General features: G+C 64.6%; 53 protein-coding genes, 1 pseudogene and 1 riboswitch. Of the genes and pseudogenes, 32 read left to right on the top strand and 22 right to left on the bottom strand.

The window, feature by feature from the left end:
* Positions 1-86: 86 nt before the first annotated feature.
* The 5 genes from hemA to murI are packed head-to-tail and all read left to right on the top strand — an operon-like array spanning position 87 to position 4813.
* Positions 87-1364, top strand: coding sequence for a glutamyl-tRNA reductase (gene hemA, locus N5D48_RS09500; RefSeq protein ID WP_279883468.1), 1278 nt, complete (start codon positions 87-89; stop codon positions 1362-1364).
* The gene (gene prfA, locus N5D48_RS09495; RefSeq protein WP_166883864.1) at positions 1361-2443 is read left to right on the top strand and encodes a peptide chain release factor 1; all 1083 of its coding nucleotides are present in this window, start codon (positions 1361-1363) and stop codon (positions 2441-2443) included. The genes hemA and prfA overlap by 4 nt, the downstream gene beginning before the upstream one ends.
* Positions 2444-3274 (top strand): peptide chain release factor N(5)-glutamine methyltransferase, encoded by an 831-nt coding sequence (gene prmC, locus N5D48_RS09490; RefSeq protein WP_279883467.1) that lies wholly within the window; start codon positions 2444-2446, stop codon positions 3272-3274.
* A complete protein-coding gene (locus N5D48_RS09485; protein ID WP_279883466.1) occupies positions 3268-4023 on the top strand; it encodes a molybdopterin-synthase adenylyltransferase MoeB in 756 nt (251 codons plus the stop codon). Before prmC ends, N5D48_RS09485 begins: the two co-directional genes overlap by 7 nt.
* Positions 4016-4813 carry a glutamate racemase gene (gene murI, locus N5D48_RS09480; protein ID WP_279883465.1) on the top strand — a complete coding sequence of 266 codons (798 nt, stop codon included), beginning with the start codon at positions 4016-4018 and terminating at the stop codon, positions 4811-4813. Before N5D48_RS09485 ends, murI begins: the two co-directional genes overlap by 8 nt.
* Positions 4814-4827: 14 nt before the next feature.
* Here the strand turns inward: murI and N5D48_RS09475 are convergent, their stop codons facing one another.
* From N5D48_RS09475 to N5D48_RS09455, 5 genes are all read right to left on the bottom strand, one after another.
* Positions 4828-5523, bottom strand: a complete 696-nt coding sequence (locus N5D48_RS09475; protein ID WP_279883464.1) for an SDR family NAD(P)-dependent oxidoreductase — start codon at positions 5521-5523, stop codon at positions 4828-4830.
* Positions 5520-6962: a deoxyribodipyrimidine photo-lyase gene (phrB, locus tag N5D48_RS09470; protein WP_279883463.1), complete on the bottom strand. Its 1443-nt coding sequence runs from the start codon at positions 6960-6962 to the stop codon at positions 5520-5522. Before phrB ends, N5D48_RS09475 begins: the two co-directional genes overlap by 4 nt.
* A gap of 19 nt (positions 6963-6981) precedes the next feature.
* Entirely contained in the window at positions 6982-7851 is an 870-nt protein-coding gene (locus N5D48_RS09465; RefSeq protein WP_279883462.1) for a MerR family transcriptional regulator, read from the bottom strand.
* Positions 7841-8806: a DUF523 and DUF1722 domain-containing protein gene (locus tag N5D48_RS09460; protein WP_279883461.1), complete on the bottom strand. Its 966-nt coding sequence runs from the start codon at positions 8804-8806 to the stop codon at positions 7841-7843. Before N5D48_RS09460 ends, N5D48_RS09465 begins: the two co-directional genes overlap by 11 nt.
* A gap of 105 nt (positions 8807-8911) precedes the next feature.
* Positions 8912-9898, bottom strand: a complete 987-nt coding sequence (locus N5D48_RS09455; RefSeq protein ID WP_279883460.1) for an NAD(P)/FAD-dependent oxidoreductase — start codon at positions 9896-9898, stop codon at positions 8912-8914.
* Between the two features lie 186 nt (positions 9899-10084).
* Here N5D48_RS09455 and N5D48_RS09450 point away from each other — a divergent pair, with 186 nt between their 5' ends.
* Both N5D48_RS09450 and hemH read left to right on the top strand, forming a co-directional pair.
* Positions 10085-10990 carry a TIGR01777 family oxidoreductase gene (locus tag N5D48_RS09450; protein WP_279883459.1) on the top strand — a complete coding sequence of 302 codons (906 nt, stop codon included), beginning with the start codon at positions 10085-10087 and terminating at the stop codon, positions 10988-10990.
* A gap of 13 nt (positions 10991-11003) precedes the next feature.
* Positions 11004-12017 carry a ferrochelatase gene (hemH, locus tag N5D48_RS09445; RefSeq protein WP_279883456.1) on the top strand — a complete coding sequence of 338 codons (1014 nt, stop codon included), beginning with the start codon at positions 11004-11006 and terminating at the stop codon, positions 12015-12017.
* Positions 12018-12162: 145 nt separating this feature from the next.
* Here hemH and N5D48_RS09440 read toward each other — a convergent pair whose 3' ends face one another.
* Together N5D48_RS09440 and upp are read right to left on the bottom strand one after the other, a co-directional pair.
* Positions 12163-13437, bottom strand: coding sequence for a uracil-xanthine permease family protein (locus N5D48_RS09440; RefSeq protein WP_279883453.1), 1275 nt, complete (start codon positions 13435-13437; stop codon positions 12163-12165).
* Between the two features lie 2 nt (positions 13438-13439).
* Positions 13440-14078: a uracil phosphoribosyltransferase gene (gene upp / locus N5D48_RS09435; protein ID WP_279883450.1), complete on the bottom strand. Its 639-nt coding sequence runs from the start codon at positions 14076-14078 to the stop codon at positions 13440-13442.
* Positions 14079-14243: 165 nt separating this feature from the next.
* Here upp and N5D48_RS09430 point away from each other — a divergent pair, with 165 nt between their 5' ends.
* From N5D48_RS09430 to N5D48_RS09415, 4 genes are all read left to right on the top strand, one after another.
* Complete coding sequence (locus tag N5D48_RS09430) at positions 14244-14801, top strand: hypoxanthine-guanine phosphoribosyltransferase (RefSeq protein ID WP_279883447.1); 558 nt, start codon at positions 14244-14246, stop codon at positions 14799-14801.
* 2 nt (positions 14802-14803) lie between these two features.
* Positions 14804-15277 carry a WbuC family cupin fold metalloprotein gene (locus tag N5D48_RS09425; RefSeq protein ID WP_279883445.1) on the top strand — a complete coding sequence of 158 codons (474 nt, stop codon included), beginning with the start codon at positions 14804-14806 and terminating at the stop codon, positions 15275-15277.
* Between the two features lie 61 nt (positions 15278-15338).
* On the top strand, positions 15339-15809 hold the full coding sequence (locus N5D48_RS09420) for a hypothetical protein (protein ID WP_279883442.1): 471 nt from the start codon (positions 15339-15341) through the stop codon (positions 15807-15809).
* A gap of 71 nt (positions 15810-15880) precedes the next feature.
* On the top strand, positions 15881-16171 hold the full coding sequence (locus tag N5D48_RS09415) for a PA4642 family protein (protein WP_279883439.1): 291 nt from the start codon (positions 15881-15883) through the stop codon (positions 16169-16171).
* 163 nt (positions 16172-16334) lie between these two features.
* Here the strand turns inward: N5D48_RS09415 and mqo are convergent, their stop codons facing one another.
* Both mqo and N5D48_RS09405 read right to left on the bottom strand, forming a co-directional pair.
* Positions 16335-17840, bottom strand: a complete 1506-nt coding sequence (gene mqo / locus N5D48_RS09410) for a malate dehydrogenase (quinone) (protein WP_279883437.1) — start codon at positions 17838-17840, stop codon at positions 16335-16337.
* A gap of 605 nt (positions 17841-18445) precedes the next feature.
* The gene (locus N5D48_RS09405) at positions 18446-18679 is read right to left on the bottom strand and encodes a hypothetical protein (protein WP_279883433.1); all 234 of its coding nucleotides are present in this window, start codon (positions 18677-18679) and stop codon (positions 18446-18448) included.
* Between the two features lie 173 nt (positions 18680-18852).
* Here N5D48_RS09405 and N5D48_RS09400 point away from each other — a divergent pair, with 173 nt between their 5' ends.
* Positions 18853-19437 carry a YajG family lipoprotein gene (locus tag N5D48_RS09400; protein WP_279807073.1) on the top strand — a complete coding sequence of 195 codons (585 nt, stop codon included), beginning with the start codon at positions 18853-18855 and terminating at the stop codon, positions 19435-19437.
* A gap of 115 nt (positions 19438-19552) precedes the next feature.
* Here N5D48_RS09400 and N5D48_RS09395 read toward each other — a convergent pair whose 3' ends face one another.
* The gene (locus N5D48_RS09395) at positions 19553-19759 is read right to left on the bottom strand and encodes a hypothetical protein (RefSeq protein WP_279883431.1); all 207 of its coding nucleotides are present in this window, start codon (positions 19757-19759) and stop codon (positions 19553-19555) included.
* Between the two features lie 159 nt (positions 19760-19918).
* Here N5D48_RS09395 and N5D48_RS09390 point away from each other — a divergent pair, with 159 nt between their 5' ends.
* A complete protein-coding gene (locus N5D48_RS09390) occupies positions 19919-20179 on the top strand; it encodes a hypothetical protein (RefSeq protein ID WP_279883428.1) in 261 nt (86 codons plus the stop codon).
* 101 nt (positions 20180-20280) lie between these two features.
* Here the strand turns inward: N5D48_RS09390 and N5D48_RS09385 are convergent, their stop codons facing one another.
* Positions 20281-21447: a 1-acyl-sn-glycerol-3-phosphate acyltransferase gene (locus N5D48_RS09385; RefSeq protein ID WP_279883426.1), complete on the bottom strand. Its 1167-nt coding sequence runs from the start codon at positions 21445-21447 to the stop codon at positions 20281-20283.
* 125 nt (positions 21448-21572) lie between these two features.
* Here N5D48_RS09385 and N5D48_RS09380 point away from each other — a divergent pair, with 125 nt between their 5' ends.
* The 3 genes from N5D48_RS09380 to N5D48_RS09370 are packed head-to-tail and all read left to right on the top strand — an operon-like array spanning position 21573 to position 22651.
* Positions 21573-21755, top strand: a complete 183-nt coding sequence (locus tag N5D48_RS09380) for a CPXCG motif-containing cysteine-rich protein (RefSeq protein WP_056795571.1) — start codon at positions 21573-21575, stop codon at positions 21753-21755.
* Entirely contained in the window at positions 21755-22015 is a 261-nt protein-coding gene (locus N5D48_RS09375; protein WP_279883419.1) for a DUF2007 domain-containing protein, read from the top strand. Before N5D48_RS09380 ends, N5D48_RS09375 begins: the two co-directional genes overlap by 1 nt.
* A gap of 15 nt (positions 22016-22030) precedes the next feature.
* Positions 22031-22651, top strand: coding sequence for an SOS response-associated peptidase (locus N5D48_RS09370; RefSeq protein WP_279883416.1), 621 nt, complete (start codon positions 22031-22033; stop codon positions 22649-22651).
* A 162-nt stretch (positions 22652-22813) separates the two neighbouring features.
* On the opposite strand, the gene N5D48_RS09365 is transcribed toward N5D48_RS09370, so the two are convergent.
* Positions 22814-24955 (bottom strand): methyl-accepting chemotaxis protein, encoded by a 2142-nt coding sequence (locus N5D48_RS09365; RefSeq protein WP_279883414.1) that lies wholly within the window; start codon positions 24953-24955, stop codon positions 22814-22816.
* A gap of 152 nt (positions 24956-25107) precedes the next feature.
* Here N5D48_RS09365 and N5D48_RS09360 point away from each other — a divergent pair, with 152 nt between their 5' ends.
* A complete protein-coding gene (locus N5D48_RS09360) occupies positions 25108-25923 on the top strand; it encodes a M48 family metallopeptidase (protein ID WP_279883411.1) in 816 nt (271 codons plus the stop codon).
* Between the two features lie 96 nt (positions 25924-26019).
* Here N5D48_RS09360 and N5D48_RS09355 read toward each other — a convergent pair whose 3' ends face one another.
* The 3 genes from N5D48_RS09355 to N5D48_RS09345 form a co-directional block, all read right to left on the bottom strand.
* Positions 26020-26604, bottom strand: coding sequence for a TMEM165/GDT1 family protein (locus N5D48_RS09355; RefSeq protein WP_279883470.1), 585 nt, complete (start codon positions 26602-26604; stop codon positions 26020-26022).
* Between the two features lie 91 nt (positions 26605-26695).
* Positions 26696-26815, bottom strand: a riboswitch (yybP-ykoY riboswitch).
* Between the two features lie 42 nt (positions 26816-26857).
* Complete coding sequence (locus tag N5D48_RS09350) at positions 26858-27853, bottom strand: class I SAM-dependent methyltransferase (RefSeq protein WP_279883408.1); 996 nt, start codon at positions 27851-27853, stop codon at positions 26858-26860.
* A gap of 51 nt (positions 27854-27904) precedes the next feature.
* Positions 27905-28870 (bottom strand): 2-hydroxyacid dehydrogenase, encoded by a 966-nt coding sequence (locus N5D48_RS09345; protein ID WP_279883406.1) that lies wholly within the window; start codon positions 28868-28870, stop codon positions 27905-27907.
* 295 nt (positions 28871-29165) lie between these two features.
* On the opposite strand from N5D48_RS09345, the gene N5D48_RS09340 reads away from it, so the two are divergent.
* The 10 genes from N5D48_RS09340 to N5D48_RS09295 all read left to right on the top strand — a co-directional run bounded on the left by N5D48_RS09340 (position 29166) and on the right by N5D48_RS09295 (position 42110).
* Entirely contained in the window at positions 29166-30848 is a 1683-nt protein-coding gene (locus N5D48_RS09340) for a fatty acid--CoA ligase (protein ID WP_279883403.1), read from the top strand.
* Positions 30849-31178: 330 nt separating this feature from the next.
* Positions 31179-33116, top strand: a complete 1938-nt coding sequence (locus N5D48_RS09335) for a DUF1302 domain-containing protein (RefSeq protein WP_279883401.1) — start codon at positions 31179-31181, stop codon at positions 33114-33116.
* A gap of 26 nt (positions 33117-33142) precedes the next feature.
* Positions 33143-34507, top strand: a complete 1365-nt coding sequence (locus N5D48_RS09330; protein WP_279883398.1) for a DUF1329 domain-containing protein — start codon at positions 33143-33145, stop codon at positions 34505-34507.
* 214 nt (positions 34508-34721) lie between these two features.
* Positions 34722-37439, top strand: a complete 2718-nt coding sequence (locus N5D48_RS09325; RefSeq protein WP_279883395.1) for a LuxR C-terminal-related transcriptional regulator — start codon at positions 34722-34724, stop codon at positions 37437-37439.
* A 118-nt stretch (positions 37440-37557) separates the two neighbouring features.
* Entirely contained in the window at positions 37558-39165 is a 1608-nt protein-coding gene (locus N5D48_RS09320) for a tetratricopeptide repeat-containing response regulator (protein ID WP_279883469.1), read from the top strand.
* A complete protein-coding gene (locus tag N5D48_RS09315) occupies positions 39162-39854 on the top strand; it encodes a HAMP domain-containing sensor histidine kinase (RefSeq protein ID WP_279883392.1) in 693 nt (230 codons plus the stop codon). Before N5D48_RS09320 ends, N5D48_RS09315 begins: the two co-directional genes overlap by 4 nt.
* Positions 39855-40013: 159 nt before the next feature.
* Complete coding sequence (locus N5D48_RS09310; protein WP_279883389.1) at positions 40014-40292, top strand: AbrB/MazE/SpoVT family DNA-binding domain-containing protein; 279 nt, start codon at positions 40014-40016, stop codon at positions 40290-40292.
* On the top strand, positions 40289-40636 hold the full coding sequence (locus tag N5D48_RS09305) for a type II toxin-antitoxin system ChpB family toxin (RefSeq protein WP_279883386.1): 348 nt from the start codon (positions 40289-40291) through the stop codon (positions 40634-40636). The genes N5D48_RS09310 and N5D48_RS09305 overlap by 4 nt, the downstream gene beginning before the upstream one ends.
* A gap of 14 nt (positions 40637-40650) precedes the next feature.
* A complete protein-coding gene (locus N5D48_RS09300) occupies positions 40651-41295 on the top strand; it encodes an MBL fold metallo-hydrolase (RefSeq protein ID WP_279883383.1) in 645 nt (214 codons plus the stop codon).
* A gap of 95 nt (positions 41296-41390) precedes the next feature.
* Positions 41391-42110: an OmpA family protein gene (locus N5D48_RS09295; RefSeq protein ID WP_279883380.1), complete on the top strand. Its 720-nt coding sequence runs from the start codon at positions 41391-41393 to the stop codon at positions 42108-42110.
* 71 nt (positions 42111-42181) lie between these two features.
* On the opposite strand, the gene N5D48_RS09290 is transcribed toward N5D48_RS09295, so the two are convergent.
* The 4 genes from N5D48_RS09290 to N5D48_RS09275 form a co-directional block, all read right to left on the bottom strand.
* Entirely contained in the window at positions 42182-43294 is a 1113-nt protein-coding gene (locus N5D48_RS09290; RefSeq protein ID WP_279883379.1) for an FAD-dependent oxidoreductase, read from the bottom strand.
* Positions 43284-45290, bottom strand: coding sequence for a CTQ-dependent lysine 6-oxidase LodA (lodA, locus tag N5D48_RS09285; protein ID WP_279883376.1), 2007 nt, complete (start codon positions 45288-45290; stop codon positions 43284-43286). The genes N5D48_RS09290 and lodA overlap by 11 nt, the downstream gene beginning before the upstream one ends.
* Positions 45291-45678: 388 nt before the next feature.
* Positions 45679-47781 (bottom strand): phosphate acetyltransferase, encoded by a 2103-nt coding sequence (gene pta / locus N5D48_RS09280; RefSeq protein WP_279883373.1) that lies wholly within the window; start codon positions 47779-47781, stop codon positions 45679-45681.
* A gap of 32 nt (positions 47782-47813) precedes the next feature.
* Entirely contained in the window at positions 47814-48116 is a 303-nt protein-coding gene (locus N5D48_RS09275; protein ID WP_279883371.1) for a DUF3565 domain-containing protein, read from the bottom strand.
* On the opposite strand from N5D48_RS09275, the gene N5D48_RS09270 reads away from it, so the two are divergent.
* The 3 genes from N5D48_RS09270 to N5D48_RS09260 all read left to right on the top strand — a co-directional run bounded on the left by N5D48_RS09270 (position 48115) and on the right by N5D48_RS09260 (position 50490).
* Positions 48115-48600, top strand: coding sequence for a peptidylprolyl isomerase (locus N5D48_RS09270; protein ID WP_279883368.1), 486 nt, complete (start codon positions 48115-48117; stop codon positions 48598-48600). The genes N5D48_RS09275 and N5D48_RS09270 overlap by 2 nt on opposite strands.
* Before the next feature lie 145 nt (positions 48601-48745).
* Positions 48746-49228, top strand: a complete 483-nt coding sequence (locus N5D48_RS09265) for a glutathione peroxidase (protein ID WP_279883365.1) — start codon at positions 48746-48748, stop codon at positions 49226-49228.
* Between the two features lie 158 nt (positions 49229-49386).
* Entirely contained in the window at positions 49387-50490 is a 1104-nt protein-coding gene (locus tag N5D48_RS09260; RefSeq protein WP_279883362.1) for an NADH:flavin oxidoreductase, read from the top strand.
* Here N5D48_RS09260 and N5D48_RS09255 read toward each other — a convergent pair.
* Positions 50459-51676 carry a glycosyltransferase family 1 protein gene (locus N5D48_RS09255; protein WP_279883360.1) on the bottom strand — a complete coding sequence of 406 codons (1218 nt, stop codon included), beginning with the start codon at positions 51674-51676 and terminating at the stop codon, positions 50459-50461. The two genes, N5D48_RS09260 and N5D48_RS09255, sit on opposite strands and share 32 nt — an antisense overlap.
* A 179-nt stretch (positions 51677-51855) precedes the next feature.
* Here N5D48_RS09255 and N5D48_RS09250 point away from each other — a divergent pair, with 179 nt between their 5' ends.
* Positions 51856-53172 (top strand): PAS domain-containing methyl-accepting chemotaxis protein, encoded by a 1317-nt coding sequence (locus N5D48_RS09250; protein WP_279883357.1) that lies wholly within the window; start codon positions 51856-51858, stop codon positions 53170-53172.
* Positions 53173-53198: 26 nt separating this feature from the next.
* Here the strand turns inward: N5D48_RS09250 and cysZ are convergent, their stop codons facing one another.
* Positions 53199-53927 carry a sulfate transporter CysZ gene (gene cysZ / locus N5D48_RS09245; RefSeq protein WP_279883354.1) on the bottom strand — a complete coding sequence of 243 codons (729 nt, stop codon included), beginning with the start codon at positions 53925-53927 and terminating at the stop codon, positions 53199-53201.
* Positions 53928-54254: 327 nt separating this feature from the next.
* On the opposite strand from cysZ, the gene trxB reads away from it, so the two are divergent.
* Entirely contained in the window at positions 54255-55217 is a 963-nt protein-coding gene (trxB, locus tag N5D48_RS09240; protein WP_028689829.1) for a thioredoxin-disulfide reductase, read from the top strand.
* Positions 55218-55291: 74 nt separating this feature from the next.
* Here the strand turns inward: trxB and N5D48_RS09235 are convergent.
* Positions 55292-55577: pseudogene (locus N5D48_RS09235) on the bottom strand (nicotinate-nucleotide diphosphorylase (carboxylating)); the annotation flags it as partial.

Below are 55577 nucleotides of genomic sequence, written 5' to 3'. Positions count from 1 at the left end.
TCATCAGCACAATAGCGAACGGTGGTTGTTCTAAAACCTGCGAAGTAGGACAATTATCGGCTTCACGTCCCAACCAGCGACCTTGCATGGCCTTTCTTGCACTTGGTATCAACCATAAGACTGCCTCGGTAGACGTACGCGAGCGCGTGGCGTTTACTCCAGAGCAGCTGGTCGACGCCCTGCAGCAGCTGTGCCGACTGACCGCCAGCCGCGAGGCCGCGATCCTGTCGACCTGCAACCGCAGCGAACTCTATATCGAACAGGACCACCTCGCCGCCGATGCCGTGCTGCAGTGGCTGGCCGACTATCACCAGCTGAGCCTCGAGGAGCTGCGTGCCAGCGCTTACATCCACGAGGATCACGACGCGGTCAGGCACATGATGCGCGTGGCCTCGGGCCTGGATTCGCTGGTGCTCGGCGAGCCGCAGATCCTCGGCCAGATGAAGTCGGCCTACGCGGTCGCCCGCGAAGCCGGCACCGTCGGGCCGCTGCTCGGGCGCCTGTTCCAGGCCACCTTCAGCGCCGCCAAGCAAGTACGCACCGACACCGCCATCGGCGAGAACCCAGTGTCAGTGGCGTTCGCCGCGGTGAGCCTGGCCAGGCAGATCTTCTCCGACCTGGGCCGCAGCCAGGCGCTGCTGATCGGCGCCGGCGAGACCATCACCCTGGTCGCTCGCCATCTGCACGAGCAGGGCGTGCGCCGTATCGTCGTGGCCAACCGTACCCTGGAGCGCGCCAGCATCCTTGCCGAGCAGTTCGGCGCCCATGCCGTGCTGCTCTCGGACATTCCGCAAGAGCTGGCCAACAGCGACATCGTCATCAGCTCCACCGCCAGCCAGCTGCCGATCCTCGGCAAGGGCGCGGTGGAAAGCGCGCTGAAGCAGCGCCGGCACAAACCGATCTTCATGGTCGACATCGCCGTGCCGCGCGACATCGAGTCGCAGGTCGGCGAGCTGGACGACGTCTACCTCTATACCGTCGACGACCTGCATGAAGTGGTCGCGGAAAACCTCAAGAGCCGCCAGGGCGCGGCCCAGGCCGCCGAGGAGCTGGTTTCGGCCGGCGCTGACGACTTCATGGTGCGCCTGCGCGAGCTGGCGGCGGTGGACGTGCTCAAGGCCTACCGGCAGCAGAGCGAACGGCTGCGCGACGAAGAACTGCAGAAAGCCCAGCGCCTGCTGGCCAACGGCGGCAATCCCGAAGACGTGCTGCTGCAGCTGGCGAGGGGCCTGACCAACAAACTCCTGCATGCACCCAGCGTGCAACTGAAAAAGCTCTCTGCCGAAGGCCGCCTCGATGCGCTGGCCATGGCCCAGGAACTCTTCGCCCTCCACGAGGGCTCGACGGACAAGACCCCGCAATGAAAGCGTCGCTGCTGAACAAACTGGACACGCTCCAGGACCGCTTCGAGGAACTCACCGCGCTGCTCGGTGATGCCGAAGTCATTTCCGATCAGACCCGTTTTCGTGCCTACTCCCGCGAGTACGCCGAGGTCGAGCCGGTGATCGGCGCCTATAAAGAGTGGCGCAAGGTCCAGGACGACCTCGAGGGCGCCCAGGCGCTGCTCAAGGACGCCGACCCGGACCTGCGTGAAATGGCCGTGGAGGAAGTGCGCGAAGCCAAGGAGCAGCTGGTCGGGCTGGAGTCGCAGCTGCAACGCATGCTGCTGCCCAAGGACCCCAACGATGGGCGCAACGTGTTCCTGGAAATCCGCGCCGGCACCGGTGGCGACGAAGCGGCGATCTTCTCCGGCGACCTGTTCCGCATGTATTCGCGCTATGCCGAAAAACGCGGCTGGCGCCTGGAAATTCTTTCCGAGAACGAAGGCGAGCACGGCGGCTACAAGGAGATCATCGCCCGGGTCGAAGGCGACAGCGTCTACGGCAAGCTGAAATTCGAGTCCGGCGCGCACCGCGTGCAGCGCGTGCCCGAGACCGAGTCCCAGGGGCGCATCCACACCTCGGCCTGCACCGTGGCGGTGCTGCCCGAGCCCGACGAGCAGGTGGCCATCGAGATCAACCCGGCCGACCTGCGCGTGGACACTTACCGCGCCTCCGGCGCTGGCGGCCAGCACGTCAACAAGACCGACTCGGCGATCCGTATCACCCACTTGCCCACCGGTATCGTGGTCGAGTGCCAGGAAGAGCGCTCCCAGCACAAGAACCGTGCCCGCGCCATGTCCTGGCTGTCGGCCAAGCTCAACGACATGCAGACCAGCGCCGCGCAGAACGCCATCGCCAGCGAGCGCAAGCTGCTGGTGGGCTCGGGCGATCGCTCCGAGCGTATCCGCACCTACAACTATCCACAGGGCCGGGTCACCGACCACCGTATCAACCTCACCCTCTACTCCCTGGACGACATTCTCGCCGGCGGCGTGGAAGCCGTGATCGAGCCGCTGCTGGCTGAATACCAGGCCGATCAGCTGGCCGCCCTGGGGGATTGAATGACCATCATCGCCAGCCTGCTGCGCAACGCGCAGCTGCCGGAGTCACCGACCGAGCGCCTGGATGCCGAGCTGCTGCTGGCTGCCGCCCTGGGCAAGTCGCGCAGCTACCTGCACACCTGGCCCGAGCGCATCGTCAGCAGCGAGGCGGCCGAGACCTTCGCCGGCTACCTCGAGCGCCGTCGCGCCGGCGAGCCGGTGGCCTACATCCTGGGCCAGCAGGGGTTCTGGAAGCTCGACCTGGAGGTCGCGCCGCACACGTTGATCCCGCGCCCGGATACCGAACTGCTGGTGGAAACCGCCCTTGAGCGGATGTCGCCGAAACCGGCGCGGGTGCTCGACCTGGGGACCGGCACGGGGGCCATCGCCTTGGCCCTGGCCAGCGAGTGTCCGGGATGGCAGGTGACGGCGGTGGACCGTGTCGAGGAGGCCGTGGCACTGGCCGAGCGCAATCGCCAGCGTCTAGGGCTGGGCAACGTCCAGGTGCGCGTCAGCCACTGGTATGACGCCCTTGGCGGCGAGCGGTTCGACATGATCCTGAGCAACCCCCCCTACATCCGCGCGCAAGACCCGCACCTGGTGGCCGGGGATGTGCGTTTTGAACCCAGTAGCGCCCTGGTGGCGGGCGAAGACGGCCTGGACGACCTGCGGGTGATCGTCGCCCAGGCGCCGCAATACCTGCTGCCCGGTGGCTGGCTGCTGCTCGAGCATGGTTACGACCAGGCCAGTGCAGTGCGTGAGCTGCTGGCTTCGAGCGGTTTCACCGACGTTGCCAGCCGCCTCGACCTGGGTGGCCATGAGCGCATCAGCTTGGGGCGCCTGCCATGCTGACCGACCAGGAGCTGTTGCGTTACAGCCGGCAGATCCTGCTGTCGCAGGTGGATATCGACGGCCAGCTGCGCCTCAAGCACGGCAAGGCGCTGGTGGTCGGCGTGGGCGGGCTCGGCTCGCCGGTGGCGCTGTACCTGGGCGCGGCGGGTGTCGGCGAGCTGCATCTGGCGGACTTCGATACCGTCGACCTGACCAACCTGCAACGCCAGATCATCCATGACAGCGACAGCGTCGGCATGAGCAAGGTGGATTCGGCCATCAAGCGCCTGCGGGCGATCAATCCCGAGATCACCCTGGTCGCCCACCGCCAGGCCCTCGACGAGGACTCTCTGGCCGCTGCCGTGGCGGCGGTCGACGTGGTGCTCGACTGCTCCGATAACTTCACCACCCGCGAGGCGGTCAATGCTGCCTGCGTCGTTGCCGGCAAGCCGCTGGTCAGTGGCGCGGCGATCCGCCTGGAAGGGCAGCTGTCGGTATTCGACACGCGGCGCGACAGCAGCCCTTGCTACCACTGCCTCTATGGTCATGGCAGCGACGCCGAGCTGACCTGCAGCGAGGCCGGCGTGATCGGCCCGCTGGTAGGGCTGGTGGGCAGCCTGCAGGCACTGGAGGCGTTGAAGCTGCTGGCAGGCTTCGGCGAGCCGCTGGTGGGCCGGTTGCTGTTGATCGATGCCCTCGGCACGCGCATGCGTGAACTGCGGGTCAAGCGCGACCCGGCCTGCGCCGTGTGTGCCAGCCGCCATGGCTGATCGCGCGGCGCCGGTCGGCGTGATGGACTCGGGGGTCGGCGGCTTGTCGGTGCTTGCCGAGATCCAGCGGCTGCTGCCCAACGAATCGCTACTGTATGTGGCCGACAGCGGCCATGTGCCCTACGGCGAGAAGTCCCCGGACTACATCCGCCAGCGCCTGCGCCATATCGCCGCGTTCTTCCACGAGCAAGGTGCCAAGGCCATGGTCCTGGCTTGCAACACTGCTACCGTGGCCGCCGTGGCCGATCTGCGCGAGCTGTATCCCGACTGGCCCCTGGTGGGCATGGAACCGGCGGTAAAACCGGCGGCGGCGGCGACCCGTTCGGGCGTGGTCGGGGTGCTGGCTACCACCGGCACGCTGCAGAGTGCCAAATTCGCCGCCTTGCTCGATCGCTTCGCCAGCGATGTGCGGGTCGTCACTCAGCCATGCCCCGGACTGGTCGAGCGCATCGAGACCGGTGACCTGACCAGCCCCGAGCTACGCCAGTTGCTGCTGCAATATGTGCAACCTCTGCTGGCGGCCGGATGCGACACGCTGATCCTCGGTTGCACGCATTACCCCTTCCTGCGCCCCATGCTCGCGACCATGGTGCCAGCGGACGTCGCGATCATCGACACGGGCGCCGCCGTGGCGCGGCAACTGCAGCGCTTGCTGGGCGCGCGCGATCTGCTCAGTGACCAGCCGGCACGGGCCACGGCGTTCTGGAGCAGCGGCGAGCCGGCGGGCATGCAGAAGGTGCTGCCGCTGTTGTGGACGCAGCCAGCCAGCGTGCAGCGCTTCTTGCCCTAGGACAAGGCGGGCCTCTATGGCAATGGCCACAGTTCGGTCGGGCTCAGAACCTCGAGCACCAGCTCCGAATCGCGTTGGTCCAGGCGCATCAACAGCTCCTGTGCCGCTTGTTCAGCCGTCCAGGGTTCTGGAATGGCCTGCAATGGGGTCACCGGTGTTTTCAGCGACTGTGGCGCCACGATGGTGAGGTCGATGCCCTGCGCCTTCATGTGCTGACGTCGTTCGCGCAGCCAGTGCACGGCACTGTTGTTCCCGCTCAGTGGTTGATTCGGTTCGTGCAGTTGCAGTGCCGAATAAGGGCTGAAAATCCCCACCACCTGCGGTTTTTCCCCTTTGATCAGCAAGGGGGTGGCGTGCTCGACAAGGTTTTCCATCGCGCGCAGGTTGCTGCTGACGATCCGCTCGAACAGCTCGCTTTGCGGCAGGTCGGCTGGCAGGTAGTCGCAGGCCCCGGCGTTGATGATCAAGCCGTCGAGCATGCCCCATGTCGCCAGCAATCGCTGGCTGGCGAGTTCGGCTTGCGCGGGCTCCTGCAACTGCGCTGGCAGCGCCAGCAGGTTGGCGCCGTGGCGTGCCAGCAGCGCGTCGAGCGAAGGGCTTTCGCCACTGCTGACGGCAACTCGGTGCCCCTGTTCGAGTAGTTGTTCAGCCAGGGCCAAGCCCAGGCCCTGGGTGGCGCCGGTAACCCAGAATGTGCGTGTGCTGCTCACGAGAGCTCCCCCTGATACTGCATGCCAGGCAAGCTTTTGAATGCTTCCAGTGCCCGCTGGCGACTACTTTCAAGATCGACGATCGGTCTCGTGTAAAGGTCCGTTTCGAATAGACCGGCTGATTGCCGAGGTTGATGAATTCCTTTGTCATCGAGGTCTTTCAGCTCGGGGAGCCATTCTCGAATGAATACACATTTAGAATCAAATCTATTCGATTGGGTGATTGGGTTGAATATCCGGAAGTAGGGTACCGCGTCGGTACCGGTCGACGCGCTCCATTGCCAGCCGCCGTTGTTGGCGGCCAGGTCGCCGTCGATCAGGTGGCGCATGAAGTGCTGCTCACCCAGGCGCCAGTCGATCAGCAGGTTCTTGCTGAGGAACATGGCGACAATCATGCGCAGGCGGTTGTGCATCCACCCGGTGTGCAGCAGTTGGCGCATGGCGGCGTCGATGATCGGGAAGCCTGTACGGCCCTGTTGCCAGGCGGCGAAGTCGTCCGGGGCGTCGCGCCACGGCAGCGCCTCGGTGTGTGGGCGGAAGGCCCGGTGCCGCGAGACGCGTGGGTAGCCCACCAGGACATGCTTGTAGAACTCGCGCCACAGCAGTTCGTTGATCCAGGTCTGCACACCTTTGCTGCCGCTGTCGAATTCGCCATGGTTGCTGGCCAGTGCCGCATGCAGGCACTGTCGGGGCGAAAGCACGCCGGCAGCCAGGTAAGGGGAGAGCTGGCTGGTGCCGGCTTCGGCGGGTAGGTCGCGCCGTTCCGGGTAGTCCCGGATGTCTTCGTCGGTGAAGCGTGCGAGCCTTCGTTGCGCTTCCTGTTCGCCGGCAGGCCAGTAGTCGCGCAAGGTTTCGGGCGGTTTCTCGAACCCTTCGATATGCCGGGGAATAGGGTCGCTGGTGATGCCCACGGGCGCTTGGCGATGCACTGGAGGAATCAGGGCGGGCAGGCTGCGATGCAGATGGTCCAGGCAGACACGCTTGAACTGGCTGAATACCTGGAAGTAGCGACCACTGCGGTTCAGCACGCTCCCTGGCTTGAACAGCAACTGGTCGAGATAACCGGTCGCGTTGATGCCTGCATTGTGCAGCAGGTCGCGGGTCGCCTCGTCGCGTCGGCTTTCGTTGATGCCGTATTCATCATTCCAGTGCACGGCCTCGATCCGGTGCTGACGACAGACATCGAGCAGGCACTGAGGCACGTCGCGCCAGGTTGGTACAGTGCGGATCAGCAAGGGGATGTTCAGCGCCTCCAGAGACTGGCGCAGCAGGAGCAGGTTGCGCAGCCAGAAGTCGACTTTGCACGGCGCATCGTCATGAGCCAGCCACTGGTCGGGGCTGGCGATCCATAGCGCCACGGTCGGGCCGCGCTGGCAGGCGGCGCTCAGGGCGGTGTTGTCGGCGGTGCGCAGGTCGCTGCGTAGCCAGATCAGTTGCATAGGGACACAAGCCTGTCGGTCATGATTGCTGGAGGCCGCGCAGAGCGGCCATTGGGCTGTCGAACAGCTGCAAGCCTGGTAGATCCAGGGCATCAAGTTCAGCCTTATGAAGAAGGACCGCGGCGCCTCCCAGGAGTTTCGGCGCATCGACATCGTGCAGTGCGCGGCCCAGCGCGCGGATGTCGGGGTGGCCGCCAAGGTGCAGTACCAGTGCGCGTGCTCGCAATTGCGTCATGGCATGGCGCAGTTGGCGGGGCTCGACCGGCCACTCGAGGATTTCCAGCGCATGGCCATTGCTGCTCAGCAGCCAGGCACACAGCCAGAAGTGGGCGTCGAAAGGCGTCTCGTCGGTGCGCGCGAGCAACACGCTGGGGCCTGGCAGCGAATGACTGTCGTGGTAGACCCGGGCGCCCAGCTTGCTGCGTAGCCAGGTTTGGAAGAAGGCCTGCTCCAGGCGCGCATCGAAATCCGTTCGCCAGCGCAGGGCAAGCGCGTCGAGCAGGGGCAGGAGCAGGTGTTCGCAGACGGTCCGTGCGGGGTAGAGGGCCATCGCCTGGTTGAGCTGCTGGTCCAGTGGACGCTGGGCCAGGCGGCCTACGGCCCCGACCAGCTGTTCGATCCGCGATCCCCATTCACCCTGCGGCGCAGGCGCGTCCTGCGGGGCGCGATCCAGTAGCTCACGCACCTGACTCACGACTGCGCCGCGCTCTAGCCAGCGCAGGACGGCCTGGACCCGCACCACCTGCTCCTGTGGATAAAGGCGATGGCCCTTTGCTGTGCGCTCGGGCGTGATCAGCCCGTATCGACGCTCCCAGGCGCGCAGGGTGACCGGGTTGACACCGGTCAGGCGGGCCACCTCGCCGATGGGCAACAGTTCTTCAGATTGCATTGCGCAGTCCCATGGCTTCAGGGTGGGGGCGCAGGTAGGCCTGTTGCGCCAGGTATTCGGTGGGGTGGTTGCGCAGGTGGTGCCTGAGCAAGGTCAGGGGCACGACCAGTGGCACCATGCCGTGCTGGTACTGGGTGATGACCTGCTGCAGTTCGGCCTTGTCCGCCGGACCGAGATGGTTGCGCAGGTAGCCTGTCAGGTGCTGCAGCACATTGCCGTGGGTGCCCCTGCTGGCGCATCGGCGCAGAGCCTGCATCAGTTGCAGGAAGTAATGATGTCCCAGGTACTCGGGATCGTCCGTGCGGCTCATGTTGCCGAGCAGGCGACCAAGCGCCCGGTACGCCTGGGGGTTGTGGGCCATCAGCAGGTATTTGTAGCGTGAGTGGAAGCGTATCAGGGCGCCGCGGCTCAGGCCCTGGCCTCGCAATTGTTGCCAGTCGGCGCAGGCATAGACGCGGGTGATGAAGTTTTCCCGCAGCACGGGATCGTGCAGACGGCCTTCCTCTTCGACCGGCAAGTCGGGGCGAAGGGCGCAGAATGTCGCGGCATAGGCGCCACGCCCGTGGAGAGGCGCACGGCCGTCTTCCTGGTAGACCTTGACCCGCTCCAAGCCGCAAGATGGAGACTTCTGCATGAAGATGTAGCCGCAAATCGTCTGCAACTGCTCGGCCATCTGCTCGCCATATGCCCGCAGCGGGCCAGCCAGGTCGGTGCCGCCATTGCGTGAGCCGGTGACGACGGGATGAGCCGGATCACCGACCAGGCGAATGGGCTCGCGTGGCGTGCCCAGGCCAATGGCGACCTCGGGGCACACCGGGACCCAGTCGAAATGTTCGTCGAGCAGCTCCAGGCACAGGCTGGAGGCCTTGTGCCCTGCGTTGTAACGCACGTTGAGGCCGGTCAGGCAGGCGCTGATGGCCAGGCATGGCTTGTTCTGCGCGGAAGGGGCGTTCATCGCTGTCTCCGGAGTGACTTGTACAGGCGGCATGTTTTGTACAAGTCAATTCCAGCACACGTGAAAACTTATACAAGAAATATTTTTGTATAAGTTCCCGCGGCGTTACTCCAGATGCTCCAGCAGACGTTTTGCCGCTTCCTGACCACTGAGCCAGGCCCCCTCGACTCGGCCGGACAGGCACCAGTCGCCGCAGGCGTACAGTCCCAGGTCGGCATCGGCCAGGGCACCCCATTCGTGGTTGCCGGCCGGGCGGGCGTAGAGCCAGCGATGGGCGAGGGCGAAGGTCGGGGCGGGGACCACGCAGCCGACCAGTTCGGCGAACTCGCCCCACAGCTGTTCGATCACCTCTTCCTTGGGCAGGTCGATGTGCTGTTTGCTCCAGCTGGAGGTCGCATGCAGCACCCAGGTATCCAGGTGCTCGTCGCGCTCTGGCTTGCTGCGGTTGCGCGCCAGCCAGTCGAGCGGGTTGTCCTGCACGAAGCAGCCTTGCATGGGGGTGTCGAGCGGCGTCTCGAAGCCCAGGGCGATGGCCCAGGTCGGCTCCATCTGCACCCCGGCGACCACCGCCGCGAGTTTGGGGGTTGCGGCCAGCAGCGGCGTGGCCTGTGGCGCCGGCACGGCGATCACCACCTGGCTGAATGGTCCATGGCTGCAGCCCTCGGTGTCCTGAAGGTGCCAGTATTGCTTGCCACGGAACACTTCGGCGATGCGGCAGCCGAAGTTGACCGTGACGTCCTTGAGCAGGCCGCGGGTAATGGCGCTCATGCGCGGTACGCCGACCCAGCGGATCTGCTCGTCGGGGGAGGGGGTCAGTTCGCCATCGCGGTAGTTGTACAGCTGCGGTTTCCACTGTGCCGCCCAGCCGTCGGCGACCCACTGTTGAACTTGCTCGACGAAGCGTCGGTCCCGGGCAGTGAAGTACTGAGCGCCGAGGTCCAGCGCTCCGGCTTCGCTGCGCTTGCTGGCCATGCGTCCCCCGCTGCCATGGCCCTTGTCGAACAAGTGAACGGTCTGCCCGGCCTTTTGCAGGGCCTGGGCGGCGGACAGGCCGGCGATGCCGGCCCCGATGATGGCGATAGGTACTGTCATGATGGCCTCTTCGAACCTAGCTATGCGCAGCCTACGCTGCCAGGCAAACCTGTACAATGCACAATGTTTGTATAAGGTTATTCCGCTCGATAGGCAGGTTGGCCTATGGTTATCCGAGAGCGTTTGGTCAAAAAAGTGCCTTGATCTTAAAAATAGACCACGCCCGCCAACTGTGAGGACACAGCCATGCATATATTGCTGACCGGCGGTACCGGCCTGATCGGCCAACACCTGTGCCAACTCTGGCGAGGCCAAGGGCATCGCCTGACGGTCTGGAGTCGCCGGCCCGAGCAGGTGGCGAGAATCTGCGGTACCGGTGTACGCGGTGTCGCCCGCTTGGATGACATTGCCGCTGACGATGCCGTGGATGCGGTCATCAACCTGGCGGGCGCGCCGATTGCCGATCGTCCCTGGACCGCGACGCGACGCTCGTTGCTGTGGGCTAGCCGGGTGACGCTCACCGAGCAGTTGCTGGCCTGGCTCGAGCAGCGCGAGCAGCGCCCGCAAGTGCTGATTTCCGGCTCGGCAGTAGGCTGGTATGGCGATGGCGGCGAGCGCGAGCTCACGGAGGCCTCACCCCCGGTGAAGGAAGATTTCGCCAGCCAGCTGTGCATCGCCTGGGAAGAAACCGCCCAGCGTGCCCAGGCGCTTGGCATGCGCGTGGTGCTGGTGCGTACCGGGCTGGTGCTGGCCGCCGACGGCGGCTTTTTGTCGCGCCTGCGCCTGCCTTTCAAGCTGGGACTGGGCGGGCCTTTGGGCGATGGTCGGCAGTGGATGCCTTGGGTGCATATCGACGATCAAATCGCCCTCATTGATTTTCTCTTGCAGCACAACGACGCCAGCGGTCCCTATAATGCCTGCGCGCCGGAGCCGGTGCGCAACCGTGAGTTCGCCAAGCGCCTGGGCCGCACCCTGCATCGTCCGGCGTTCATGCCGATGCCGGCGCTGGTGCTCAAGGCCGGGCTCGGCGAGCTGTCGACGCTGCTGCTTGGTGGCCAGCGTGCCCGTCCGGTGCGCTTGCTGGCGGCGGGCTTCACGTTCCGCTTCAACGATCTGCAATCGGCCCTGGACAACCTGTCCAGCCGCCTCTGACATAGGACGCTGCATGACCGATCACGCCCTGCTGCTGGTCAACCTGGGTTCGCCGGCCTCCACCTCGGTGGCCGACGTGCGCCGTTACCTCAACCAGTTCCTCATGGACCCGTACGTGATCGATCTGCCCTGGCCGGTGCGACGGTTGCTGGTGTCGCTGATCCTGATCAAGCGCCCGGAGCAGTCGGCCCATGCCTATGCCTCGATCTGGTGGGACGAAGGCTCGCCACTGGTGGTGCTGACCCGGCGTCTGCAGCAGGCGATGGCTGCCCATTGGCCCCATGGGCCGGTGGAGATCGCCATGCGCTATGGACAACCGGCGCTGCCGGAAGTCCTGGAGCGCCTGACCGCGCAAGGTGTGCGCAAGGTGACGCTGGCGCCGCTTTATCCACAGTTCGCCGACAGCACCGTGACTACCGTGGTGGAGTTGGCGAAGCAGACTATCGCCGAGCGCGAGCTGCCTTTGCAGACCCGCATTCTGCAGCCGTTCTACGATCACCCTGAATACATCGATGCCTTGGTGGCCAGTGCTCGCCCGTACCTGGAACAGGATTACGATCACCTGCTGCTGAGCTTCCATGGTTTGCCCGAGCGGCACCTGAAGAAGCTCGACCCCACCGGCAATCACGATTTCCAGGCCGCCGACTGCTGCAAGGACGCCAGCGCCCAGATGCGTGCGGTGTGCTATCGCGGCCAGTGCCTGGCCACGGCCAGGGCGTTCGCCGAGAAGATGGGCATCCCGGACGGCAAGTGGTCGGTGTCGTTCCAGTCGCGCCTGGGCCGGGCCAAGTGGATCGAGCCCTACACCGAGACGCGCCTGGACGAGCTGGGCAAGGCGGGTGTGAAGAAGCTGTTGGTGATGTGCCCGGCGTTCGTCGCCGATTGCATCGAGACGCTGGAAGAGATCGGCATGCGCGGCAGCGAGCAGTTCGTCGAAGCCGGTGGGAAGGAGCTGGTGCTGGTGCCGTGCCTGAATGATCACCCGGCGTGGGTGAGGGTGTTGGCGGGGATGTGTGAGAAGGCGTGAGAAACTTGCCTCGCTTTGAATCGAGGGGCTGCTTTGCAGCCCTTTCGCGACACAAGGCCGCTCCTACAGGGGACCGCGATCATCTGTAGGAGCGGCCTTGTGTCGCGAAAGGGCCGCAAGGCGGCCCCAGGATTTCAAGAAAGACTCAAGGCAGCTGATCATCCAGCTTCTTGTTCTTCCAGCCATCGTTGCCCGGCAGGATCAGGTTCAGCGCAATGGCCACTACGGCGCACAGGGCGATGCCCTTCAGGCCCCAGTCGTCCGGGCCGTCACCGCTGCCGATCAGCACGCCGCCGATGCCGAACACCAGGGTCACCGAAACGATCACCAAGTTGCGTGCCTCGGCCAGGTCGATCTTGTGGCGGATCATGGTGTTCATGCCCACCGCCGCGATCGAACCGAACAACAGGCAGAGAATGCCGCCCATCACCGGTACCGGAATGCTTTGCAGCAATGCGCCGAACTTGCCGATGAAGGCCAGGGTGATGGCGAACACCGCCGCCCAGGTCATGATCTTCGGGTTGTAGTTCTTGGTCAGCATCACCGCGCCGGTCACCTCGGCGTAGGTGGTATTGGGCGGACCGCCGAACATGCCCGCCGCGGTGGTGGCCAGCCCATCGCCGAGCAGGGTGCGGTGCAGGCCGGGCTTCTTCAGGTAGTCGCGCCCCGTCACGCTACCCACCGCGATCACCCCGCCGATATGCTCGATCGCCGGGGCCAGGGCCACCGGTACGATGAACAGGATCGCCTGCCAGTTGAACTCCGGCGCGGTGAACTTCGGCAGCTCCAGCCAAGGAGCGGCGGCGATCTTGGCGGTGTCGACCACGCCGAAGGCGAACGACAGGCCAAAGCCTACCAGCACGCCGGAGATGATTGGCACCAGGCGGAAGATGCCCTTGCCGAACACGGCGACGATCAGCGTGGTCAGCAATGCCGGCATCGAGATCAGCATGGCGGTCTTGTACGGCATCAGCACGCTGCCATCACCACCCTTGCCCATGGCCATGTTGGCGGCGATCGGCGCCATGGCCAGGCCGATGGAGATGATCACCGGGCCGATCACCACCGGTGGCAGCATGCGGTCGATGAAGCCGGTGCCCTTGATCTTCACCATCAGACCCATGAAGGTGTAGACGAAGCCGGCGGCCATCACGCCGCCCATGGTCGCGGCCAGGCCGAACTGGCCCTTGGCGAGGATGATCGGGGTGATGAAAGCGAAGCTCGAGGCCAGGAACACCGGAACCTGACGACCGGTCACCAGTTGGAACAGCAAGGTGCCGAGGCCTGCGGTGAACAGCGCCACGTTAGGGTCCAGACCGGTGATCAGCGGCATCAGCACCAGCGCGCCGAATGCCACGAAAAGCATCTGCGCGCCCGAAACGACCTGACGCCAGAGCGGGTCGTTGAAGCCGTCCTGCATGATCAGGCGTCCTTCTGCTTGGTGCCGAAGATCTTGTCGCCGGCATCGCCCAGTCCGGGGACGATGTAGCCGTGTTCATTCAAGCGCTGGTCGATCGAGGCGGTATAGATCTGCACGTCCGGGTGGGCTTTTTCCACCACGTCGATGCCTTCGGGGGCCGCGACCAGGACCATGGCGCGGATTTCCTTGCAGCCGGCTTTTTTCAGCAGGTCGATGGTGGCGACCATCGAGCCGCCGGTGGCGAGCATCGGGTCGATGATCAGGGCCAGGCGCTGGTTGATGTCTGGCGCGAGCTTCTCCAGGTAGGTGTGGGCCTCGAGGGTTTCCTCGTTGCGGGCGACGCCCACGGCACTCACCTTGGCGCCCGGCACCAGGCTGAGCACGCCGTCGAGCATGCCGATGCCGGCACGCAGGATCGGTACCACGGTGATCTTCTTGCCGGCGATCTTCTCGACCTGGACCTTGCCGCACCAGCCGTCGATCTCATAGGTTTCGAGCGGCAGGTCCTGGGTGGCTTCGTAGGTCAGGAGCGCGCCGACTTCCTGGGCGAGTTCGCGAAAATTCTTGGTGCTGATATCGGCACGGCGCATCAGGCCGAGCTTGTGGCGGATCAGCGGATGGCGGATCTCACGAGTAGGCATAGGGGGAGGGCTCCGGGAGGCGGGCAAAAAAACCGCGCTAGATTAATCTATTCAGTCCTTGATGTCGTGCAGTCATTGTGCACGTTAGTCCATAAAGGCTTGATCTGGGACGAGCGGATGCGTACCTTTGCCCGCTTTTCCAAAACGCACCCCCTGGAGAGCGCCATGTCCGCCGATCTCGAGCATATCCGTCAAGTGATGCGCGAGGCTGATTGCCTGTACAACGAAGCCGAGGTCGAGGCCGCCATCGCCGAGGTCGGCAAACGGATCTGCCAGGACCTGCACGACAAGAACCCGGTGGTCTTCTGCGTGATGAACGGCGGCCTGATCTTCTCCGGCAAGCTGCTCACCCACCTGCAGTTCCCGCTGGAAGCCTCGTACCTGCATGCCACCCGCTACCGCAACACCACCAGCGGCGGCGAGCTGTTCTGGAAGGCCAAGCCGGAAGTGTCGTTCATCGACCGTGACGTGCTGATCGTCGACGACATCCTCGACGAAGGCCACACCCTCAGCGCCATCATCGAGTTCTGCAAGCACGCTGGCGCCCGGGCAGTGCACACCGCCGTGCTGATCGACAAGGATCATGACCGCAAGGCCAGCCCAGGCCTGAAGGCCACCTATAGCGGCCTGCCATGCGTGGATCGCTACATCTTTGGCTACGGCATGGACTACAAGGGCTACTGGCGCAACGCCAACGGCATCTTCGCCGTCAAGGGGATGTGAGCATGCGCCAGCCCGCGTTCCTCGATCAGTCGCTGTTCGACGGGCTGGCGCAGCAAGCCGCCGACAGTCCGCGCCGGCGTCAGCACCACAACTTCCATGACATGGCCGAGCCTTGCCACCGCCTGGCGGTGGGCTTGCAGCCGGATACCTACATTGCGCCGCACCGCCACCTGAGTGCCGACAAGGCTGAAGTACTGGTCGTGCTCAAGGGGCGTCTTGGCCTGCTGATCTTCGATGATCATGGCCAGTTGATCGACAAACGTGTGCTGCAAGCGGGTGGCGACTGCCTGGGAGTGGATCTGGCGCCCGGCACCTGGCATGGGCTGGTGGCGCTCGAGGCGGACAGCATTCTGCTTGAGTGCAAGGCCGGGCCTTATCGAGCGCTCGGCGAGGGCGAGCATGCGCATTGGGCGCCGCGCGAGGGCGACGAGGGCGTGGCCGAGTACCGTGCCTGGATGCGCGCGCAGTTCGACTGAGCGCGCTTGCCCAGCGGCAAGCCCTGTGCGTAGAGTGCCTGCTCATGCCTAGGAGCCTCACATGCGTGCGATCGTCCCCCTGCTGCTGGCGGTGAGCCTGCCACTGTCCGCCGCCCCGCTGCACAGCCAGTTCCTCCCGCCCGATGACCTTTCACTGCGCCAGGAAGCCCCAGGCACTCAGCAACTGCTGCAGGTCACCGACTACACGGTGGTCGTGGCTACCCAGCGCCAGTCCGACCAGCAACCCATACCGATCACGTCCTCGTTGCAGATGCGCCTGAAGGGCAAGCCGCTGAGCAAGGGCGCGACCATCGGCCAGGTGCTGGTCAATTTCGACGGCGAGGGTGGCAAGAGCCTGAAGAAGCCGGTCTATGACGAGAAGACCCGGACCCTGACCCTCAATTACCCGGTGGCCGACTACCGGGTGATCATGGATCTGCTGCGCAACGAAACGCTCTACGTACAGTTCCTGACCTACGCCAACGGCCACGTCTGGGCCGACCTGCACACCGGCACCGTACGTACGCGTTGAGGCCCGCGGGTGCCGGGGGGTAAACTGCCGGCCTTCGAAAAATGCCCGTGATGGCCCAGTTGGAGTCGGCGATGCGTAAAGACAAGAAACAAGTGATTGGTGACGAGATCAGCGATGAGTACATCAAGTCCTTCCTGCAGTTCGAGCCGGCCGATGGTCTGACCTCGCCGTCGCATCACAAGCTGATCAAGGGCTACCGTGGCCTGCGGGTCGATGATTTCGAGCGTTTCGTCGGCTTCTTCGTCGAGGCGGGGTACGACCTCGATGGCAAGGACGAGCACGGCAAGACTTTCGCCGAAGTGATCGCCGACCAGCGCAATGCGCCGGAGTACATCGAGATCATCGACAACGCCCGAGTTTGACCCGGAGCGTTGCGTGGGAGCGGGCTTGCCCCGCGATCGCATCGGCACAGCCATGGAAATGGTTCGGCCTGCACCGGCCAGATCGCGGGGCAAGCCCGCTCCCACGAGGGATTTGCCCGCAAACAAAAAACGCCCCGAGGGGCGTTTTTTCGTTTCGGCGGGGTCAGGCGTAGTGCTTGGCCGGGCTGCTTTCCACCAGTTCCAGCGCCACGTCGTTGTCGGCGCTGATCTTGTGGTAGAGCGCGGCATCGTTGGCCAGGACCTTTTCGCGTGCCGGGAAGATCTCCTTGAGCTTGGCGGCCCAGGCGCCCTTGGCCTGCTCGGGGAAGCAGCGCTCGATCAGTTCGAGCATGATCGACACGGTGACCGACGCGCCTGGCGAGGCGCCCAGCAGGGCGGCCAGGCTGCCGTCCTGGGCCGCGACCAGCTCGGTGCCGAACTGCAGGATGCCGCCTTTCTTCGGATCCTTCTTGATGATCTGCACGCGCTGGCCGGCCACTTCCAGGCGCCAGTCTTCGGCCTTGGCCTCCGGATAGAAGCGGCGTAGCGACTCCAGGCGCTGCTCCATCGACTGCATCACCTCGCTGACCAGGTACTTGGTCAGGTCCATGTTGTCGCGGGCCACGGCCAGCATCGGGCCGATGTTGCCCATGCGCACCGACAGTGGCAGGTCCATGAGCGAGCCGTGCTTGAGGAACTTGGTGGTGAAGCCGGCGTACGGGCCGAACAGCAGCGACTTCTTGCCGTCGACCACGCGGGTGTCGAGGTGCGGAACCGACATCGGTGGCGCGCCGACCGCGGCCTGGCTGTAGACCTTGGCCTGGTGCTGCTTGACGATTTCCGGGTTGTCGCAACGCAGCCACTGGCCACTGACCGGGAAACCACCGAAGCCCTTGCTCTCCGGAATCCCGGACAACTGCAGCAGCGGCAAGGCGGCGCCACCGGCGCCGAGGAATACGAAGCGAGCGTCGACCTCACGGCTGCCGCCGCTGTTGACGTCCTTGATGCTCACGGTCCAGCCGCTGCCGTTGCGGCGCAGGCCGACGACTTTCTTGCTGTACTTGACCTGGGCGTCTGGCGAATCGCCGAGCAGCTTGAGCAGCTTGTTGGTGAGCGCGCCGAAGTTGACGTCGGTGCCTTTCATCACGCGGGTGGCGGCGATGTGCTGATCGGCCGGACGGCCAGGCATCATCAGCGGCATCCAGTCCTTCATCACGGCTTTGTCTTCGGTGTATTCCATCTCGGCGAAGGCGTGGTGCTGCTTGAGCATCTCGAAACGCTTCTTGAGGAAGGAAACGCCCTTGTCACCCTCGACGTAGCTCAGGTGCGGCACCGGATTGATGAAGGCGCGCGGCGAGCCGAAGCTGCCCTTCTTGCTCAGGTAGGCCCAGAACTGGCGCGAAACCTCGAACTGGGTGTTGATGTGCACAGCCTTCTTGATGTCGATGCTGCCATCGGCGGCCTGCGGCGTGTAATTCAGCTCGCACAGGCCGGCATGGCCGGTACCGGCGTTGTTCCAGGGGTTGGAACTCTCCGCGGCCCCGGAGTCCATCGCCTCGACGACCTCCAGCTTGATCGACGGGTCGAGCTCCTTGAGCAGTACGGCCAGGGTGGCACTCATGATGCCCGCGCCTACCAGTACTACATCAACCGATTCGTTCTGCGCCATTTAACGCGTCTCCACAATCTACAGCACCTAATTGACAGCACAGGATTCCTGGGATGGCCAGGAACGCCATGTCCGACTCTTCGCAGTTCTTGCAACTTCCGCGGACACCGCCAATCAGTCTTGGGTGTTCGGCTATTGAACGCCCTTTGCCACGGGTGCGGCAATTCGACTTATGGTCAAGTGGTCCGTCGTGCGTTACGGGCCGGCCTCAGAGGCTCATCAATGATGAACGCTTTTGCCGTCTGTTCAGGGCTGTTCGGGACACATCTGCCGCTCTTGCACATGCCAGACTGTTCATTTGCTCGCCACACTCTCGTGAAGTTGTGAAAAACCGTTTTTTCACGCTCTTTTGGAGTCGTGAACCTCAAAAGTGGACTGCGCGATGGCAACCCGCAGGTTCATGCGAAGCAGAAGGCCGGAAACAGCAGGCACGACAGCCAATGCAAGACCTGAGTGGAAGGCTCTCTGTGGGCGAAGCGTCGAGGGTGCCGGGGTCAAGCGGCGAATGCGGGGCCCGATCAGGAGACGTCCTTATAATCGGGGGGAGATTATAACGAGGTCGCGGGCAGAAAGGTCGTTCTTCTTGGTTTTTATTGCAGCGTTTGTCAGGCAGACAGGATGCGCTGTTGCCAACGGCGCGTTGCACGGGCGCAAACCCGGGCGCTGGCGGGTAGTGGCTGGCCGAGCCAGCCCAGGTACGCATCGCTGACCTGCACCCAGCCGCTCCCGGCGGGCTGCTGCACGCATTGCTTGAAGCCAAGACAGATGCCGTGGTCGTCAAGGCGGGCGTAAGTGTTGTGGCGCGGGCGGTGGAAGAGCAGGGTCCAGAGCGAGGCCATGGTGGCGAGTCCTGTGCGTGAGGGCTGGAGCAAGGATAACCGCAGGGGCATGAAACGATTGTGACAAAGGCGCAGCTTGCAAGTGACCAGGGCTGCTTTTTCTTGCCGCTTGCCGCTTACAGCTTGCCGCTAGGTATACTGTGGCCTTTGCCGCTTTTTCTGGAGAAATGCGCATGTTGCAACGTCTGTTGGTCGGTTTGTTCGCGGTGGCCAGCCTGAGCCTGGCCGGTTGTGCCCACAGCCCGCAGCAACTCAGCCCGCAACCCAAGCTCACCCAGCAGCTCGCCCCGGTCGGCCACGGTCAGCCCGTGGTGGTCAGGGTCGTCGATGGACGCGCCTCGCAATCGCTGGGCACCCGCGGTGGCATGTACCCCGAGACCAGCACCATCACCGTCAACGGCAACGACATCGTGCCGAAGCTGCAGGCCCAGGCCGAGGCGGCGGTGCGCCTGCTCGGCTTCACCCCGACGCCCAATGCCGGCAATGCGCCGCAGCTGACCGTGACCCTGGCCGAACTCAAGTACCAGTCGCCCAAGGACAAGATGTACGTGACCGAGGCGACCATCGGCGCCACCTTCCGTGCCGACGTGTCCAATGCCAACCGTCGCTACAGCGGCCGTTACGGGGCCTCCCTCGACCAGCGTTTCGGCATGGCGCCGAACCAGGAGACCAACACCAAGCTGGTGAGTGATGTGCTCAGCGATGCGCTGACCCGCCTGTTCAAGGACCCGACCATCGGTCAGGTGCTGGGCGAGTAAGGCATCAGAAATGAAGAAACCCGCCGCCTGTGCCCAGGTCGCGGGTTTTTTGTTGCCTGAAGCCGCTTCCACAGGGATCGCACTTGCGCAATGGCCGCGAAGAAGGCGATGCGATTCAGGCGGCCTGCACGTTGAAATCGAGCAGGCTGATCCCGGTGTGCGGGTCGACCTCCGGCAGGTCGTGGTGGGCATGGCCGCCCAGCGCGCAGTAGACCAGCCACTGACGATCCTGGACGTTGATCGCGAAGCCGTCGATCAGCGCCTGCTGCTCTTCGCTCTGGGTGACGAGATACAGGCGGTCCTGGTTTTCGGCGTGCAGCATGACAAGCTCCGGTTCGGTTGAAGGCCGACAGGGTGGCCTGCCTGGATGACGAGCGTGTGACAGATGAAATTAAATGACAGTTGGTCGCAAAGTCGCGGTTCGGCCCGTGGCCTTGGGTAGAATGCCGCCCTTTGTTGCACGTGATACCGAGGTCGCGCAATGTCGTTGCAAGTGCTCTGGGGCTTTCTGGCCGCCCATCCGGCCAAGCTGATCAACCTGCTGGCCCTGTTCATCACCTGTCCTGGCGGGTTGCTGCTGCAAAGCGCACGGCGGCGCGCGGCGCTGAGGCGGGAACGCCTGGCTGTGGATGAAGGCGTGGTGGATGGGCTCGAACAGCGGATGCCGCGCTACTACTACATTCTTGGCTTCTGCTGTCTGGCGATGGCCTTGCTGCTGTCCTGGTTCAGTACCTGGATCTGATTCGTGGGAGCGGGCTTGCCCCGCGAAGGCATCAGACCAGACAACATCATTGCTTGGTCTGACATCATCGCGGGGCAAGCCCGCTCCCATGAGTCGTATTGTCAGGCCGATGCCGGCTGACGCTTCACCTGGTACTGGTTGCGCACAGGCGTCGCATACTGCTGCACCAGATACGGCTGATGCTCCACCGGGCAGGCGTCCAGCCGGCGCTGCCACTCCTGCTTGGCCTTGGCCAGCTCATCGGCCGGGAACAGCGTCTCGGCGCTTGGCACCTCCAGCTCGGTCTCTTTTTCCGCCCACATCGCATAGGCCAGGTAATGCACCGGGAACAACCGGTAACCGCCGAGGATCTGTCGGTCGATCGCCTGCGCCAGCTGTTTGGTGTCCTCGTGGTACTCGGTCACCGGGGGGGCGAAGTTGATGTGTACCCGCCCTTTGTAGCCAGTGATGCCCTGGGCGATGCTGTTGTCGTCCTCGCCCGGCGCCTTCTTGTAGCCGCCGGTGGTGGCGCGGATGTACAGCTCGCGAGCCTTGGCCTGGTCGCAAGGATCGTATTCGTAGCTGATCGACACCGGGATCAGGTTGAGGCCCTGGATCACCGCGCCGAACGGTTCGTCCTTGCGGCTCATGTGGAACATCTTGAGGATCGCCGAGTCGGTGCGGTCGTCACCGTCCTTGGCGCGGCCCTCGGCCTGGGCAATCCAGATCGACACGCAATCGTTGCGGATCGAGTGGTTGATGTACGCCGAGAGCAGCTGATAGGCCGCCAGCTTTTCGCGGCGTCCGCTGATCGAGCGATGCACGATGAAGCTTTTGTTCAGGCGCATCATGTCGCTGACGAACGGCTTCTGCAGCAGGTTGTCGCCAATGGCGATGCGCGGCGTCGGCAGGCCGGCGTGGTACACCGCATAGTTGACGAAGGCCGGGTCCATCACGATGTCGCGGTGGTTGGCCAGGAACAGATAGGCAGTGCCGGACTTGAGCTGCTCGACGCCGGTGTAGGTGACGCCGTCGGTGGCACGGTCGATGGTGCGGTCGACATAGTACTCGACCTTGTCCTGCAGCGTGGACACGCAGCTCACGCCGGCGAATTCCTTGCGCAGGCGCCGGGCGATCAGCGGTTTGAGCAGCCAGCCGAAGGCGCCCGCCGCGCGGGGGAAACGGAAGTGGGTGAGGATATCGAGGAATGCCGGGTCGCTGAGCAGGCGTGCCAGAACGGCAGGGACCTCAGCGTCGTCGTACGGTCGGATGGCATCGAATTCGCCCATCATGCTCTCTTGTTGGAAACGGCTAGGGTAATAAGGTAGGGACGGGGTCCGAAAAACGGCTCGAACACACACAGGCCCCGTAAACAGACCGGCAATTATACGCACAAGTCACTCGGGAGGCCGCGATGCTGGAGACTGCGATCTACGATTGCCCCTATTGTGGTGAGGAAGTCGAAACCACCGTGGACCTGTCCGCAGGCGATCAGGAGTACATCGAGGACTGCCAGGTGTGCTGCAAGCCTATCCGTTTTGTGCTGCAGGTACATGGCGAGGAATGGATGCTGGACGTATACGGTGAGAATGACTGATGCAGCGAATCTACGACCCGGAAAGCCTGCTGGAGGCCCAGATGCTGGTAGGCATGCTGACCAGCGAAGGCATCGAGGTGCATCTGGTCGGGCGCGACCTGATGGGGGCGATGGGCGAGTTGCCGACCCAGGGGTTGCTGGGCCTGGCGGTGGCGGATGAACAGGCCGAGTACGCACGGCAGCTGATCGATGCGTACAATGCCGCCCAGCCACTTGCCGGCGACGAACCGGAGAGTTATCCGGGAACCCTGATCTGCTAGGTTTTGAATTCGCCCATGTGTGGACGCTATGCCCTGTTTCGCTGGTCCCAGGCCTTTGCCGGCTTGCCGGGCTTCCCCTCGGGCCAGCAGGCCCAATGGAACATCTCCCCCGGGGCCTCGGTGTTGATCCAGCGCCAGCTCGATGGCCAGCTGCAACTGGCCAGCGCGCGCTGGGGGCTCACCCCGGCGTGGCTTACCGACCTGTCCCGTACCCCGGCCCAGGCGCGTGCCGAGACCCTGGCCGAGCAACCCATGTTTCGCGAACCGTTGCGCAAGCGGCGCTGCCTGATGCCGGCCAACGGGTTCTACGAGTGGCGCGGCACCGCGCGCAAGCGACCGTACTGGGTGACGCCGGGGGAGGGGGCCTCGCTGTTCTTCGCCGCGCTGTGGGAAGTCTACCCGGTGCAAGAACAGCAGTGGCTGAGCTGCGCGGTGGTGACCCAGGCGGCGATGAACCAGCGCCGGCCACTGATTCTGGATGAGGCCGAGCAGGCGCTGTGGCTGGATCCCGAGACACCGATGGCGAGGCTGCACGAATTGTTGGCCAAGCCAGCGACGGCATTGCGTGAGCGAGCACTGGCGTTCTTCGTCAACGATCCGAAGCTCAATGGGCCGGAGTGCCTGACACCGGCGTAGGTGGCGTACGGTACTCGGTGTAGGAGCGGCCTTGCCGAGGCGTCGGACCGGTCGGAACGGGGCGCGTAGCGGCCCCAGATTCCGAGCCATCATCGAAATTGCTGGGGCTGCTGCGCAGCCCTTTCGCGACGCAAGGCCGCTCCTACAGGTGCGCGACCTGAGCTACACCCTGAACTGATTGATCAACCGCCGTTGCTGTTCCGCCAGCTTGGTCAGCTCGGCGCTGGCCTGGCTCGACTCGTCGGCGCCACCGGCCACTTCGCCGGCCACCTGGCCGATGTTGATCACGTTGCGGTTGATGTCCTCGGCCACGGCGCTCTGCTCCTCGGCGGCGCTGGCGATCTGGGTGTTCATGTCGTTGATCACCGACACCGCCTGGGTGATGCTCTCCAGCGCCTGCGCGGCGCGGCTGGCCTGCTGCACGCTGTCGTCGGTCTTGCCCTGGCTGTCCTCCATCACCTTGACCACTTCGCGGGTGCCCTGCTGTAACTGCTGGATCATCTGCTGGATCTCTTCGGTGGCCTGCTGGGTCTTCTGCGCCAGGTTGCGCACCTCGTCGGCGACCACGGCGAAGCCACGGCCCTGTTCGCCGGCGCGGGCCGCCTCGATGGCCGCGTTGAGCGCCAGCAGGTTGGTCTGCTCGGCGATGGCGCGGATGGTCACCAGGATGGCGTTGATGTTCTCGCTGTCGCGCGCCAGGTCCTGGACCACGGTCACCGCGCGGCTGATCTCGGTGGCCAGGGCGCCGATGGCGTGGGACGTGTCGCGCACGATGCCCAGCCCCTGGTTCGCCGCCCGGTCGGCATCGCTGGCGGCCTGGGCCGCCTGCGTCGCGTTGCGTGCCACGTCCTGTGCGGTGGCGGTCATTTCATGCACGGCGGTGGCCACCTGGTCGATCTCGGCCATCTGCTTGTGCACGCCCTGGTTGGTGCGGATGGCGATATCGGCGGTATGTTCCGACGAGTCGCTGACCTTCTGCACCGAGCTCACCACCTGGCTGATCATCGCCTGCAGTTTGGCCAGGAAGGTGTTGAAGCCCTTGGCGATGGCGCCCAGTTCGTCGGCCCGATCGCTTTGCAGGCGGCGGGTCAGGTCGCCTTCGCCCTGGGCGATATCGTCGAGCATGGCCACCATCTGCCGCAGCGGACGAGCGATGCCATGGGCCAGCAGCCAGATCACCAGCAGGCCGAGCGCCGCGATGCCCAGGCCGACGATGGTCATGCCAGTGATGTCGGTACGACGCTGTTCGGCCAGGTCTTTTTGCAACTGGTTGGCGTCGGCCATCACGGTGCTCAGGGGCAGTTCGAGCAGCAGCGTCCAGCGTGCGTCGGTGCTGGCGATCTTGAACGGCAGGTACAGCTCGATGCGGTCCTTGCCGGCGTCCACCTGGTACTGCAGGGCCTCGCCGCTCAGGCTCGCGAGGGTGCTGGCTTCGTCGCTGTCCAGCACATCGCTGGCCTTCTCGCCAAACTTCGCCGGGTCACGGGTGTAGGCCACCAGGCGGCCATTGCTCGATACCAGCGCCAGTTCGCCGGCGCCGTCGTACAGCTGGCGGTCGGCGGCATTGAGCAGGTCCTGGATGAAGTTGACCGATAGGTCGGCCCCGGCCATGCCCTGGAACTGGCCGTCGATCATGATCGGTTCGACGAATGAGGCGAGCATGACCATTTTGTCGCCCACCTTGTAGGGTGCCGGGTCGATCACGCAGGCCTTCTTCGACTCCTTCGGGCACAGGTAGTACTCGCTGGCGCGCACGCCTGTGGCCAGCACGGTGCGGTCGTCGACATCGGCCAGCTTGTCCTGGCCGAGGCTGCCGTCGCCGTTGCGGAACCACCAGGGCAGGAAGCGGCCGCTGGCGCTGTCGATGCCGACCAGTTGGCTGCCGACATAGCGGCTGTCGGCATGGTCGAGCGCGTTCGGCTCCCAGCCGAGGTAGGCGCCGAGCACGCTCGGGTTGACCTCGACGGTGCGTTTGAGCTGGTTGATCAGGTGTTCGCGGTCGACGCGCATCAGTGGCTGGCCGTCGGCACCCTGCATGCCGATCATCGCATTGGCGGTGGCGAGGCTGCGGGCGATCGACAGGGGCGCCTCCAGGCCGCGCTGGATCTCGCTTACCTGGGTGCGCGCCAGGGCCGTGAGGCGCTGCTCGATGACCGTCTCGAACTGTTGCTGGGTGCGCGTTTGCACCAGCGACTGGGTCCGCTGCCCGGCATACACGGCATACAGCACCAGGGCCGCGACAATGCTCAGTACGATGGCTCCGGCCAAGGCGGCCACGGAAAACTGGATCGACTTGAATTTCATGGCAAGGCTCCGCGCGCAAGCAGGTTGTTACCGGGTGTTATCGGCGGGCTAATACCAAAGCATGAGGACCGTGCGAGAAATCTTCCCTGCGGCTCTGGCCCAGGCGGACGTCTGGGCCTAGGATACGCGGCATGTAAAAAGGGAGTGTTTTCATGCGTAAGTCATTCGTCGTCGGCCTGCTCGGTGCCAGCGTCCTGCTGGGCGGTTGCCAGGCGGTCAATACCACCAGCGGTGGCGCCGTGGGCGTCGAGCGCAAGCAGTACATGTTCAGCATGCTCTCGACCGACCAGGTCAACCAGATGTACGCGCAGTCATACCAGCAGACACTTGGCGAAGCCTCGAGCAAGGGCGTGCTGGACAAGAGCAGCAACGATGCCAAGCGCGTGCAGGCCATCGCCAAGCGCCTGATCGCCCAGGCGCCACAGTTCCGGCCGGATGCCGCGCAGTGGAACTGGGAAGTCAATGTGATCAAGAGCGATGAGCTCAACGCCAACTGCGGCCCGGGCGGCAAGATCATCGTCTACACCGGTTTGATCGACCAGCTGAAGCTGACCGATGCCGAGATCGCCGCGGTGGTGGGGCACGAGATCGCCCACGCCCTGCGTGAACACAGCCGCGAAGCGATGTCCAAGGCCTACGGTGTGGAAATGGCCCGCCAGGGCGCCGGGGCGATCTTCGGCCTGGGCCAGGACAGCATGGCCATGGCCGATACCGTGGTGAACTACGCCATGACCTTGCCCAACAGCCGGTCCAACGAGAACGAGGCCGACCTGATCGGCCTGGAGCTCTCGGCCCGCGCCGGCTATGACCCGAATGCCGCGATCACCTTGTGGAACAAGATGAGCAAGGCGTCGGAAGGCGCGCCACCCGAGTTCATGAGTACCCACCCGGCTTCGAGCAGCCGGATCGCCTCGTTGCAGGCGGCGATTCCGAAGGTGATGCCGCTGTATCAGGCGGCCAAGCAGTAAAAAAATAGCTGCAAGCTTCAAGCTGCAAGCTTCAAGAGGAAGCCGATACACTTTTGCTTGCAGCTTGCAGCTTGCAGCTTGCAGCTTGCAGCTGTCTTACCCAATCCAGCCACTGGTCTTCATCGCCGAATACACCGCGACGATCGCCAGCACGAAGAACGCGGTCGCCGCCAGGCGACGGATCAGCGTCAGCGGCAGTTTCTCTGCCGCGAAGTTGCCCGCCAGAACCACCGGCACGTTGGCGATCAGCATGCCCACGGTGGTGCCGAGGATGACCATGATCAGGTGTGGATACTGAGCGGCCAGCATCACCGTGGCCACCTGGGTCTTGTCGCCGATCTCGGCGAGGAAGAAGGCGATCAGCGTGGTGACGAACGGCCCGAAGCGCCGCGCGTTGCTGGTTTCGTCATCGTCCATCTTGTCCGGTATCAGGGTCCACAGCGCGGTGGCGGCGAAGCTCGCGGCGAGGATCCAGTGCAGCACCGACTCGCTGAAGAAACCGCTGACCCAGGCGCCCACGGCACCCGCGGCTGCGTGGTTGGCCAGGGTCGCGGCGATGATCCCGGCGATGATCGGCCAGGGTTTGCGAAAGCGGGCGGCGAGAATGAGCGCGAGCAATTGCGTCTTGTCGCCGATTTCGGCGAGCGCAACGATGGCGGTAGGGACGAGCAACGATTCCAGCATCAGGATTCCTACGGGGGCGGGTCGACACGGCTATGACACGTACGACCTTCCCGCCCCGGGTAAGGTGTGCGTGTCATAGGTCTTGTCAAACCCTGGACCTGTCTGCGCAGATCGTGGGTCGCACGCGCCATGGCCTGTGGGCCAAGTGTGTTGACGCGTACCGGGCGAGCAGGGCGCTCGCGGGAGACTACTCCCCTAGGACGGAGCGGATTCTGCCTAGTGCGATCGCTTTCGGCAAGCTCTGTTTTTATCAGCGTGTTGCACGGTAGATCCGAAAGCCATGTGCTTCGGCACGGATTTCACAATTGCCCAAGGCGCCTTCGATCAGCGGTTGGTAGCGCAGGAAGCTGTTGGCGACCAGGCGTATTTCCCCGCCTTTTCGCAGATGTTCGCCTGATTTTTTCAACAAGTTTTCCGATGCCTGGTAATCGGTATGCACCCCGGTGTGGAACGGTGGATTGCTCAGGATCAGGTCCAGGCCGGTGGGCGCGGCATCGATGCCGTCACCGCTGATCACTTCGCCTTCCAGGCTATTGGCGGCCAGGGTCATGCGACTGGCCGCGACCGCGAAGGCATCGACATCGAGCAGGGTGATCCGGCTCTGCGGATAACGACGCTTGATCGTCGCGCCGAGCACGCCAGCGCCGCAGCCGAAGTCCAGGACATGGCCGGCGGGCAGTCCGTCGAGGTGTTCCAGCAGCAGCGCGCTGCCCTTGTCCAGACGCCCATGGCTGAACACCCCCGGCAGGCTGACCACGTGCAGCGGGCCATCGGCCAGTGGCAGTTCGAAGCGTTCGGCCAGGCTTTCCAGTCGTTTGGCCTCGGGGGCGTTGTCGATGGTCACCTGCCAGAGCTGGCAGTGTCTGGCGCTGTCGAGCTTGCGCGGTTTGCCGAAGGCCTGCAATTGCTTGGCCGCGCCTTCGATGCCGCCGCGCTTCTCCCCCACCAGGTACAAGATGCGCCCGGCCAGGCGCGAGGCCAGGGCGTTGAGCAGGTAGGCCGCCAGCTCGCGGGACTTGGGCAGGAACAGCACGGCGGCGTCGAAGGCCACCTCCGGCACCTCGACCCCATAGTGGCTGCGCCCGTCGAAGCGGCCTGCGAGCAACGCCTGGTCACCCGCGTGCCAGGTCCAGCCATGGGCGCCAGGCAACTGGCCGAGCAGGCCATCGGCCTGGACCCCGGCGATCAGCAGCGGGCCCTGGAACAGGTCCGCCTGGCGGAGCAATACTTCACTGCGCGGGTCCATGGACGACGCCTCCTGAAAAAAGTGGCGCAGTGTACCAGAGGCGTCGGTGGATCAGCCGACCACTCGCCGAGGCTGGCCAGCGAAGTAGGCCTGGGCGTTCTCGGCCAGCTGGCCGACGATGCGCTGGCGCGACTCCACCGCGCCCCAGGCGCTGTGCGGGGTGATGATCAGACGCGGGATGTCCGTCGCCAGCAATGGATTGCCGTCGACCGGCGGCTCGACGCTCAAGACATCGGTGGCGGCGCCGCCCAGGTGGCCACCCCGCAGGGCATCGACCAGGGCCTGCTCGTCGATCAGTCCGCCGCGGGCGGTGTTGACCACCAGCGCATGAGGCTTGAGCAAGGCCAGCTCGCGGGCGCCGATCATGTGCCGGGTCTGCTCGTTGAGCGGGCAGTGCAGGGTCAGGGCATCGACCTGCGGTAGCAGTTCGTCCAGCGGCAGGCGATCGGCGCGGGGCGGGCGCCCGGGGATCTGCCCGCTCAGCACGCGCATGCCGAAGGCTTCGGCCAGGTGCGCCACCGCGCCGCCCAGCTCGCCATGGCCGAGCAGGCCGAGGGTCTTGCCCTCCAGCTCGACGATGGGAAAGTCCAGCAGGCAGAACTGGCTGGCCTTGGCCCACTGCCCGGCCTTCACCGCCTGGTCGTAGTCGCACAGGCGCGTGGCCAGGGCCAGCAGCAGGGCCAGGGTGTGCTGGGCCACCGATGGCGTGCCGTAGCCCTGGCAGTTGCACACGGTGATGCCCTGGGCACGGGCGGCGGCCAGGTCGACATTGTTGGTGCCGGTGGCGGCTACCAGGATCAGCTTGAGGTCAGGGGCGGCGGCCAGTGTGGCGGCATCGAGCATCACCTTGTTGCTGATCACCGCCGTGGCGCCTTGCAGGCGTTCGGCGACCTGCCCTGGCGCGGTGGCGGCGTGCAGTTGCAGTTCATCGAACTGCGACTGCAGTGGCGAAAGGTCGAGGTCACCCAGGTCCAGTGACTGGTGATCGAGAAACACGGCGCGACGTGGGCTGGGCATGGAGGCTCCGGTGCAGGGCTGGATACATTCTTGGTGTTGGTTCGAAGCTGTGGGAGCGGGTTTACCCGCGAATGCGCAGGCGAGTCCACTAGCGCATTCGCGGGTAAAGCCGCTCCCACAGGGCACGCGATCCGTTCGGGGCAGTGTCTGGCCCGGCGTTGCTGTTCGTCAACGCCGACATCGCCACTCATACCTTGGCGCGGCAAATCATTCCTTCGGCTGATTTGACCGGTGCGTCACCGAACTACAGTGGATTCCTGAACCGTTCTGCCCGTATTGAAGAAAAGGGATACCCATGTTGCAGACACGCATCATCAAGCCCGCCGAGGGCGCCTACCAATACCCGTTGCTGATCAAGCGCCTGCTGATGTCCGGCAGCCGCTACGAGAAGACCCGCGAGATCGTCTACCGCGACCAGATCCGCCTCACTTACCCGCAGTTGAACGAGCGCATCGCCCGCCTGGCCAATGTGTTGACCGCGGCCGGTGTGAAGGCCGGTGACACCGTGGCGGTGATGGACTGGGACAGCCACCGTTACCTGGAGTGCATGTTCGCCATCCCGATGATCGGCGCCGTGGTACACACCATCAACGTGCGCCTGTCGCCCGAGCAGATCCTCTACACCATGAATCACGCCGAAGACCGCTTCGTGCTGGTCAACAGTGATTTCATCGGCCTCTACCAGGGCATCGCCGGGCAGCTGACCACGGTCGACAAGACCCTGCTGCTGACCGACGGCCCGGACAAGACCGCCGACCTGCCGAACCTGGTGGGCGAGTACGAGCAACTGCTGGCTGCCGCCAGCCCGCAGTACGACTTCCCCGACTTCGACGAGAACTCGGTGGCCACCACCTTCTACACCACCGGCACCACCGGCAATCCCAAGGGGGTGTATTTCACCCATCGCCAGCTGGTGCTGCACACCCTGGCCGAAACTTCGGTGCTGGGCAGCCTGGACAGCGTGCGGCTGCTGAGCAGCAACGACGTCTACATGCCGATCACGCCGATGTTCCATGTGCACGCCTGGGGCATCCCCTACGCGGCGACCATGATGGGTATCAAGCAGGTCTACCCGGGGCGCTACGAGCCGGACATGCTGGTCAGGCTGTGGCGCGAGGAGAAGGTGACCTTCTCCCACTGCGTGCCGACCATCCTGCAGATGCTGCTCAACTGCCCGTCGGCGGCCGGTCAGGATTTCGGTGGCTGGAAGATCATCATTGGCGGCAGCGCGCTCAATCGCGCCCTGTACCAGGCTGCGCTGGCCCGTGGTATCCAGCTCACCGCCGCCTACGGCATGTCGGAAACCTGCCCGCTCATCAGCGCCGCGCACCTGAACGACGAGCTGCAGGCCGGCAGCGAGGATGAGCGCACCAGCTACCGGATCAAGGCCGGCGTGCCGGTGCCTCTGGTCGAGGCTGCCATCGTCGATGGCAATGGCAACTTCCTGCCCGCCGATGGTGAAACCCAGGGCGAACTGGTGCTGCGCGCGCCCTGGCTGACCATGGGCTACTTCCGCGAACCGGAGAAGGGCGAGGAACTGTGGCAGGGCGGCTGGTTGCACACCGGGGATGTCGCCACCCTGGACGGCATGGGCTATATCGACATCCGCGACCGGATCAAGGATGTGATCAAGACCGGTGGCGAGTGGATCTCGTCGCTCGACCTCGAAGACCTGATCAGTCGCCATCCGGCGGTGCGCGAAGTGGCGGTGGTCGGTGTGCCGGACCCGCAATGGGGCGAGCGACCATTCGCGTTGCTGGTGGCGCGTGACGGGCAGAGCATCGATGCGCGCGCGCTCAAGGAGCATCTCAAGCCATTCGTCGAGCAAGGGCACATCAACAAGTGGGCGATCCCCAGCCAGATCGCCCTTGTTACTGAAATTCCCAAGACCAGCGTCGGCAAGCTCGACAAGAAGCGCATTCGCCTGGATATCAGCCAGTGGCAGGCCAGTAACAGCACGTTCCTTTCCACGTTGTAACCGGGGAGCGGGTCATGCCCTTTCTGGCATGACCCGCGGACTAGACACCGTGCCGCCTTGTCAAACGCTGGAATTGAGCCATGCTTGAGCACTGCCAGCGCACGGGCCGGTCGTTCGGGGCGGCCATCAGCAGGGAACGCAAATCACACTTTAGAGGGATCAAGCACCTGTGGTCGCTGGCTATAGTCGGGTCAGGGGATTTTCAGGAATGGGGGAGGGCGTCGTACCGCAGCGGGCGACGTCACCGGCAGGAGCCTGCTTCAACCAGGCGCTCGGGCCGTTTCTGAAAGGACTCACTGCCATAACAAAAAAGTACATGGAGTAGCGTCGATGACATCTGCAAACCCGTTCTGGCGCCGGGCTAAACTGCCTCTGGCCGTCAGCCTCGCTTCTACGCTCGCAAGTCCAGCTTTCGCGGTCAGCTTCAACATCGGGGAAATCGAAGGCCAGTTCGACTCGTCGCTCTCCGTCGGTGCCAGCTGGTCGACCGCCAACCCCAACAAGAACCTCATCGGTGCCAACAACGGCGGCAGGGGGCTGTCGCAGACCTCCGACGATGGCCACCTGAACTTCAAGAAAGGCGAGACCTTCTCGAAGATCTTCAAGGGTATCCATGACCTGGAGCTCAAGTACGGTGACACCGGCGTGTTCGTCCGCGGCAAGTACTGGTACGACTTCGAACTCAAGGATGAAAACCGCCAGTTCAAGGACATCAGCGATTCGGGCCGCAAGGAGGGCGCCAAGTCCTCGGGCGCCGAGCTGCTCGACGCCTTTGTCTACCACAACTACAGCATCGCCGACCTGCCGGGCACGGTGCGCCTGGGCAAGCAGGTGGTGAGCTGGGGTGAAAGTACCTTCATCGGTGGTGGCATCAACGCCATCAACCCCATCGATGTCTCGGCGTTCCGCCGTCCTGGCGCGGAGATCAAGGAAGGCCTGATCCCCGTCAACATGTTCTACGTGTCGCAAAGCCTGACCGATAACCTGACCGCCGAAGGTTTCTACCAGATCGAATGGGACCAGACCGTCGTCGACAACTGCGGGACCTTCTTCTCCCAGCCTGACGTGATCGCCGATGGTTGCAACAACAACCTGGCGGTGCTGGCCAAGCAGGCGAACGTGGCAAGAAGCCTGTCCGCACAGCTTGGCCCGTTCACCGGGGCGGCGATGAACGCGCTGTCCGGGCAGGGCGTGAGCTGGGGTTCGCCTGACGAGGGCGTGATCGTGCGCCGTGGGCCGGACCGCGATGCCCGTGACAGCGGCCAGTTCGGCGTGGCCCTGCGCTACATGTACGAGCCGCTGAACACCGAGTTCGGTGGTTATTTCATGAACTACCACAGCCGGGCACCGATCTTCAGTGGTCGGGGCGCGGCAGCTCGCTTCTACAACCCGGCCAACCTGGCTGGCGCATTGGCGCGCGCGGGCGTTCCGGCTGGCGCCGCAACCAACCCGGCCCTGCTCCAGGCGCTCATGCCCCTGTATGTCGCGGGCAACTCCAGCTACTACGTGGAGTATCCCGAGGACATCCGCCTCTACGGCCTGAGCTTCTCCACCACCTTGCCCACCGGCACGGCCTGGAGCGGCGAGATCAGCTATCGGCCGAATGCGCCCGTGCAGCTGAACACCACCGACATCCTGTATTCGGGCCTGACGCCACTCGACCCCAACACATCGGTGCTCAAAGGCACGCCGGACGCTGACCAGCCAGGCTATCGCCGCAAGGAGATCACCCAGCTGCAGACCACCTTCACCCACTTCTTCGACCAGGTCATGGGCGCCGAGCGTCTGACCATGGTCGGTGAAATTGGCTGGACTCACGTCGGCGGACTGGAAAGCTCTTCCAAGGCGCGCTATGGCCGTGACCCGGTCTACGGCCCCGGCCCGCTGCCCAATGGCCGCTGCCGAAGCCTCAACGCCACCACGCTGGCCGGTGTCGAGCAGAACAACCTGTCGCGCTACTGCGAAAACGAAGGCTTCACCACCTCCGACTCCTGGGGTTATCGCGTTCGCGCGATCTGGGACTACAACAACGTCTTCGCCGGTGTGAACCTGCGCCCGAGCGTGGCCTGGTCCCATGACGTCGATGGTTACTCCCCAGGCCCTGGCGGCAACTTCGAGGAAGGTCGCAAGGCGGTCAGCCTGGGCCTGGACGCCGAGTACCAGAACACCTACACGGCGAGCCTGTCGTACACCAACTTCTTCGATGGCAAGTACACCACCGTGGATGACCGTGACTTCGTCGCGCTCAGCTTCGGCGTGAACTTCTAAGAACCCTGATCCAGGACGACAACAGAATGAAAATGACCACACGTCTGCTGCAAGCCGGTGTACTGGGCATGTCCCTGCTGGCAACCAGCGTCATGGCTGCGGTTTCCGCCACCGAAGCGGCCAAGCTGGGCTCGACCCTGACCCCGATGGGCGCGGAGAAGGCCGGTAACGCCGACGGCTCGATCGGCCCGTGGGAGCCTCTCTCGAAGACTGCCGGCAGTGTCGACAGCAAGGGTTTCCTCTCCGATCCGTATGGCAGTGAGAAGCCACTGTTCACCATCACCGCGCAGAACGCCGAGCAGTACAAGGACAAGCTTTCGCCTGGCCAGCTGGCGATGCTCAAGCGTTACCCGGACAGCTACAAGATCCCGGTGTACAAGACCCACCGTGGCTCCACCGTGCCGGACGACGTGTTCGCCGCGATCAAGGAAAACGCCACCAAGACCACCCTGGTCGCCGGTGGCAACGGCCTGGAAAACTTCCGCACCGCCATTCCGTTCCCGATTCCCAAGGACGGGCTGGAGGTGATCTGGAACCATATCACCCGCTACCGTGGCGGCAGTGTGACCCGCCTGGTTACCCAAGCCACCCCGCAGCAGAACGGCTCGTACAGCCTGGTGTACTTCCAGGACCAGTTCGTGTTCCGCGACAAGATGAAGGATTACGATCCCTCCAACCCGGGCAACATCCTGTTCTACTTCAAGCAGGAAGTGACCGCGCCCGCTCGTCTGGCAGGCACCGTGCTGCTGGTCCACGAAACCCTCGACCAGGTCAAGGAGCCGCGCAAGGCGTGGATCTACAACGCCGGCCAGCGCCGCGTGCGTCAGGCGCCGCAAGTGTCGTACGACGGTCCGGGTACCGCCGCCGACGGCCTGCGCACCTCCGACAACCTGGACATGTACAACGGCGCGCCGGATCGCTACGACTGGAAGCTCGAGGGCAAGAAGGAGATGTATATCGCCTCCAACGCCTTCAAACTCGACGATCCGAAGCTCAAGTACGGCGATATCATCAAGGCCGGGCACATCAATCAGGACCTGTCGCGCTATGAGCTGCGTCGCGTCTGGCACGTGGTCGCCACCCTCAAGCCGGGCCAGCGCCATATCTACGCCAAGCGTGATTTCTACATCGACGAGGACACCTGGCAGGCCGCGGTGATCGACCAGTACGACGGTCGCAACCAACTGTGGCGCGTGTCCGAGGCCCACGCCCAGCCTTACTACAACGTGCAGGTGCCGTGGTACACCCTGGAGGCCATCTATGATCTGCAGTCGGGCCGCTACCTGGCCCTGGGCATGAAGAACGAAGAGAAGAGCGCCTACAACTTTGGCTTCAGCGCCAGCAAGGCCGAGTTCCAGCCAGCCGCGCTGCGTCAGTCAGGCGTGCGTTGAGCTGAAAACCGCAAACTCCGTGTGATCCCCCAGAACGCCCCGGCTTGCCGGGGCGTTTCTGTTTGCTGCTGGTGTGGAGCGCAATCGGCATTGTTTCTTTTTGTCGTAGTCTTTTTGGACTATTGCTGGCCGATCGTCTTCAAATGTGTTGCGTTTGCCGTTAGTCTCGCAACCATTCGTACCGCCGCATTATTCCAATCAGAACGAGCCGGCCATGACAGACCTGTCCCGTACGCATGGAGTCGCCAGCCAGGCCCTGGGCCTGTTGGACGGGCGTTTTTTCCGGCCACCGTTGCCGGAAGCGCACGTTCCTCGGGCACGTCTGTGCCAGCGCCTGCACACGGGGCTGGCAGGGCGCCTGCTGCTGGTGAACGCCCCCGCGGGGTTCGGCAAAAGCTCATTGGCCATCGAGTTCTGTCAGGGCTTGCCGGCCCACTGGCGTAGCCTCTGGTTGGGCCTGAGCCAGCGTGACGCCGACCCCGGTCGCTTCCTCGAGCGCCTGCTCGAAGGCCTCCAGCAGTTCTGCCCGGCGCTGGGTGGGCAAGCCTTGGGCTTGCTCAAGATGCGCCAGCGCCATCAGCCCTTCGCCTTCGAGGAGTGGCTCGATGGCTTGCTCGATGAGCTCACCCTGTACCTGCAACCCGATACGCCCCTGCTGCTGGTGCTCGATGACTACCACCTGGCACAAGGGCCGGTGCTGGACCGTTGCCTGCAGTTCTTCCTCAACCACCTGCCCGCCGGGCTGTTGCTGTTGGTCACCAGCCGCCAGCGCCCCGACTGGCATCTGGCGCGCCTGCGTTTGTCGCGGCAACTGATCGAGCTCAACGAACAGGACCTGCGGCTCACTTCCGAGGAGGCCCTGGCGGTAATCGGTCGGCAACCCACCGGCTTGCGCGGCCAGGCCCTCGACAATCTGATCCAGCGCAGCGACGGCTGGGTGGCAGGGCTGCGCTTCTGGCAACTGGCGGCGAGCGAGTCGGGCGAAGACAACGCCTTGCCCCAGGCCTTGCACGGTGGGGAAGGTCTGATACGGGACTACCTGCTCGAGGAAGTCATCGACATCCTTCCCGCGCCAGTGCAGGCGTTCCTGTACGACACGGCCTGTCAGGAGCGCTTCTGCGCCGAGCTTTGCGACGCCCTGCGCGAGCGGCATGACAGCGCCGAAATCCTGCGCTATCTCCAGGCCCACCAGGTGTTTCTCGTCCCGCTGGATGAGCACGGGCGCTGGTTCCGCTATCACCATCTGTTTTCCGACCTGCTGCGCAGTCGACAGACTAGCGAGCCCCTGGCGGGCCTGCATCTGCGGGCCTGCCGCTGGTTCGAAAGCCAAGGGCTGCTGGACGAGGCGGTGGAGCAGGCACTGCGTGCCGGGCACCTGGATGTGGCGGCCGACCTCGTGCAAAGCCTCTCCGAGGAGCAGTTGCTGGCGGAGCAGAACGTCGGCATGTTGCTGCGCTGGAAGATGGACCTGCCCGATAGCCTGCTGATCAGCACGCCACGGCTGATCGTGCTGTACAGCTGGGCCCTGGGGCTGGCCTGCCAGCTGGATGCCGCCGAGGAACTGGCGGCGTACCTGAGCCGTTTCCTGCCGGCGCCGTCGGCGACCGCGCAAAAGTCGATGCTGGCCCAGTGGCTTGCCCTGAGCGGTGTCATCGCCCGTGGCCGCGGTGATCGCGAGCGCACCCTGGCGTATTGCGGCGAAGCGCTGCAGAGCCTGCCGTGCAAGCGCTACGGGCAACGCCTGGTGTGCTTGTCGACGCTGTCCAACCTGGCGATCGCCGATGGCGACTTCTGGCGTGCCCGGGGCTGGAACCGCGAGGCGCTGGAGCTGGCGCAGCGAGTCGGCAATCCGTTGTTCGAGGCCCTGGCCCACTACGACCGGGCCAGGGTGCTGCATGCCCGTGGCGAAGTGCTGCGCGCACTGGACGAGACACGCCAGGGCTTGCTGCGCTTGCAGGGGCTCTCGGGGCAGCGGCTCTACGCGGTGCGTGCCCGCCTGACCCTGTACGAAGGCTACCTGCTCGCGGCGCGGCTGCAGCCAGGGCAGGGGCGTGCCCGACTGCGCGCGGGGCTGAGCGAGGCGCGCACCTGTCGCGATATCAGCGTGCTGATAGGGCACTGCGTGATCGCGTCGCTGGAAGGACGCGAAGGGCGTTTTGCCGAGGCGTTCGCCGAGCTGGCCGAGGCCGAGCGGCTGATGCATATCTGGGACGTGCCACCGATCTTCTACCTGGCCATGATCACCCTGGTGAAATGCGAGCTGTGGCTGGCCCAGGGGCGCACGGACCTTGCCGAGTCGTGGTTGTTGCGCCTGGGCCAGACGTACGGGGGCGAGCAGCCGGCGGCGGCCCCGGAGTTCCATCCACTGCTGCCGTTGCACATCGAGTTGCAGCAGGCATTGCTGGAGCGGGTGCTGGAGCGTCCGCGTGATGCCGAAGCGCGCTTGCGCGCACTCGTCGAGCGTGGCCAGGCCGGCGGCGGCATGACCCTGACGGTCAGTGCCGTGTGCCAGCTGATCCTGCTGTTGCTGGACGAAGGGCGGGAGGACGAAGCCGGCAGGCACCTGCCCCTGGCCCTGGCGGCAGCGCAGGGCGGAGCCTTGCAGGCGTTTCAGCGCTTGCTGGAGGAGCGGCCGCACTGGCTGCGCGAGCAGCTCGCCAGCTGCGTCGCCTGCCCAGTCCAGGTCGAGTTGCTGTCGCGCCTGCCAGAAGCCGCGCCATCCCTGTTGGCGACTGCTGACGCCCTGAGCGGTCGGGAACTGGCGGTGCTGGAGCTGATCGCCCAAGGCTGTTCGAACCAGCAGATCAGCGAGCGGTTGTTCATTTCGCTGCATACCGTCAAGACTCACGCCAGCCACATCAACAGCAAGCTGGGGGTCGAGCGCCGCACCCAGGCGGTGGCCAGGGCCAAGTCGCTGGGTCTGTTGGCCTGACGCACTGGATCTGCGCTGGCGTCGATCTTTGCGCGCTCATCTTTCCCCAACCCCTGCCGATACAGGTTTCGGCGGTACGCATCGCCACTTCCCTCTTCTCTCGATACAGGTCGTGTTGATGCTGCAGTACGGGCAAAAAAGCTTTCTCATCGTCGACGACTTCACCGACTTTCGCACGTCGACCCGCTCGATGCTTCGCGAGCTGGGCGCGCGCGACGTGGATACCGCCGACAGCGGCGAACAGGCGCTGCGCATGTGCGGGCAGAAGCGCTATGACTTCATCCTCCAGGACTTCCACCTCGGCGATGGCAAGAAGAACGGCCAGCAAGTGCTCGAGGACCTGATCCTCGACAAGCTGATCAGCCACGAATGCGTGTTCATCATGGTCACGGCCGAAAGCAGCCAGTCCATCGTGCTCAGTGCCATCGAGCACGAGCCCGACGCCTACCTGACCAAACCGTTCAACCGGGTCGGGCTGGCCCAGCGCCTGGAGAAACTGACCCAGCGCAAGACGCTGCTCAAGCCGATCCTCCAGGCCCTCGACCGTGGCCGGCCCGCCGAGGTGCTGGCGGCCTGTGCCGAGCTGTGCAAGCAGGATCCGCGGTTCGCGCCGTTGTGCCTGCGCTATCGTGCCGATGCCTTGCGCGATCTCAACCGTTTCGAAGAGCTGGAGAAGTTCCTCAAGAACATCCTCGCCAGCCGCCCTCAGCCGTGGGTCTACGCGGCGCTGGGCAGCCTGCTGCACAAGCGTGGCCAGCATGCCCAGGCCCAGGGGGTCTACGAACAGGCGCTCAAGGCATTCCCGATCATGCCCAACCTGTATGACGGCATGGCCGAGGTGCTGGTGGCCCAGGGCGAGAGCAAGCGTGCCCAGCACATGCTGGAAGAGGCGGTACGCCTGTCGCCGCTGGCCGTTCGACGCCAGGCCGCGCTGGGCAAGCTGGCGCTGGACAACGCCGACTTCGACAGCGCTTCGAAGGCCTATCGCCATGCGGTGAACCAGGGGCAGAGCTCGCGCTACAAGGATGCCGAAAGCAATCTGGGCCTGGTTCAGGCGCTGATGAACAAGAACGTTGGCAACGGCCTCGATGCCCGTACCCGGGTCGAGATCAACACAGTGCTCAGCGAGGTGGCCAAGGAGAACGTCGAGGACCAGGGCCTGCAGGTGCGAGCACGGCTGATGAAGGCGGCCAGCCTGCAACAGGCCGGCGACCCGGAAACCGCGGCCAAGCTCACCGAGCAGGCCATGCAGCGCCTGGACAAGATGGATCAGTTCTTCTCCGTGGAAGCCGCCCTGACGGTCGCCAGGCAGTTGCAACAGCTCGGTCAGGATGCGGCGGGCACCTCGATCCTCAAAGGCTGCGTGGAAACCTATGGCGATGATCCCAAGGTCATGCAGAACGTGGCCAAGCTCACCGATGACCCCGTGGTGCTTGGCGCGGTAACCGAGGCGGTGGACCTCAATCGCCAGGGCGTGCGCAGCTATCAAGGCGGCGAACTGAACGAAGCGCTGGGCATGTTCCGCAAGGCGTTGTCGCTGCAACCGAAGAACATCAGCATCGCCCTGAACACCGCCCAGGCGCTGCTGCGCATCGGTGGCGAGACACCACCGCCGGCGCTCATGCAGGAATGCCGCGACTGCCTCACCCGCGTGGCCGGCATCCCCGCCAGCGACAGCCGCTACGATCGTTATCGCAAACTGCACATCCGGGTCTTCGGCGCATGAACCAGGACAACCAGGGGCTGGATTTCTCCACGGTGATCGCCTCCACCGTGCACGACCTGAAGAACTCCCTGTCGGCGCTCACCCATGCGCACAGCCAGTGGCTGGCGCGCCTGCCCGAGGCGCTACGCGGGGGAACCGAGCAGGGCGTCGTGGAGCATGAGCTAAGCCATCTGAACGGCATGCTCGTGCAGTTGCTGGGCTTGTACAAGCTCGGCGTCAACCAGCTGCCGATCTGCCCGGACTACCATGAGCTGGACGACTTCATCGAGGCTCAGCTGGCGGCCCAGGAGGACGTGATCAAGCACCGCGATATCCTCGCCACCTGGCGCATCGAGACTGAAAGCCCGCTGGGCTTCTTCGACCGTGAACTGGTCGCCTCGGTGGTGGCCAATGTGCTCACCAACGCTATCCGCTACGCCGGCCATGCCCTGCTGATCAGCATCGAGGAAGAGGGCGAGCAGCTGGTGATCAGCGTCAACGACGACGGTGCCGGTTATCCACAGCGCATGCTCGAACGCCAGCACGACTACGCGCAGGGCATCGATTCGCAGAGCGGCAGCACCGGACTGGGGCTGTACTTCGCCGCGCGAATTGCCGCGCTGCATGAGCGCAACGGGGTACGCGGGCGGATCGAAATCGCCAATGGCGGGACGCTGGGGGGCGGGTTGTTCCGGTTGTACCTGCCTTGATGCCGGTGTCGTACTTTGTCGCCAAACCGGGACCGCATCCCAAGATCAAGTCAGGCATTTCCCACTGGCATCAAGTGGACTTTTTCCGGCACTCGAGGAGTGGCAGTGTAGATACTTGGTCTCTACATTTCACTTGCTATCGCCGGGAGGGTTTCTACTATGTATCTACCGTGGGAGATACTTATGCAGATCAAGATTCAACAGTGGGGAAACAGCGCCGCCATTCGAATTCCCTCCACAGTCCTCAAGCAGATGCGTCTTGAAGTGGGGTCAACCCTGAGTCTGGACACGGCTGGCGAAAGCATGGTGCTCAAGGCTGTCAGGGCGAAGCCTAAATACACGCTTGAAGAACTGATGGCGCAATGTGATCTGAACGCACCAGAACCGGAGGACATGGCCGCCTGGAATGCCATGCGCCCGGTTGGACGTGAAATGTGAGGCGCGCCAAGTTCGCCAGAGGGGACATCGTCAGGGTCAACCTGGACCCCACGGTCGGTCGGGAGCAGCAGGGCGCAGCGCGACCTGCGCTGGTTCTGACTCCGAACACGTTCAATGTTTCCGGGCTTGCGGTGATCGCTCCGATCTCCCAGGGCGGGGACTTTGCGCGGCACGCGGGTTTCGCGGTGACGCTCAGCGGTGCCGGTACGCAGACGCAGGGCGTCATGCTATGCAACCAGATACGCATCGTTGATCTGGAGGCGAGAAACGCCACGCGTGTCGAGTCTGTTCCCGAAGCTGTCGTTCTGGATGCACTGGCTCGTGTTCAAACACTTTTCGAGTAATTGGTTATCCCTTCATGGCACATCCTGCGACAGCCCTCATCCGCGAAACCTTCCCCGTAGGCCCCCTGCAGTGCAACTGCACCCTGATCGGCGACCCTGTCAGCAAGAAGGCGATTGTCGTCGACCCAGGCGGGGACGAGCAGAAGATCCTCGCCCGCCTGCAACACCACGGCCTGACCCTGGTGAGCATCATCCACACCCACGCCCACTTCGACCATTTCCTTGCCTCGGGCAAGCTCAAGGAGCTGACCGGCGCCACGCTGCACCTGCACAAGGCTGACCAGCCGCTGTGGGAAAACCTGGAAATGCAGTGCCAGATGTTCGGCATGCCCTATACGCCGGTGCCGTCGCCGGACCGCTGGCTGAGCGACGACGAGGAGTTGGCATGCGGCTGTGGCGTGGCACTGCACACACCGGGACATACGCCGGGATCGATGAGTTTCTGGTTCGCCGAGCACAAGCTGCTGATCGCCGGCGACACCCTGTTCCGTCGCGGCGTCGGCAGGACCGATTTGTGGGGTGGCGATCAGCGGGCTATCGTTCGTTCCATCAAGGAGCGGCTGTACCGCCTGGATGAAGATGCCATCGTGGTGACCGGGCATGGCCCGCAGACCCGCCTCGGCGACGAGATGCGCGAGAACCCGTTCGTGCGCGCCTGAGGTTTCATGGAATTTTTTCACCGTGCTGCAATCCAAGGCTGGCACAGATCCGCGTGTGATCCGCCGCACTTTTGAATTTCAGTAGGAGCTTGTCCATGTTCACCATGCGTCGTCTGATTATCGTCGCTACCGCCGCTGCCCTGATGTCCGGTTGTGCCAGCCCCAACCCCTATGACAACCAAGGCCAGGCGCAGGGCTCCACAGGGATGAGCAAGACCGCCAAGTACGGTGGCCTGGGCGCGTTGGCCGGTGCCATCGCCGGTGCCGCCATCGACCACAACAACCGCGGCAAGGGCGCGCTGATCGGCGCGGCCGCGGTGGGCGCCGCCGCCGCCGGCTATGGCTACTACGCCGACAAGCAGGAGGCCGAGCTGCGAGCGCAGATGGCCAACACCGGCGTGGAGGTGCAGCGCCAGGGCGACCAGATCAAGCTGATCATGCCGGGCAACATCACCTTCGCCACCGATTCGGCGAATATCGCCCCGAGCTTCTACTCGCCGCTGAACAACCTGGCCAGCTCGTTCAAGCAGTTCAACCAGAACACCATCGAAGTGATCGGCTTTACCGACAGCACTGGCAGCCGCCAGCACAACATGGATCTGTCGCAGCGCCGCGCCCAGGCGGTCAGCACCTACCTGACCTCGCAGGGCGTCGATGCCTCGCGGGTCAGCGTGCGTGGCATGGGCCCGGACCAGCCGATCGCCAGCAACGCCGATGCCAACGGGCGGGCGCAGAACCGTCGGGTCGAGGTCAACCTCAAGCCGATCCCGGGTCAGCAGTATGACCAGCAGGGCACTGTTCAGCAGTATCCCTGAGCCGTTGCTGTAGCGAAGCGTCTTCAATCTGGGCCGCACAGCGGCCCCGATTGCTGCCGGAACGGCAGCGGTCATGCGACTTGGCGGCGTTTCCAGAAGGGTTGGTCGGCGTAGCGTGATTCGACGCCGTAATAGCCCCGTTTCATCGCCTGATACTCGCTGACGTGCCGTTGGATATCGATGCGATAGGCCTGGGACTGCTCGGCTTCATGGCTGGCGTCCGCGAGGCTGATGGCGGCCAGCCGGGCGCTCTGGATTCCCGTGCTCAAGGCGTAGCCAATGCCCATCGACGACAGCGGGTCGAACGCCGCCACGGCGTCGCCCGCCGCCGCCCAGCCGTCGCCGCAGCACGGCACGAGTTGCTGCGAATGAGCCGGCCAGACGCGCAGGTCGCCTTCGATCGGTCGTTCGCCCAGGCGCGCACGGGTATTGGGCGCTTGGGCCAGTGCCGTGTGCCAGAAATGCTCGCGGTCATCGTGCGAGGCCTGGAGCAGATCGGCGTCGGTCATCAGCACGGCGATCAGGCGACCGTCCGGCACCGGGGCGCTGTACCACCAGCCCACTGCCACGGCTTCGACCAGCGAGCAACCTTCCACGACGATGTCGCTGGCGGCGTGATACGCCGAAATGCCCACCAGCCGATCCTGCTGGACGCGGCTGGCGCCTACCGCTCGAGCCAGCCAGGCGCTGCGCCCGGTGGCATCGATCAGGTAGCGGCAACGCACTTCGGGTGAGCCTTCCAATCCATCTATCCGCAGCTTCCAGGCGTCGCCGTCGCGCTCTACCGCCCGCACCCGAACGCCGGTGAGCAACTGCGCGCCCATGCTGCGCGCGGCATTGGCCAGGCCGGCGTCGAAGCGCGTGCGGTCCAGGTGCCAGCCATGGCCGCGTCCGGTGAACAGAAAGTCCTGCGCGCGGACCTCGCTATCACCCCAGGCGGCGGTGAAGGCGAACGACTGACTGAAACCGGCCTGGCGAAAATGCTCGCCGACGCCGAGGTAGTCGAGCAGGGGCAGGACGCCGGGGGAGAGGGTCTCGCCGACCTTCTCCCGAGCGTATTCTCGTTGTTCCAGCACCATCACCGAGTGACCGCTGTGGCGTCGCAGGGTGAGGGCGGCCGCACTGCCGGCCGGCCCTCCCCCGACGACGACCACGTCCACGGTCCTCGGTTGGTCAGCGAACAAGATGCCCTCGGGCTGTGACCACTTGACGCCCATCGATGCTCGGTAGCTTCTCGTCCGGCTTGAGGTACCAGGTGTTGAAGAAGTTGCCGCTGGCGCCAGACAGCACGTACTCGGCCGGGCCGACGGCGTAGCTGGCCGCCACGAAGCGGTCGTTGTTGCGCTCGGTCTCGACGAAGTAGGGGTACAGGTCGCGCAGCGGCCCCTGGGCTTCATTGGTGATGAAGCCCAGGTAGTGCCAGGCCTGGATCATCTCGGTGTAGCCGTTGATGCCCCGGCTGTAGATCGACTGCATGCCGGCCGAGATCCCCGAGGCCTGCTGGGCCGCGGCGGTCATGTCGGCGGGGATGACGTTCCACGGGCTTTGCGGTGGCCACCAGTAGGCGTAATAGGACGGTGCCTTCGGCACGCCGTCGTCCTTGTTGAGCGCAGGGTCGGTGAAGTTCACGTTCTGCACCGTGCACTGGTAGAAGTCGGCCTGCCACGGGATGGCCATGCGCTTGGTCAGGTCGCCGGGCTCGCAGCCCTGGAACGGCCCTTCCGGATCGGTTTCGTTCTCGCTGACGCTCAGGCCGTTGGCGTAGTAGTAGTCGCTGTCATGGCGATGCCTGATCTGGTAGGGCTTGTCGTAGAGGGAGGGGCTGTAGAGGCTCCAGGTCACTTCGATGCCCGGGCACAGGGGGCCGCCCACGCAGTTGCCGATGCTCGCCTGATCCAGCGCGCTGACACCCGGCAACGGTTTCGGCGGTTCCACGACGAACTGGCCGGCCGCCCACTGTCCCAGCAGGAAGTACTGGGTGCGGGTCAGGGTGAGAAACTTGTCCAGCAGCTGGTTGCTGACCGAGTTGGAGCCGGAATTCAGCGGCATCAGCGGAATGCCGGACTTCTGGTCGAACAACTGCGCCTGGGCACCGTCGGTGAAGCCGTTGCTGCCGGGGTTGCGGAACAGCGAGAAGTAGTCCTGGCGCTGCTTGAGGTTCGCCGATGAGCGATCCTTGGCATCGAACGGGGGTGGCGAGAAGCTGTTGAGCGACGGGATCGCCGCGACCCAGCGATAGCCCGCAGGACGCCGCAGGATCGGCTCGATGTCGCGTTCGTAGTTGGCGATGTAGCTCGTCTGGTACTGGCCGTTGCGATACAGCTCCGGCAGCAGGTTGAGTTCACGTACCGCCACGTCGAAGGCCAGGTCGTCGAGGGTGACGATGTTCTCAAGCTCCGGGGCGAACTTCGGCGAGCCGACGATGCACCAGGCGGTGAGTACCTGTACGGGCTGGTTGGTCAGTTTCAGGGTACAGGTGACGGGGCCGTCGGAGACATCGTCATGCCAGGTGTCGGCGCCGGCGAAACTGCTGATCGATTCGTTGCCGCCGGCATGGCCATGCCCGCCAAGCACCAGCAGACGCCCCTTGGCATCGGTGCGCAGGGTGCCCAGGGTATTGATCTGCTGGCCCTGGGTGGCGCGTTTGGGGAAGGAGCGGAAACGGTAGTCGTTGCTGGTGTTTTCCCGGGAGAGCTCGACTTTGCTCTGGCGGCCGGACACAGGATAGGGGCCCGGGTCGATGATGAGTTGCTGGCGTTCGCTCGGATCGGTGACGGTGGCGTTGCGCAACGGCACGTCCTTGGCCTCGTAGCTGTTGTCCGCGCCCAGCAGCAGGTTGCCTTCCAGTTCGGCGAAGTTGTACCAGATGGCTTTCTTGTTGGCCAAATGGACCGACCAGGTCATGGACTCGACATTCGGGCTATCGAGGGTGAGCTCGGTGGCCTTGCCATTGTCGTCCACGGCGAAGATGCAGAATCGCGCGGCCTGGCGCTTGACGCTGCCATTGGCGTCCTTGTAGCGGCTGACATACACCGGCTGCTGCTGTGGGTCGAACGTCTGGTTGCCGTACCCGTCGCACTCCAGCGGTCGGCCGCCGAGGGTTTCCGGGGCCAGGTAGAAGCCCGTCTCACTGTTGCCCACACGCGCAACCCCGATGCTGGGGCCTATGACGTATTTCATGACCACTCTCCTTGTCGTGCCTTTCCTTCACTGTGCGATCACGCCCGATCGCCTGGGTCTTGCGAGGTGACGCAAGCCGTTATGCCGCGCAGGCGGCACAGAGGACGGGACCAGAGACAGGGGAGGGCCGGATACAGCGGTCGCGCGCTCGCCATGGGTCGGGTCGAGCGCTGCGCTTCCTTGACGCCTGCTGTGATTTCATCCTGACAGCATTGAACGCTAGCCCTGGGCAAAGGGAAGTCAAATGACGTTGGTCGGCAGCCGACGAGGGGCGTGGAACCGCCCAAGAAGGGGCTGTCCGCCCCTCATGGGCAAGCTTCAGGAATTGCGCGGTCCTGTGGGAGCGGGCTTGCCCGCGATGGGCCGCAAAGCGGCCCCAGCATTACGGCTAGGCCGGCATCTTCCCGCCATGATGAGCCTGGATCGCGGTCAGCGCGATGGTGTGCACGATGTCCTCGACCTGCGCCCCGCGCGGCAGGTCGTTCACCGGTTTGCGCAGCCCTTGCAGCATCGGCCCCAGGCTGACGCAGTCGGCGCTGCGCTGCACCGCCTTGTGGGTGGTGTTGCCGGTGTTCAGGTCGGGGAACACGAACACCGTGGCCCGCCCGGCGACCTGGCTGCCAGGGGCCAGCTGGCGGGCGATGTCCGGGTTGGCCGCGGCGTCGTACTGCAACGGGCCGTCGATCAGCAGGCCATGTTCGGCTTCCTGCGCCAGGCGCGTGGCCTCGCGGACCTTCTCGACCTCCTCGTCGCTGGCCGCCGAGTCACTGGAGTAGCTGAGCATCGCCACCCGTGGCGCGATGCCGAACGACTCGGCCGACTCGGCGCTCTGCCGGGCGATCTCGGCAAGCTCCGCGGCGCTGGGATGAGGATTCATCACGCAGTCGCCATAGACCAGTACCTGGTCGGGGAACAGCATGAAGAACACCGACGACACCAGGCTGCTGCCCGGCGCGGTCTTGATCAGTTGCAGGGCCGGACGGATGGTGTTGGCGGTGGAGTGCACCAGGCCCGAGACCAGGCCGTCGACCTCGCCGAGCGCCAGCATCATGGTGCCGATCACCACCGGATCCTCCAGTTGCTGCTCGGCCATCGGCGCGTTGAGGTTCTTGCTCTTGCGCAGCTCGACCATGGGCTCGACATAGCGGCCGCGGATCAGCTCGGGGTCGAGCACTTCCAGGTCCGGCGGCAGGGTGATGCCTTGCGCCCGTGCCACCGCGTCGACCTCCTCGGGCTTGGCCAGCAGCACGCAACGCGCGATGCCGCGTGCCTGGCAGAGCGCCGCCGCCTGCACCAGCAACGGTTGCGCCCCTTCGGGCAGGACGATGCGCTTGTTGGCCTGCTGGGCGCGCTGGATCAACTGGTAGCGGAACACCGCCGGCGACAGGCGCAACTCGCGCGGGGTGCCGCAGCGCTGATGCAGCCAGGCGGCGTCCAGGTGGCTGGCGACGAAGTCGGTGATGAACTCGGCGCGCTCGCGGTCGTCCACCGGAATTTCGCGGTTCAACGAGTTGAGCTGGTTGGCGGTGTCGTAGGAGCCGGTGCCCACCGACAGGATCGGCAGGCCGGCCTGCAGGGCGCCGCGACACAGTTCGAGGATGCGTGGGTCGGGCTTGCTGTCGCTGGTCAGCAACAGCCCCGCCAGGGGCACGCCGTTGATCGCGGCCATGCACACGGCGAGGATGATGTCGTCGCGATCGCCCGGGGTCACCACCAGGGTCCCGGAAGTGAGCAACGGCACGGTGTTGGCCACGGTGCGCGCGCAGATGATGATCTTGCTCATGCGCCGCTGATCGTAGTCGCCGGCGTTGAGCACCTGGGCGCCGAGCAGTTCCGCCACGTCACGGGTGCGTGGCGCGTTGAGCTCGGCCTGCCAGGGAATGCAGCCGAGCAGGCGGAAGTCGTTGCCGCGCAGCAGCGGCGAGTGTTCGCGCAGGCGCGTGGCGAAGTCGGCCATGCTTTCGTCGGTGCGTACTTTGTTGAGGATCACCCCCAGCACCTTGGGGTCGCGTGGGCCGCCGAACAGCTGTGCCTGCAGTTCGACGCGGCCGGACAGCTCGCTGAGCACTTCGTTTTCCGGCGCCGACACCAGGATCACCTCGGCGTCGAGGCTCTTGGCCAGGTGCAGGTTGACCCGCGCGGCGTAGCTGGCGTGGCGGGTCGGGACCATGCCCTCGACCACCACCACGTCCTTGCCTACGCAGGCCTGCTGGTACAGGCGGATGATCTGTTCGAGCAGCTCGTCGAGCTGGCCGTCGCCGAGCATGCGCTCGACGTGGCTCAGGCTCAGGGGCGTGGGTGGCTTGATACCGTGGGTACGGGCCACCAGTTCGCTGGAACGCTCCGGGCCGGTGTCGCCGGGGTGGGGCTGGGCGATTGGCTTGAAGAAGCCGACCTTGAGCCCGGCCCGCTCCAGGGTGCGGACCAGGCCCAGGCTGATGGAGGTCAGGCCGACGCCGAAATCGGTCGGCGCAATGAAAAATGTCTGCATGCGTGCTTCTCGAAATAAGCGATGCCAGGAAGTCAACGGCCAAGGGTAGCGCCAACGGCACCCTGTGCGCACCAGCCGCAGGCGAATGCCTGGCCGATGCGTCGCGCGCGCTCGTCGGCGTCGAGCACCCAGGGGCGTGCCTGCCACGGCGGCTGGTGGCGCAGGTGCTGGGTATGACCGCACGATAGCTCCACCACCCAGTGGCCTTCTTCGTCGCGGTGAAAGCCGATGATCCGACTGATGGGCTGCCCCTGATCGGGCTCGCGTTCGCAATCGGCCGGTGCGTTGGTTACACTTGTCCGTTCTACATTCTTTTGCAAAAGGTCTCGCCCCATGCTGATCGCCGCCAACAAGGCTGTCTCCATCGACTATACCCTCACCAACGACGCAGGTGAGGTCATCGACAGCTCCGCCGGTGGTGCGCCGCTGGTGTACCTGCACGGTGCAGCCAACATCATCCCAGGTCTGGAAAAGGCCCTGGAAGGCAAGCAGGCCGGTGACGAGCTGAGCGTTGCCATCGAGCCGGAAGAAGCCTACGGCGAGTACATGGCCGAACTGGTCAGCACCCTGAACCGCAGCATGTTCGAAGGCGTCGATCAGCTGGAAGTCGGCATGCAGTTCCACGCCTCGGCGCCGGATGGCCAGATGCAGATCGTCACCATCCGCGACATCGACGGCGACGACGTGACCGTCGACGGCAACCACCCGCTGGCCGGCCAGCGCCTGAACTTCAAGGTCAAGGTTGTCGACGTGCGTGATGCCAGCGAAGAAGAGATCGCTCACCGTCATATCCATGGTGAAGGTGGCCATCACCACTGATTTTCTGCGCTAAGCTCAGAGAGTCGCCAGGCGCTCGGGCAAGCCGGACTTGCCCTCCTCAGGAGGGTGGACGGTTTGGCCGCGCGCCTTTTTAGTGGGCGCGATTCGCCCCTGCGACAACCGGGAACCTGAGAGGGGAATCAACATGAGTGCATTTCACGACCTGACGTTGAAGGCGCTGAACGGCGAGGACCTGCCCCTCGCACCGTTCAAGGGCCAGGTGGTGCTGGTGGTCAATGTCGCCTCCAAGTGCGGCCTGACGCCGCAGTACGCGTCACTGGAAAAACTGCACCAGCAGTTCAAGGGCCAGGGTTTCAACGTACTGGGCCTGCCCTGCAACCAGTTCGCCGGCCAGGAGCCTGGCAGCGAGAAGGAAATACAGGAGTTCTGCAGCCTCAACTACGGCGTCAGCTTCCCGCTGGGGGCCAAGCTGGAAGTCAACGGTCCACAACGCCACTCGCTGTACCGCCTGCTGGCGGGCGAGGGGGCTGAGTTCCCCGGTGATATCACCTGGAACTTCGAGAAGTTCCTGGTTGGCAAGGATGGTCGCGTACTGGCGCGTTTCGCGCCGCGTACCGCGCCGGACGATCCGACCGTGGTGCAGGCGATCGAGAAAGCGCTGGCCTGAACACCACTGCGGGGCGGCCCCGCGTCGAGGAGGGGCTGCGTGGCAGCCCCTCTGCAGTCGCCCGCGATACTGTGCAATCACTCCAATCAATAATGCTGTGCCCGCCGGCGGGCTCTCTCTAATCTCAGGCGCATTTCCTCATCTGCCGGGAGCGCCGCATGTCCAGCAACCCTTTGTTCCAGCCTTTCACCCTCGGCTCCCTCGACCTGCCGAGCCGTGTGGTCATGGCGCCGATGACTCGCACCTTCTGCCCAGGCGGCGTGCCCCATGACGGCGTGGTCGAGTACTACCGCCGCCGCGCCGCCGCCGGTGTCGGCCTGATCATCACCGAAGGCACCACGGTCGGCCACAAGGCCGCCAACGGTTATCCCAATGTGCCGCGTTTCCATGGCGAGGACGCCTTGGCCGGCTGGAAGCGCGTGGTCGATGCCGTGCATGCCGAGGGCGGGCGCATCGTGCCGCAGTTATGGCATGTCGGCAGCGTGAGGCGCCTGGGCACCGAGCCGGACGCCGAGGTGCCGGGCTACGGTCCGAGCGGCAAGGAGAAGGACGGCAAGGTGCTGGTCCATGGCATGAGCCGGGACGACATTGGCGAGGTGATCGCCGCCTTCGCCCAGGCCGCGCGCGATGCCCAGGCCATCGGCATGGACGGAGTGGAGATCCATGGTGCCCATGGTTACCTGATCGACCAGTTCTTCTGGGAGGCCAGCAACCGTCGTGACGATGAGTACGGTGGCGACCTGGCCGCGCGCTCGCGTTTCGCCATCGAGCTGATCCAGGCGGTGCGTCAGGCGGTCGGTGCGGATTTCCCGATCATCTTGCGCTTCTCGCAATGGAAGCAGCAGGACTACAGTGCGCGCCTGGTGGAGACCCCCGAGGCCCTGGCAGCGTTCCTCGCGCCGCTGTCCGACGCGGGGGTGGATATCTTTCACTGCTCCACCCGCCGTTTCTGGGAGCCGGAATTCGCTGGCAGCGACCTGAACCTGGCCGGTTGGACCCGCCAACTGACCGGCAAACCGACCATTACCGTGGGCAGTGTAGGGCTGGACGGTGAGTTCCTGCAGTTCATGGTCGCCACCGACAAGGTGGCCAAGCCCGCCAGCCTCGAGGGCTTGCTGCGTCGGCTGCAGGACGAGGAATTCGATCTGGTGGCCGTGGGCCGAGCGTTGCTGGTGGATGCCCAGTGGGCGCAGAAAGTGCGCGACGGGCGTGAGGCGGACGTGCTGCCGTTCAGCCGCGAGGCGCTGACGACTCTGGCTTGATCGCCAGGACCGTCGATGGTGCCTGGATGTGGCTGTTTTCCTGGCCCCGACAGGCACCGTACAGATACCCTTCGAACTGCTCGACGATCGCCGGCCAGCCCTGGCGGCTGGCGTGCTGCCGGGCATTCAGGCGCACCCGGCGCAGGGTTTCGCCTTCTTCCAGCAGCCAGCAGGCCGCATCGATGAATGCCAGCTGATCACCTGGCATGGCCAGGGCGCCGCTATGGCCATGGCGGATGTGCTGGGCCGCGGCGGCCTCATCGTAGGCGACCACCGCCAGACCCGAGGCCATGGCTTCCAGCACCACGTTGCCGAAGGTCTCGGTCAGGCTCGGAAACAGGAACAGGTCGCCACTGGCATAGTGTTCGGCCAGCACCTCGCCACGCTGCGCGCCACAGAACAGCGCCTCGGGCAGTTGCTGTTGGAGCTGAGCGCGCAGCGGACCATCACCGACCACGATCAGGCGCAGACGCTGTCGTGGATAACTCTTCTGCAGTGCCTCCAGGCTCGGGCGCAGCAGGGCCAGGTTCTTTTCCGCCGCCAGGCGGCCGACATGCAGCACGGCGATGTCATCGGCGCCCAGCCCCCACTGCTCACGCAGCGCCTGGCTACGGCGCGCCGGGTTGAACAGGCCGGCATCGACGCCACGCGCCATCAGCCCCAGCCGTTCGAAGCCACGGCGTTCCAGCTCCAGGCGCTGGCTGACGCTGGGCACCAGGGTGATGGCCGTGCGTCGGTGAAACCAGCGCAGGTAGTGGGTGAGCATCCGTGACAGCAGGCCCAGGCCGTACTGGCCCGAGTACTGCGGGAAGTTGGTGTGAAAACCGCTGACCACCGCCACCCCGAGGCGCCGGGCCGCGCGCAGGGCGCTCAAACCCAGCGGGCCTTCGGTGGCGATGTACAGCACATCCGGGCGTTGTCGGCGCCAGCGGCGCCACAGCTTGTGCATCGACACCTCGCCCCATTGCAGGCCGGGGTAGCCTGGCAATGGCCAGCCGCGACACAGCAGCAGTGCGTCCTGGGGGCCCGTGGCGGCGTCGGTGGCCTGGCGTGGGCGTACCAGCTCCACGTGATGGCCGCGCTGGCGCAGCCCTTCGCTGAGCCGGCCAAGGGTGTTGGCCACGCCGTTGATTTCGGGTGGGAAAGTTTCGCTGACGAGGGTGACGCGCAAGGACGGTGTGCTCATGGCGAAAAGTGTCCGCCGGCCCGATTGCGCTCATTTGACGGTTTTGTGACGTGCTGATGACGCCTGATTTCCGGCACATTCATCCGTATGACTATTTCCTTGCAAGGCACTCAAGAACTCGCTGGAGCCAGCCGATGCAGATGCATTCGATTACCGCAATGCGCTCCGGGAGAGCGGCCATGTTCAACAGCAAACTGAAGCAAGAAATCCAGCAACTGCGCGAAGAGCTGATGTCCGTCGAGCAGGTCAAGAACAGCCTCGACAGCGAGATGCTGGTGCTCCAGCTCGATCCCCAGGGGCGCATCGAGTCGGTCAACGGCAACTTCGAGGCCGAAATGGGTTACCGCGCCGAGCAACTGATCGGGCGCAACATCGAGGAGATCGTGCCGGCTCATGTGAAGAAGCTCGATTTCTATCAGCGCATGAAGCATGCGATCACCCGTGGCGAGCACCTCAACGGCGCCTTCCGACTGTTGCGCGGCAATGGCGAGGAAGCCTGGCTGCGCTCGATCCTGCAGCCGGTGAAGAACAGCGAAGGGCGCATCAAGTACTTCTCCCTGCACTCCAGTGACCTGACCCGGACCATCGAGACTTCCCGCGAGCATGAAAGCCTGATCAAGGCCCTGATGCGTTCGACTGCGGTGATCGAGTTCAACCTCGAAGGCCAGGTGCTGACCGCCAACGACCGTTTCCTGCAGACCATGGGTTACAGCCTGGAGCAGATTCGTGGCAAGTCGCACCGCATGTTCTGCGAACCGGAAGAAGCCAACTCGCCGGGTTACCAAGCGTTCTGGGAGCGGCTGCGTCGTGGTGAATATGTTGCCGAGCGCTTCAAGCGTATCGACGCCCATGGCCGAGTGGTGTGGCTGGAGGCGTCCTACAACCCGATCATCGATGCCCACGACGTGCTCTACAAAGTGGTCAAGTTCGCCACGGTGATCACCGATCAGGTCAACCAGGAGATGGCCGTGGCCCAGGCCGCGGACATCGCCTACAACACCTCGCTGGAAACCGACAGCAGCGCGCGCAAGGCCACCGACGTGGTGACCCAGACCGTCGAGGTGATGCGTGGCCTTGAAGGCTCGATGCAGGACGCCGCCGACGGCATCCAGGCCCTGGACAAGCAGTCCAAGGTGATCGGCGCGATCATCAAGACCATCAGCGACATCGCCGGGCAGACCAACCTGCTGGCGCTCAACGCCGCCATCGAGGCCGCCCGTGCCGGCGAGCAGGGCCGTGGCTTCGCCGTGGTCGCCGACGAAGTGCGCCAATTGGCCTCGCGCACCAGCAGCGCCACCGAGGAAATCGCCAAGGTCGTGCAGCAGAACGAACAGCTGGCCCAGGCCGCGGTGGACATCATCGACACCAGCAAGCGCCAGGCCGAGCAAGGGCTGGCCCTGGCGGCCGATACCGGTGGGGTGATCGTGGAAATTCAGGAAGGGGCGAAGAAGGTGGTGGATGCGGTGGGGCAGTTCTCCAGCCAGTTGAGTCACTGACCGGGTACTTGCCCCGCGATGGTCGGTCAACCGCGCTCGCGCACCCAGAACAACGTGGCGCCGGCCACCGCCGCCGGCATCATCAGCACGTTGACCCCCGGGATCATCAGCGCCAGATAGGTGATCCCGCCAAAGCCCATCGACTGCCAGCGCTTTTCGCGCAGCCAGGCGAGCATGTCCTGCCAGCTCATCTTGTTGTTGTCCGCCGGGTAGTCGATGTACTGGATGGCCATCATCCAGATACCGAACACCAGCCACAGCGGCGCGGCGATCACATTGACCACCGGGATGAACGACAGGATGAACAGGCCGATGGCCCGCGGCAGGAAGTAACCCAGCTTGCGCATCTCGCGGCTGAAGGTGCGCGGCACCATGGCCAGCAGCTCGCCCCAGCTGAACGGTGGGAAATTGTCTTGCCCGCGCGCCACCACCTCGACCTTCTCGGCGAGAAAACCGTTGAACGGCGCGGCGATGACGTTGGCCAGCATCGTGAAGGTGAAGAACACCATCAACAGCAGCAGGGCGACGAACAGCGGCCAGAGGATATAGCTGAGGAAGCTCAGCCACTCGGGCAGGGTCGGCATCAGCGCATCGACCCATAGGCTGAACTGGTGCCCGGCGAAGTAGATCAGGCCACCGAACAGCAGCAGGTTCACCGCCAGGGGCAGCAGCACGAACAGCCGCAGGCCGGGGCTCAGGACCAGTTTCAGGCCTTCGCGCAGGTACTGTGGGCCGGAAAGGACGGGGGCTTGCATCGGAGTGCTCCGCTTGAGGAAATCGCGCTGACCTTACCGAGTTTGACGCGCCGACGAAAGGCGCGGCGCTTCAGGGACACGGCATGTAACAAAGGATCGGGACAATGCCTATCGGTTTCTTCATCGGATAGAGACTGTCTATAAGGTGGATTGTCGAAGGATATTTCCTTAATCTCTGCGGCCTCGCTACAGTGCGCTCAACTTTTTTGCTTTTGGACCGACGCGTTGTAGCCTTCCCCAAGTGCTGCGTGGGTCCTTTTTAATTCCAGCTGGCGCATCCGGCACCATGATGCCGGCCCCGTGCGGCCCGCTCGACAGGAGTTCGACATGTCTGAAGTACGTCATTCGCGCGTCATCATTCTCGGTTCCGGCCCTGCCGGTTACAGCGCCGCGGTGTATGCCGCCCGTGCCAACCTCAAGCCGCTGCTGATCACCGGCATGCAGGCTGGCGGCCAGCTGACCACCACCACCGAAGTCGACAACTGGCCGGGCGACCCCCATGGCCTGACCGGCCCGGCCCTGATGCAGCGCATGCAGGAGCACGCCGAGCGTTTCGAGACCGAGATCGTCTTCGACCACATCAACGCGGTCGACCTGGCCAACAAGCCGTTCACCCTGCGTGGTGACAGCGGCACCTACACCTGCGATGCGCTGATCGTCGCCACCGGTGCCAGTGCCCGCTACCTGGGCCTGCCGTCGGAAGAAACCTTCATGGGCAAGGGCGTGTCGGCCTGCGCCACCTGCGACGGTTTCTTCTACCGCAACAAGCCGGTCGCGGTCGTCGGTGGCGGCAACACCGCCGTGGAAGAGGCGCTGTACCTGGCCAACATCGCCAGCAAGGTGACCCTGGTACACCGCCGTGACACCTTCCGCGCCGAGAAGATCCTGATCGACAAGCTGCACGCCCGTGTCGCCGAAGGCAAGATCGAGCTCAAGCTCAACGCCACCCTGGACGAAGTGCTGGGTGACAACATGGGCGTGACCGGCGCGCGCCTGAAAAACAACGATGGCAGCTTCGACGAGATCAAGGTCGACGGCGTGTTCATCGCCATCGGCCACACCCCGAACACCTCGCTGTTCGAAGGCCAGCTGACCCTCAAGGACGGCTACCTGGTGGTGCATGGCGGCCGTGAAGGCAACGCCACCGCCACCAACGTCGAAGGCGTGTTCGCCGCCGGTGACGTGGCCGACCACGTCTACCGCCAGGCCATCACCTCGGCCGGCGCCGGCTGCATGGCGGCCCTGGACGTCGAGCGCTACCTGGACGGCCTGGCCAACGCCGCGCACTGATCCAGCCGTTGCGGGTCAGCCCCGCGATGAAAAAACCGGCCATCTGGCCGGTTTTTTCATGCCTTGCGAAAACCTCAGAGGCTAAGGCGCATCGACAGGTCCACCGCCTTCACGTCCTTGGTCATCGCGCCAATGGAGATGTAGTCCACGCCCGTCTCGGCGATCACCCGCAGGGTACTCTCGTTCACCCCACCGCTGGCCTCCAGCTTGGCCTTGCCGGCGGTGATGCGCACTGCCTCGCGCATCTCATCCAGGGTCAGCTCGTCAAGCATGACGATATCGGCCCCTGCCGCCAGCGCCTGGCGCAGTTCGTCCAGGCTCTCCACCTCGATCTCCACCGGCTTGCCCGGCGCGATGCGG

The sequence above is a fragment of the Pseudomonas sp. GD03858 genome (assembly GCF_029840925.1).
Lineage (GTDB): Bacteria > Pseudomonadota > Gammaproteobacteria > Pseudomonadales > Pseudomonadaceae > Aquipseudomonas.
Note: the sequence above shows the minus strand (reverse complement) of the source record. Positions and strands in the feature narration are given on the sequence as shown.

Excerpts from the sequence above, each read along its gene's own strand:
- hemH (WP_279883456.1), top strand. The coding sequence starts at position 11,004 with ATGACCGATCACGCCCTGCTGCTGGTCAACCTGGGTTCGCCGGCCTCC.
- N5D48_RS09460 (WP_279883461.1), bottom strand. The coding sequence starts at position 8,806 with ATGAACGCCCCTTCCGCGCAGAACAAGCCATGCCTGGCCATCAGCGCC.
- prmC (WP_279883467.1), top strand. The coding sequence starts at position 2,444 with ATGACCATCATCGCCAGCCTGCTGCGCAACGCGCAGCTGCCGGAGTCA.
- hemA (WP_279883468.1), top strand. The coding sequence starts at position 87 with ATGGCCTTTCTTGCACTTGGTATCAACCATAAGACTGCCTCGGTAGAC.
- N5D48_RS09425 (WP_279883445.1), top strand. The coding sequence starts at position 14,804 with ATGCGCCAGCCCGCGTTCCTCGATCAGTCGCTGTTCGACGGGCTGGCG.
- N5D48_RS09415 (WP_279883439.1), top strand. The coding sequence starts at position 15,881 with ATGCGTAAAGACAAGAAACAAGTGATTGGTGACGAGATCAGCGATGAG.
- N5D48_RS09250 (WP_279883357.1), top strand. The coding sequence starts at position 51,856 with ATGTTCAACAGCAAACTGAAGCAAGAAATCCAGCAACTGCGCGAAGAG.
- N5D48_RS09380 (WP_056795571.1), top strand. The coding sequence starts at position 21,573 with ATGCTGGAGACTGCGATCTACGATTGCCCCTATTGTGGTGAGGAAGTC.
- prfA (WP_166883864.1), top strand. The coding sequence starts at position 1,361 with ATGAAAGCGTCGCTGCTGAACAAACTGGACACGCTCCAGGACCGCTTC.
- N5D48_RS09340 (WP_279883403.1), top strand. The coding sequence starts at position 29,166 with ATGTTGCAGACACGCATCATCAAGCCCGCCGAGGGCGCCTACCAATAC.
- N5D48_RS09270 (WP_279883368.1), top strand. The coding sequence starts at position 48,115 with ATGCTGATCGCCGCCAACAAGGCTGTCTCCATCGACTATACCCTCACC.
- N5D48_RS09455 (WP_279883460.1), bottom strand. The coding sequence starts at position 9,898 with ATGACAGTACCTATCGCCATCATCGGGGCCGGCATCGCCGGCCTGTCC.
- pta (WP_279883373.1), bottom strand. The coding sequence starts at position 47,781 with ATGCAGACATTTTTCATTGCGCCGACCGATTTCGGCGTCGGCCTGACC.
- N5D48_RS09320 (WP_279883469.1), top strand. The coding sequence starts at position 37,558 with ATGCTGCAGTACGGGCAAAAAAGCTTTCTCATCGTCGACGACTTCACC.
- N5D48_RS09295 (WP_279883380.1), top strand. The coding sequence starts at position 41,391 with ATGTTCACCATGCGTCGTCTGATTATCGTCGCTACCGCCGCTGCCCTG.
- mqo (WP_279883437.1), bottom strand. The coding sequence starts at position 17,840 with ATGGCGCAGAACGAATCGGTTGATGTAGTACTGGTAGGCGCGGGCATC.
- N5D48_RS09420 (WP_279883442.1), top strand. The coding sequence starts at position 15,339 with ATGCGTGCGATCGTCCCCCTGCTGCTGGCGGTGAGCCTGCCACTGTCC.
- trxB (WP_028689829.1), top strand. The coding sequence starts at position 54,255 with ATGTCTGAAGTACGTCATTCGCGCGTCATCATTCTCGGTTCCGGCCCT.
- N5D48_RS09440 (WP_279883453.1), bottom strand. The coding sequence starts at position 13,437 with ATGCAGGACGGCTTCAACGACCCGCTCTGGCGTCAGGTCGTTTCGGGC.
- N5D48_RS09430 (WP_279883447.1), top strand. The coding sequence starts at position 14,244 with ATGTCCGCCGATCTCGAGCATATCCGTCAAGTGATGCGCGAGGCTGAT.
- N5D48_RS09265 (WP_279883365.1), top strand. The coding sequence starts at position 48,746 with ATGAGTGCATTTCACGACCTGACGTTGAAGGCGCTGAACGGCGAGGAC.
- N5D48_RS09370 (WP_279883416.1), top strand. The coding sequence starts at position 22,031 with ATGTGTGGACGCTATGCCCTGTTTCGCTGGTCCCAGGCCTTTGCCGGC.
- N5D48_RS09385 (WP_279883426.1), bottom strand. The coding sequence starts at position 21,447 with ATGGGCGAATTCGATGCCATCCGACCGTACGACGACGCTGAGGTCCCT.
- N5D48_RS09275 (WP_279883371.1), bottom strand. The coding sequence starts at position 48,116 with ATGGGGCGAGACCTTTTGCAAAAGAATGTAGAACGGACAAGTGTAACC.
- cysZ (WP_279883354.1), bottom strand. The coding sequence starts at position 53,927 with ATGCAAGCCCCCGTCCTTTCCGGCCCACAGTACCTGCGCGAAGGCCTG.
- phrB (WP_279883463.1), bottom strand. The coding sequence starts at position 6,962 with ATGCAACTGATCTGGCTACGCAGCGACCTGCGCACCGCCGACAACACC.
- N5D48_RS09255 (WP_279883360.1), bottom strand. The coding sequence starts at position 51,676 with ATGAGCACACCGTCCTTGCGCGTCACCCTCGTCAGCGAAACTTTCCCA.
- N5D48_RS09485 (WP_279883466.1), top strand. The coding sequence starts at position 3,268 with ATGCTGACCGACCAGGAGCTGTTGCGTTACAGCCGGCAGATCCTGCTG.
- N5D48_RS09390 (WP_279883428.1), top strand. The coding sequence starts at position 19,919 with ATGTCGTTGCAAGTGCTCTGGGGCTTTCTGGCCGCCCATCCGGCCAAG.
- N5D48_RS09395 (WP_279883431.1), bottom strand. The coding sequence starts at position 19,759 with ATGCTGCACGCCGAAAACCAGGACCGCCTGTATCTCGTCACCCAGAGC.
- lodA (WP_279883376.1), bottom strand. The coding sequence starts at position 45,290 with ATGAAATACGTCATAGGCCCCAGCATCGGGGTTGCGCGTGTGGGCAAC.
- N5D48_RS09375 (WP_279883419.1), top strand. The coding sequence starts at position 21,755 with ATGCAGCGAATCTACGACCCGGAAAGCCTGCTGGAGGCCCAGATGCTG.
- N5D48_RS09335 (WP_279883401.1), top strand. The coding sequence starts at position 31,179 with ATGACATCTGCAAACCCGTTCTGGCGCCGGGCTAAACTGCCTCTGGCC.
- N5D48_RS09405 (WP_279883433.1), bottom strand. The coding sequence starts at position 18,679 with ATGGCCTCGCTCTGGACCCTGCTCTTCCACCGCCCGCGCCACAACACT.
- N5D48_RS09330 (WP_279883398.1), top strand. The coding sequence starts at position 33,143 with ATGAAAATGACCACACGTCTGCTGCAAGCCGGTGTACTGGGCATGTCC.
- N5D48_RS09260 (WP_279883362.1), top strand. The coding sequence starts at position 49,387 with ATGTCCAGCAACCCTTTGTTCCAGCCTTTCACCCTCGGCTCCCTCGAC.
- N5D48_RS09465 (WP_279883462.1), bottom strand. The coding sequence starts at position 7,851 with ATGCAATCTGAAGAACTGTTGCCCATCGGCGAGGTGGCCCGCCTGACC.
- N5D48_RS09365 (WP_279883414.1), bottom strand. The coding sequence starts at position 24,955 with ATGAAATTCAAGTCGATCCAGTTTTCCGTGGCCGCCTTGGCCGGAGCC.
- N5D48_RS09450 (WP_279883459.1), top strand. The coding sequence starts at position 10,085 with ATGCATATATTGCTGACCGGCGGTACCGGCCTGATCGGCCAACACCTG.
- N5D48_RS09360 (WP_279883411.1), top strand. The coding sequence starts at position 25,108 with ATGCGTAAGTCATTCGTCGTCGGCCTGCTCGGTGCCAGCGTCCTGCTG.
- N5D48_RS09400 (WP_279807073.1), top strand. The coding sequence starts at position 18,853 with ATGTTGCAACGTCTGTTGGTCGGTTTGTTCGCGGTGGCCAGCCTGAGC.
- murI (WP_279883465.1), top strand. The coding sequence starts at position 4,016 with ATGGCTGATCGCGCGGCGCCGGTCGGCGTGATGGACTCGGGGGTCGGC.
- N5D48_RS09310 (WP_279883389.1), top strand. The coding sequence starts at position 40,014 with ATGTATCTACCGTGGGAGATACTTATGCAGATCAAGATTCAACAGTGG.
- N5D48_RS09345 (WP_279883406.1), bottom strand. The coding sequence starts at position 28,870 with ATGCCCAGCCCACGTCGCGCCGTGTTTCTCGATCACCAGTCACTGGAC.
- N5D48_RS09350 (WP_279883408.1), bottom strand. The coding sequence starts at position 27,853 with ATGGACCCGCGCAGTGAAGTATTGCTCCGCCAGGCGGACCTGTTCCAG.
- N5D48_RS09315 (WP_279883392.1), top strand. The coding sequence starts at position 39,162 with ATGAACCAGGACAACCAGGGGCTGGATTTCTCCACGGTGATCGCCTCC.
- N5D48_RS09300 (WP_279883383.1), top strand. The coding sequence starts at position 40,651 with ATGGCACATCCTGCGACAGCCCTCATCCGCGAAACCTTCCCCGTAGGC.
- upp (WP_279883450.1), bottom strand. The coding sequence starts at position 14,078 with ATGCCTACTCGTGAGATCCGCCATCCGCTGATCCGCCACAAGCTCGGC.
- N5D48_RS09325 (WP_279883395.1), top strand. The coding sequence starts at position 34,722 with ATGACAGACCTGTCCCGTACGCATGGAGTCGCCAGCCAGGCCCTGGGC.